Genomic DNA, 40,792 nt, shown 5'->3' with positions numbered 1-40,792 from the left:
CGCCGCCCGGGCGGCAGCAATTCGGCGGCCCCGCAAATCCCCTTCCCTGACCACAGGTCTTACAGCGCCACATACCACAGACCCTCGCAGCACGGCGTCGTGGGCACCGTGGGTGCGAGCGCCGTCGATGCGCCCGAGGGAATCTGAAGGGAGCCGAAGGCGGACGAAGATGACGAGGGGGGAGTCCGGAGCGAAGGCTCCGGACCGCAATCGTGGGCGATCGTGCCCACGGTGACCGCGGCGTCGGGCGACCTACGAAGCACCTCGTAGCAGCAAGATCAACAACCCACGAAGAACCGCCTGCCACAACACCAATGACCCAATAAACAGTCCCTCGCACAAAACAAGATGGGCCTCACAGGCAACCGACCAACTCGGTCATCCCCTGCAAGGCCCACGCTCACGTCACATCACCCTCAATGCAACGTCAACCTCAAACGATCGTCAGCGTCACGTCGATGTTGCCGCGCGTGGCGTTCGAGTACGGGCACACGATGTGTGCAGCTGCGACCAGCTTTTCGGCTTCGGCGCGGTCCAGGCCCGGCAGCGAGATCTTCAGTTCGACTTCGATGCCGAAGCCGGTGGGGATCGCGCCGATGCCGACGGTGCCGTTCACGGACACGTCTGCCGGGATCGCGATCTTGTCGCGGTTGGCGACGAACTTCATGGCGCCCAGGAAGCAGGCCGAGTAGCCGACGGCGAACAGTTGTTCCGGGTTCGTGCCCGCGGCGCCGGCGCCGCCCAGTTCACGCGGCGTGGTCAGCTTGACGTCCAGGTTGCCGTCGTCGCTGACGCCACGGCCTTCGCGGCCTCCGGTGGCGGTGGCGTTGGCGCGGTAGAGGACTTTTTCGATCGACATGGTGTATTTCCTTTGAATGAAGTTTGTACTGCTTGCCTTGCGGGACCCTTCCCGGGTTGGCGGTCAACGATGAACTTGCGACTTTCCTGAAACTTTAAATAGCGAACAACAATATCGTGCGCTACTTATAAAACCGGATGATGACAGGCATCACCCCCAACCTCAAAGACTTTCGACCAGCTTTTCCCGCAGCGCGTGAAGCGTCTTCGTCATGCCCTGCGCTTCGTCCAGCGAACACTGCGCCGCCGCACCGACCGCATGCGGCACCGCTTCGGCCTTTTCGCGCAGGTCGCGGCCCTGCTTGGTCAGGCTCACGATTACCTGGCGTTCGTCGTTCACGGCGCGCTTGCGCGTCACCAGTCCGGCGGCTTCCAGGCGCTTGAGCAGCGGCGTCAGCGTGGCGGAATCCAGGAACAGGCGATCACCGATATCCGTCACCGTGATTTCGTCGCCTTCCCACAGCACCAGCATCACCAGGTATTGCGGATAGGTCAGATCCAGCCCGCGCAACAGCTTGCGGTAGACCTTGTTCATCGCCAGCGAGGTCGAGTACAAGGCGAAGCACAACTGGCTGTCCAGCAGCAGCGGGTTGAAAGCGCCTTTGGTCTTATTTCTGGATTTCATGGCGCAATATTAAATAGCGCGCGATTTATCGTCAACACTTTTTTTGCGCCTTGGCTTGCCCTGGCTTACGCTGCCTGCTCCGTTTCCGACGTGCCCCGATCCGAGCCGTATTGCTTCAGGCCGTCCAGATCCAGCACGCGCACCGCGCCGTATTCGACATTCAGCAATCCCGCTTCCTCAAGCTTGCGCAGCGCCTGATTGGCGCGCTGGCGCGAGACACGGGCCAGATAGCCGACTTCTTCCTGCGTAATCGTCAGGCGCATGCCCATGCCCGGATACAGCAAAGGGTTGAAGAGCTCGGCCAGACAGCGGGCGACGCGCGCGTCGGGATCCAGCAGACGGTCGTACTCCGCCTTGCCGATGAACTGCGCCACGCGCTCGTTCAATTGGTGCAGCAGATAGCGGTTGAACGGAATACTGGTATCCAGCAACCAGTCGAACGTCGCGCCCGGCAGACGCGCCACCACCGAGTCGCGCAGCGCCACGATGTCGTATTTGCGGACCTCGCGCTTCAGGAGCGAACCTTCGCCGATCCAGCCGCCGGCGGGCACGCCCGTCAGCGATGCGACCTTGCCTTCCGAATTGCCCACCGACACCTTCACCAGTCCCGCAAGCACACCGATCCATGCCTGGGCGAGTTCGCCTTTGCGCTCTATGATCGATCCGGCAACGACTTGCTGCACGGAAAGGTCCCGCTCCACGCGCGCTTGCTGCTCTGCGTCGAGGACGCGGAACCAGGCGGCGGCGAGTTGCAGGGAGTCGGATAGCTGCATCGGGAATACCCTAAAAGGTCCTTGAATGTCGCGATGGTGACAGTTGGTAGCAACCCAACCTTATACCTTAACTCCTGCCGTAAATCTAAAACCAACTGGTCAAGCACGCCGCCGCAGCTGCTTCAACGCAGGCACCGCGCGCGATGCGCCCAAACCGGAGGAGACAACGTGGCACATTCATCGCCCGCATCTGCACAGATGCCGGCGGCGCCGGACACCTTTCCGGCGCTGCTGCTCGCGCATGCCAACGTTCGTGGGTCGCGGCCCGCGATACGAGAGAAAGACCTGGGGATCTGGCAAACCCTGACCTGGTCCGAAGTGGCGGAGCATGTCCGTCACGTCGCGCAGGGTCTCGCATCGCTTGGCATCCAGCCCGGCATGCACGTGGCCGTCATCGGAGAGAATCGCCCGCGTCTGTACATGGCCATGATGGCCGCGCAGTCGCTCGGTGCGATTCCGGTTCCGCTCTATCAGGACGCCGTCGCGCAGGAAATGGTCTACGTGCTGCAGGATGCGGAGATCAGCGTCGCGATCGTCGAGGACCAGGAACAGGTCGACAAGATGATCGAGGTGCGCGAGCAATGCCCCGCGCTCAAGCACGTCGTCTTCGACGACCCGCGCGGTTTGCGTCACTACGCCGATCCCATGCTGCTGTCTTACGAGCAGTTGGAAGCGTTGGGAAGCGAATATGCGGCCAAGCACCCGGACTTCTATGCGCGCGCCGTGGCCGCCGTGCAGCCGCAGGACCCCGCGGCGATGTTCTACACATCCGGCACGACGGGCAAGCCCAAGGGCGTCGTGCTGACGCACCACGCGCTCATCGACCGCGCGCGCGCCGTGTCCGACATGGAAAAGCTGACCGACCAAGAAGACGTGCTGGCCTACCTGCCGCCCGCCTGGATCGGCCAGAACATGTTTTCGTACACGCAGCTGCTGGTCACGGGCTTCACGGTGAATCATCCCGAGTCGCCGGATACCGTGTCGATCGACATGCGCGACATTGGCCCCACCTATTACTTTGCGCCGCCGCGCGTGCTGGAAGGGCTGCTGACGCACGTGATGATCCGCATGGAAGACGCGGGATATCTCAAGCGCAAGCTGTTTGGCTCCTGCATGAAGCTGGCGCGCCGCGTCGGCACCAAGATTCTGGACGGCGAGTCCGTGAACGCCTGGGACCGCATGCGCTATGCACTGGGCAACGTGCTGATCTACGGCCCGCTGCGCAACGCGCTGGGCATGAGCCGCGTGCGCGTGGCCTACACGGCGGGCGAGGCCATCGGGCCCGACCTCTTTGTGTTCTACCGCTCCATCGGCATCAACCTGAAGCAGTTGTACGGGTCCACCGAGACCTCGGTTTTCGTCTGCGTGCAGCCCGACGGGCAGGTGCGCGACGACACCGTCGGACCGCCCGTGGCCGGCGTGGAAATCCGCGTGGCCGACAACGGCGAGATCCTGGTCAAGAGCCCGGGCCTGTTCAAGGAGTACTACCGCAATCCGGACGCCACGGCCGAGGCGCGCAGCGCCGATGGCTGGTTCCACACGGGCGATGCCGGTTACCTGGACACCGACGGACAGCTCAAGATCATCGATCGCGCCAAGGACGTGGGCAAGCTGGCCAACGGCAGCCTCTTCGCGCCCAAGTACATCGAGAACAAGCTCAAGTTCTTCCAGCACATCAAGGAAGCGGTGGCGTTTGGCGCGAACCGCGAGGATGTGTGCGCGTTCATCAACATCGACCTGGAAGCCGTGGGCAACTGGGCCGAGCGCCGCGGCCTGGCCTACGCCGGCTACACGGACCTGGCGGGCAAGGACGAGGTCTATCAGCTCATTGCCGAATGCGTGGAGCAGGTCAATGCGGACCTGGCGACCGATCCCAAGCTGGCGGCCTCGCAGATCAGCCGCTTCCTGATCCTGCACAAGGAACTGGACCCCGATGACGACGAGCTGACCCGCACGCGCAAGGTGCGCCGCGCCTTCATCGCGCAGAAGTATGGCGTGCTGATCGATGCGCTCTTTGGCGGCAAGCAGTCGCAGTTCATCGAGACTGAAGTGAAATTCGAAGACGGACGCACCGGCAAGATTTCGGCGGATCTGCGGATCTGCCCGGTCAAGACGTTTCCCGCCATCACCGCCCGAGCCGCGTAGAGATCATGAGCCATAACGACCGCGACCAGCGTATCGGCGATGTCATGCTGGACATGCAGAACATCTCCTTGTCCTTCGGCGGCGTCAAGGCGCTGACCGATATTTCCTTCAACGTGCGCGAGCACGAGATCCGCGCCATCATCGGGCCCAACGGCGCGGGCAAGAGCTCCATGCTCAACGTCATCAACGGCGTGTACACGCCGCAGCAAGGCGGCATTGAATTCCGCAACCAGCGGTTCTCGCGCATGAACCCGCGCCGCGCCGCCGAGATGGGCATCGCGCGCACGTTCCAGAACCTGGCGCTGTTCAAGGGCATGAGCGTGCTAGACAACATCATGACGGGCCGCAACCTGCGCATGAAGAGCGGCCTGCTGGCGCAGGCGTTCCGCCTGGGGCCTGCCGAGCGCGAAGAGATCCAGCATCGCGAGTTCGTCGAGAACATCATCGACTTCCTGGAAATCCAGGCCTACCGCAAGACGCCGGTCGGCCGCCTGCCCTATGGCCTGCAAAAGCGCGTCGACCTGGGCCGCGCGCTGGCGATGGAGCCGCGCCTGTTGCTGCTGGACGAGCCGATGGCCGGGATGAACATCGAGGAAAAGCAGGACATGAGCCGCTTCATCCTGGATGTGAACGATGAGTTTGGCACGACCATCGTGCTGATCGAACACGACATGGGCGTGGTCATGGACATCTCGGACCGCGTGGTCGTGCTGGACTACGGCAAGAAGATCGGCGACGGCAAGCCCGATGAAGTTCGGGCAAATGAAGACGTCATTCGCGCCTATCTCGGCGTGTCGCACTAAGCCGGACAACCCAAGGCGGAAAGACATGGGATTTTTTCTAGAGACCTTATTCGGCGGCCTGATGAGCGGCATGCTGTACGCGCTGATCGGCCTGGGCTTCGTGCTGATCTTCAAGGCGTCCGGCGTCTTCAACTTCGCGCAGGGCGCGATGGTGCTGGTGGCGGCGCTGTCGATGGCGCGCTTTTCGGAATGGCTGCCGCGCTGGCTGGGCTTTGACAACATGATCCTGGCCAACGTGCTGGCGTTCATTGTCAGCGCGATCGTGATGTTCCTGCTGGCCGTGGCGATCGAACGCTTCGTGCTGCGCCATCTGGTCAACCAGGAAGCCACCACGCTCCTGATGGCCACGCTGGGCATCAGCTATTTCCTGGACGGACTGGGCCAGATCACGTTCGGCAGCTCGGTGTATTCCATCAATGTCGGCATGCCCAAGGATCCGCTGTTGATCCTGGACTCGGTGTTCGAGGGGGGGCTGCTCATCAACCTGGAGGACCTGACCGCCGCGGTCATTGCGGCGCTGCTGGTGGCGGCGCTGGCGCTCTTCTTCCAGTACACCTCGACGGGCCGTGCGCTGCGCGCCGTGGCCGACGACCATCAGGCCGCGCAGTCGATCGGCATTCCGCTGAACCGCATCTGGGTGATCGTGTGGAGCGTGGCGGGTCTGGTGGCGCTGGTGGCCGGGATCATCTGGGGATCGAAGTTCGGCGTGCAGTTCACGTTGTCCACCGCCGCGCTGCGCGCGTTGCCGGTGGTGATCCTGGGCGGTTTGACGTCGGTGCCGGGCGCCATTCTGGGCGGGCTCATCATCGGGGGGGGGGAAAAGCTGTCCGAGGTGTATCTGGGGTCGCTGGTGGGCGGCGGCATCGAAATCTGGTTCGCCTATGTGCTGGCGCTGGTGTTCCTGCTGTTCCGTCCGCAAGGGCTGTTCGGCGAGAAGATCATCGACCGCGTCTAAGCCTGCGTCACCGAGGATAAAACATGTTCTATCGCGAAAACGGCCAATTCAAGACCAGCTATCGCGCTGACCAGCAGATCTTCCCGATCCGCCAGGATCGCGTCTTCATCTGGCTGCTGATGGCGGTGGCGTTCATCGCCGTGCCGGCGATGGCCAGCGACTATCTGCTGCGCGCCATCCTGATTCCGTTCCTGATCCTGGCGCTGGCCGCCGTGGGCCTGAACATCCTGGTCGGCTACTGCGGCCAGATCTCGCTGGGAACAGGCGCCTTCATGGCGGTGGGCGCGTATGCGGCGTGGAACTTCGGCGTGCGCTTTCCCGGCATGCCGCTGGTGGTGCAGATTCTGTTGGGGGGCTGCTTTGCCACCCTTGTCGGCGTGATCTTCGGCATCCCCAGCCTGCGCATCCGTGGCCTGTACCTCGCGGTGGCGACACTGGCCGCGCAGTTCTTCGTGGACTGGGCGTTCCTGCGCATCCCCTTCTTCACCAACTATTCGTCCTCGGGAAGCGTGTCGGTGCCGCCGCTCACGGCCTTCGGGCTGCCGGTGCAGAGCGCCATGGAGAAGTACCTGTTCGTGCTGATCCTGGTCGTCATCTTCAGCTTGCTGGCCAAGAATCTGGTGCGCGGCGCCATCGGACGCCAATGGATGGCGATCCGCGACATGGACGTCGCCGCTTCCGTCATCGGCATCCGGCCCATGTACGCCAAGCTGACGGCGTTTGCGGTCAGTTCGTTCATCGTCGGCGTGGCCGGCGCCTTGTGGGGCTACATCCACCTGGGTTCGTGGGAGCCGCTGGCGTTCGACCTGGGCCGCTCGTTCCAGCTGCTGTTCATGGTCATCATCGGCGGGCTGGGTTCGATCATCGGCAGCTTCTTTGGCGCCGCGTTCATCGTGCTGGTGCCCGTGGCGCTGTCCAACATTCCGCACATGCTTGGCCTGCCGCTGTCGGTGGACACCGCCGCCCACATCGAGCACATGGTGTTCGGCGCGCTGATCGTGTTCTTCCTGATCGCCGAGCCGCACGGCCTGGCGCGGCTGTGGAGCATCGGCAAGGAGAAGTTGAGGATCTGGCCGTTCCCGCACTGATCGTGTTTCGTTTTGATTTCCGTGGGTCCATCGCAGCACAACCGCGCTGGACCCCCGCCCCGAATACCCGGCTCAAGACCGGGCCAATCCCGGTGTCACAGGGTTGACCGACCCAAACACCACGCAGGAGGTAAATGGAGATGAAGCGTCTTAACCTGAAGTTGGCGGCAGCCTTGATGGCCGCAGCCGGCGCCGCAGGCGCCGTGGCCACGCCGGCAATGGCGGCCGAAGAGCAGTTCGTTCCGTTGCTGGTGTATCGCACGGGATCGTTCGCGCCGCTGGGCATTCCCTGGGCCGATGGCAAGCTGGATTACCTGAAGCTCGTGAACGAGCGCGATGGCGGCGTGAACGGCGTCAAGATCACGTACGAAGAATGCGAAACCGCCTACGCCACGGACCGCGGCGTGGAATGCTACGAGCGCCTGAAGGGCAAGGGCACCGGCGCATCGGGCTTCGACACCCAGTCCACCGGCATCACCTTCGCGGTCAGCGACAAGGCCATCGTCGACAAGGTGCCCGTGGAAACGATGGGCTACGGCCTGTCGCAATCGGTGGACGGCAGCGTGTTCGAGTGGAACTTCCCGCTCTTGGGCACGTACTGGACCGCCGCCGACGTGATGATCCAGGACATCGCCAAGAAAGAAGGCGGCATGGACAAGCTCAAGGGCAAGAAGATCGCCCTGGTCTATCACGACTCGCCGTACGGCAAGGAACCGATCCCGCTGCTGCAAAAGCGCGCGGCCAAGGAAGGCTTTGAACTGCTGCTGTACCCGGTGACGGCGCCGGGCGTTGAGCAGAAGTCCACCTGGCTGCAGATCCGCCAGGCGCGCCCGAACTACGTGCTGCTGTGGAGCGCGGGCATCATGACGCCCACCGCCATCCGCGAAGCACAGGCCAGCGGCTATCCGCGCGACAAGATGTACGCGATCTGGTGGGCCGGCTCGGAAGGCGACGTCAAGGACCTGGGCGATGTCGCCAAGGGCTACAACGCCATCACCATCCACAACAGCGGCGCCGACAGCGACAAGGTCTACGACGATCTGAAGAAGTACGTCTACGACAAGGGCCAAGGCGCGGACAAGACCGGCAAGACCACGTTGGGCACCATCGCCCACACGCGCGGCATGATGATCTCGATGCTGCAGGTCGAAGCGATCCGCGCCGCGCAGGAGAAGTACGGCAAGGGCAAGGCGCTGACGCCGGAGCAGGTGCGCTGGGGCTTCGAGAACCTCGACCTGACGCAGGAAAAGCTCGACAAGCTGGGCTTTGGCCAGATCATGCGTCCGGTCAAGACTTCGTGCGCCAACCACAAGGGCGACGACTGGGCTCGCATCGTGCAGTGGGACGGTTCCAAGTTCAAGGTCGTTTCCGACTGGTATCAGGCCGACAAGACGATCCTGGACCCGATGGTCAAGGAATCGGCGGCCAAGTACGCCAAGGAAAAGAACATTACGCCCCGCAAGTGTGAGTGATGCCCCTGGAGCGCCCGCGGCGGCCACGCCGCGGGTGCGCAACGCATGTTGATATGACCCGGCGGCCGGCTTTCCGGCCGGCCGCCGCCACGCTGCAGGAATGTTTATGAACGACGCCAATATTGCCGCCGCAGGCGCCCCGCCGGTGCTGCTCGATGTGAACGGCATCGAGGTGATCTACAACCACGTGATCCTGGTGCTCAAGGGCGTGTCCCTGCAGGTGCCCGAAGGCAGGATCGTGGCGCTGCTGGGCGCGAACGGCGCGGGCAAGACCACCACGCTGCGCGCGATCTCCAATCTGCTCAAGGGCGAGCGCGGCGACGTCACCAAGGGCAACATCCAGTACCGCGGCCAGCGCATCGAAAAGCTGACGCCGGCCGAGCTGGTCAAGCGCGGCGTCGTGCAGGTGATGGAAGGCCGGCACTGCTTCGCCCACCTCACCATCGAGGAAAACCTGCTGACCGGCGCCTATACGCGCAGCATGAGCCGCGGCGACACCGCCGCCGCGCTTGAACGGGTCTACCAGTATTTCCCGCGCTTGAAGCAGCGGCGCACCAGCCAGTCCGGATACACCTCGGGCGGCGAGCAGCAGATGACCGCGATCGGCCGCGCGCTGATGGCCAACCCGAACATGATCCTGCTGGATGAACCGTCGATGGGTCTTGCGCCGCAGATCGTCGAAGAAATCTTCGAGATCGTGCGCGACCTGAACCAGCGCGAGCGCGTGAGCTTTCTGTTGGCCGAGCAGAACACCAACATCGCCCTGCGCTACGCCGATTACGGCTACATCCTGGAGAACGGGCGCGTGATGATGGACGGCGCCGCGTCCGACCTGGCGCAGAACGAGGACGTCAAGGAGTTTTACCTGGGCATCTCCAGCGGCGAGCGCAAGAGTTTCCGGGACAACAAGTTCTACCGCCGCCGCAAACGCTGGCTGGCCTGATTTCCGACGCGGGCAAGCCAGCGCTTGCCGCATGGCGCCGGCAACGGCGCCGCCAACCGGCACACGAGAAGGTGCGATTCCATGTCCGAGTTTTTCGATGACCTCGAAACCCGAGCGCCCGAGCAACGCGAGCGCGATCTGATGGCGGCCCTGCCTGGGGCGATTGCGCGGGCCATCGCGCGCGCGCCGGCCATCGCCGAGCAATTGCGCGGCGTGGACCCGGCCACGGTCACCTCGCGCGAGGCGCTGGCCCGGCTGCCGGTGCTGCGCAAGCACGAATTGCTTGAACGCCAGCAGCACAGCCGCGATGACGCCGCCCGGCCCACTGGGCCCGCCAAGGCTTTCGGCGGCTTTTCCGCGATCGGTTGGGGCGAAGCGATGCGGGTGTTTGCCTCGCCGGGCCCGATCTACGAACCGGAAAGCGCGCGCTCGGATTACTGGCGCTTTGCGCGCGCCCTGTACGCGGCGGGCTTTCGCGCCGGCGAACTGGCCTACAACTGCTTTTCCTATCACTTCACGCCGGCCGGCTCGATGATGGAGACGGCCGCGCACGCGGTGGGCTGCACCGTATTCCCCGGCGGCACCGGGCAGACCGAACAGCAGGTGCGCGCGATTCAGGACCTGTCGCCCAGCGGCTACACCGGCACGCCCAGCTTCCTGAAGATCATCCTGGAAAAGTCCGATGAACTGGGCGTGAAGCTCGATTCGCTGCGCCGCGCGCTGGTTTCCGGAGAGGCCTTCCCGCCCTCGCTGCGCGACTGGCTGGCGGCGCGCGGCATCGATGGCTACCAGGCGTACGGCAGCGCCGACCTGGGCATGATCGCTTTCGAGACGCCTGCCCGCGAGGGGCTGGTGGTGGGCGAGGACATCATCGTCGAAATCGTGCGTCCGGGCACCGGCGAGCCCGTGCGCGACGGCGAAGTCGGCGAGGTCGTGGTGACCACGCTGAACCCGGATTACCCGCTGGTGCGGTTCGGCACCGGCGACCTGTCGGCGGTGATGCCCGGCGTTTCGCCGTGCGGGCGCACCAACACCCGCATCAAGGGCTGGATGGGGCGCGCCGACCAGACGACCAAGGTGCGCGGCATGTTCGTGCACCCCTCGCAGGTGGCCGACGTGGTCCGGCGGCATCCGGAAATCCTGCGGGCGCGGCTGGTCATCAGCGGCAGCACGGGCTCGGACCGCATGGTGCTCAAGGTGGAGTCGCGCGAGCAGAACGATGACCTGGCCAAGCGCATCGCCGATTCGGCGCGCGACGTGACCAAGCTGCGCGCCGATGTGCAATGGGTGGACGCAGGCGGCCTGCCGAACGACGGCAAGGTGATCGACGACATCCGCACGTACGAGTAAGGCGGCGGACGCCGGGTCAGGCCCCGCCGCGCCGGGCGCGTTCGATGATGGCGTGGATCGCCATCCCCGCAAGCATGGCGACCACAAAAATGCCGGCCTCGCCGATGCCGGCCGCCGCGGCGACGACGGCGGGTCCGGGACAGAATCCCGCCACGCCCCAGCCCACGCCAAACGCCAGGCTGCCGCCGGCCAGACGCCAGTCCAGCTGCGTGGCCTGCGGCCAGCGCATGGGTTCGCCCGACAGGCTGGCGCGGCGGCGACGCAAGCGCGCAAATCCGATGCTGGCCACGACGACCGCGCCGCCCATCACGAACGCCAGGGTGGGATTCCACAAGCCTGCCAGGTCCAGAAATCCCAACACGCGCGCGGGGTCGGCAAGTCCCGACACCAACAGGCCGAATCCGAAGACGAGCCCGGCGGCAAAAGCGTAGATCGCAGCCATGTCAGCCTCCCACCGCGTGGCGCAACACGTAGACCGTCACGAATCCGGCCGCCATGAAGATTGCCGTCGCGACGAACGAACGGCGAGATCCGCGGGACAGACCGCAGACGCCGTGGCCGCTGGTGCAGCCGGACCCGTATCGCGTGCCGATACCGACGAGCAGGCCGGCCACGATCAGCCGGGGCGTGCTGGCATCGACGGTGATGGACGGCAGGGTGGCGAACAGCCGGTAGACCCATGGCGCGGCGCACAGTCCCAGCAGGAAGGCCACGCGCCAACCGTCGCCTCGGGTCGGGGTGAAAAGACCACCCACGATGCCGCTGATGCCGGCAATGCGCCCGGCGCCCAGCATCAGCAAGACCGCGCCGGCGCCGATAAGGAGCCCCCCCGCCGTGCCGGCAAGGGGCGTAAAGGCAGACCAGTCCACGTTCATTTGAGCGACTCCAGTGCGCGTCCGCAGTACAGGCTGGACAGGGTTTTCATCACCTGGCTGACCTCGAAACTGGCCATCTGGTAGTAGACGTACTTGCCTTCGCGCCGCGTGACGACGAGGCCTTCGTCGCGCAGTACGCCAAGCTGCTGCGAGAGCGTGGGCTGGCGGATGCCGGTCAGCGATTCCAGCTCGCCGACGTTGCGTTCGTGGTGGACGAGCTGGCACAAGAGGAGCAAGCGGTCTTCGTTGGCCAGGGCCTTGAGCAGCGTGCAGGCCTGGGAGGCCGATTCACGCAGGGAGGAGACTTCACATTCGGTAAGCGGGGCATTCATGGCGGGGCGCTGACAGTGGAGGAAAAACGAGGCAACAGCGTCGTCATTATATTTCTGAATAAACTATTCGCAAATATTATTTTTTTACGTAAACTGTTCCGACGTGCCCGCCCTCCATTCCCGAGCCCCCATGAATCCGCACATCCAGGCCTTCTTTGACCCCGTCACCTCGACCATCACCTACGCCGTTCACGAGCCTGAGCCGGGCGGCGCCTGCGCCATCATCGATTCGGTGCTGGACTTCGACCCCAAATCGGGCCGCACCAGCACCGCCAACGCGGACCGCGTGGCCGACTATGTCCGCGCGCGCGGCCTGCGGACGGTCTGGCTGCTGGAAACCCATGCACACGCCGATCACCTGTCCGCCGCGCCCTATCTGCAACGGCAGCTGGGCGGCGTCATCGCCATCGGCCAAAGCATCCGCAGCGTGCAGGGCGTGTTCAAGAACATCCTGAACCTGGAGCCGGCCTTTCAGCTCGATGGATCGCAGTTCGGCCATCTGTTCGCCGACGGCGAGACCTTTCAGATCGGCGCGCTGACCGCCACGGCGGTGCACGTGCCGGGACACACGCCAGCCGACATGGCCTACCTGATCGGCGACGCAGCGTTTGTGGGCGACACGCTGTTCATGCCCGATGTCGGCACGGCGCGCTGCGATTTCCCGGGCGGCGATGCGCACCTGCTGTACCAATCGATCCGGCGCCTCTTGAGCCTGCCCGACGACACGCGCCTCTTCATGTGTCACGACTATCCGCCCGAGGGCCGCGACGCGGCCTGGCAGACCACCGTGGCCGACCAGCGCCGCGGCAACATCCACGTGCGCGATGGCATCACCGAAGATGAATTCGTCGCCATGCGCACCCGGCGGGACGCGACACTATCGATGCCCACACTGATCCTGCCCGCCATCCAGGTGAACATCCGCGCGGGACATTTCCCGCCGGCCGAGGACAACGGCGTGCGGTATCTGAAGATTCCCGTCAACGCGCTTTGACACCTGGCCGCGGCGCACTTGCGCCGCACGGCCATATCCCGCAAGATCGCCCGATCGCAGCCACCCGATCCGACGCATCCATGTTCGCCGAAGCCGAAGCAGACCCTACCCTCTCCAAAGATGAATTCAAGGCGCTGGAAACGCGGCTGCGGGTCGGACTGCTGAATGCGCAGTACGAACGCCTGCGCCAGGCCGACAAGACGCTTCTGGTCGTCGTGGCGGGCATCGACGGGGCCGGCAAGGGCGCCACGATCAACCTGCTCAACGAATGGATGGATCCGCGCCACATCCGCACGCTGGCCTATGGGCCACGCGAGGGCGACGAACTGGATCGCCCGCCGTTGTGGCGCTATTGGCGCGATCTGCCGCCCAAGGGCAGCACCGGCATCGTGTTCGGCTCCTGGTACACGCCGCTGGTCATCGAAGCCGTGCGCAAGAAGCCCAATGCAGACGCCATCGAGGCCCATGCCGCCGCCATCATGCGCTTTGAAACGATGCTGGCCTCGGAAGGCGTGCAGATCGTCAAGCTGTGGTTCCACCTGTCGGCCAAGGCGCAAAAGGAACGGGCGCAGCGCCTGCTCGCCAGTCCCGAGACCGCGTGGCAAGTCAGCCCGGTCGACATGAAGGTGAACAAGCGTTTCGACCGCATCCGGTCGGGTGCGCACGTCGTGCTCAATCACACGGACTGCGGTCACGCGCCCTGGGTGGTGATCCCCAGCGCCGACGAGAACATGCGCACCGCGCGCACGGCCGAGGCGGTGCTGACGGCGCTGCGCCGGCGCGGCGTGCCGCGCCTGCCGCCCGCCTTCGTGGCGCATTCCAGCACGACGCGCATCGTCGACCGCCTGGGCAAGCTGGACTATGACGCCAAGGTCGAGAAGGAAGACTACGAATCCGAACTCGGCCTGCTGCAAGGCCGGCTGGCGCTCGCCGCCCGCTCCGACAAGTTCAAGGATCGCTCGCTGATCGTGGTGTTCGAGGGACAGGATGCAGCCGGCAAGGGCGGCGCCATCCGCCGCGTCACGCACGCGCTGGACGCCCGGCAATTCGACATCACGCCCGTGTCCGCGCCCAGCTCCGAAGAATTGGCCCGTCCTTACCTGTGGCGGTTCTGGCGGCGCATTCCCCGCCATGGCCGGATCGCGATCTTCGACCGCTCCTGGTATGGCCGCGTGCTAGTCGAGCGAGTCGAGAAGCTGATCCCCCCCGCCAAGTGGCGCCGGGCCTACGCAGAGATCAACGACTTCGAAGAACAGCTGGCGGCCAGCGGCGCGCTGGTGCTCAAGTTCTGGCTGGCGGTCACGCCCGACGAACAGCTTGCCCGCTTTCGCGAACGCGAAAAATCGCCGTTCAAGAATTTCAAGATCACGCCCGAGGACTGGCGCAACCGCGAAAAATGGCCCGAGTACTCGGCGGCGGCCAACGAGATGATGATGCGGACCGACGTGCCTCACGCGCCCTGGCATCTGGTGTCGGCCAACGACAAGCGTTACGCTCGGCTGCAAGTGCTGCGGCATATCGTCGAAGCCATGGAAAACCAACTCTGAATTCCGCCAGGAGGCTCCGCCCCATGAGTACCGCAGATATCCGTCCCATCGTTGCCGCTGACTTCGACGCATGGCTGCCGCTGTGGAAGGGCTACCAGGACTTCTACCGCGTCAGCATCGATGACGCCGTCACGCGCAACACGTGGGCCCGCTTTCTGGATCCGGCCGAGCCCATGCACGCGGCGCTGGCCTACGAAAGCGGCCGCGCGGTGGGCTTGGTGCACTGGATCTTCCACCGCTCCACCTGGACCGCGGGCGATTACTGCTATTTGCAGGATCTGTATGTGGACCAGGAGGCCCGCGGCACGGGCGCCGGGCGCAAGCTGATCGAACACGTCTACGCCGAAGCCGCCGCGGCCAATTGCGCCCGCGTCTATTGGCTGACGCACGAAACCAACGCGACCGCCATGCAACTCTACGACCGCATTGCCGACCGGTCCGGCTTCATCCAGTACCGCAAGGTGATGGCTTGAGCGCGCGCGATCCCAACTGTCCGCTGTGCCAGGAAGACGGCGGCACGCTCTTGTGGCGGGGACCGCACCTGCGCATCATCGAGGTCGAGGACCCCGACTATCCGGGGTTTACGCGGGTGATCTGGAACGCTCACCTGGCCGAGATGACCAGCCTGTCCACGCACGGGCGCGACCTGCTCATGCGGGCGGTGTATGTGGTCGAGGAGACGCAGCAGGCGATCCTGACGCCCGACAAGGTCAACCTGGCATCGCTCGGCAACATGGTGCCGCATCTGCATTGGCACGTGATCCCGCGCTGGCGCGGCGACCGGCATTTTCCGGATCCGATCTGGGCGGCGCCGCGCATCGCGCCGGGCGCCGAGCCCGATTCCTGGAAGCGCCGGCAAGAAGCGGTGTCGGCCCTGCTGCCGCGCTACCGCGACCGTCTGGTCGAAGCGATGAACGCGCTGCTGTGGCATTGAGCGGTCCCGCGCACTGACCGTTTTACCGCACTGGCTTTCTACCGCACCAACCGTTCTACGGCATCGAGCCGCTGGGCGCCGCGGGGGCCCGCCCCCGCCGTTCTCCCAGCCAGCGTGCGTAGGCCGCTTCGACCAACTGCGCCGCGCGGTCGACGCTGAAAAGCCCCTGCCCCCGAATGAGCTCCCGGCCCGCCTCGCCCATGCGGCGGCGGCGTTCGGGGTCGGCGAGCAGGCTTTCCAGCGCGGCGGCCAATGCAGCGGGATCGCGCGGCGGCACGAGCAGGCCGGTCACGCCCGCCTGCATGGTTTCGGGAACGCCCCCCACGTCCGTGCCAATCACGGGCACGCCCATGGCGGCAGCTTCGACAAATGCCGTGCCGAAGGCTTCGCGATGGGTCGGCAAGGCGAACACGTCAAACGCCTGCAGCACGTTGCCGATGTCATGCCGCCGGCCCAGAAAGTGCACGCGGGACGCCAGGCCCAGCGCCTGAACCTGTCCCTTCAGGCGCTCGAACACCGGCATGCCGTCTCCGGCCAGCACCAGATGGGCTTGCGGAAACGCGGCCAGCACCCGCTGGAAAGCGTCGATCAGGTCGGCATGGCCCTTTTCCGTGCGCATGACGGCCACACAGCCCACGACCAGCGCATCGGCCGGCAGGCCGAGTTCCTGCCGCAGGCTGCCCTTGCCGTCGCCTTCGGGCAACACAATCGGCGAATGGATGGTGGCGACGGCCTCGGGCGGCGCGCCGCCATCCAGCAATTGGCGTTGCACGTGCCGGCTCACGGCGATGACGCGGTGGGCCAGCCACGTGTAGGCGTACAACGAGTTGATCGGCTTGGCCAGGTGGCGGGTGCGCACGATGAGCGGGGTGCGGGCAAGGCGCGCGCCCATTGCCGCGCGCACCGTGTCGCAGCGGCTGTGCGTGTTGACCACGTCGAAGCGGCCGCGCGCCGCCACGCGCCGCACGAACGCCACGCTGCGCACGAAATTGACGGCGCCGTCCATGTTCACGGTGTGCACGGTGAACCCGGCGTCGCGAAGCCGCTGCGTCAGTTCGGCGTGCGGCTGGCAGACCGCTTCCAGGTGATGGCCGCGCTCGCGCATGGCGACCATCTCCTTATAGATACAGAATTCCTGGCCGCCGAAGGCCGTGGCGGCTTCCGTATGCAGGATGCGCAAGGAGCCGCCCGTCCCGGCGTGGCTAGCGGGAAGATCGTCGGAATTCAGCATGGGCGGAGCAGCGGGCTGCTGCAGGGGGGTTGCGCAGGGGCCTGCCGATGCCGGCAAAGGGTGTCGGCGGTGCCAGGCAAGGCAAGGAGGACGGGATGATGGCGTGGCGGCATGACGGCAAGGGGCGCCAGGCAGCCTGGCCAAGCCACGACTGTTGGGCGTGGGTTCAAAAAAAGGCCGACTGGGTCGGCCTCCAACGGAGTTGTTACATAGAATTTAAGCGAATGTAAACCACAACGCCGCAGCCCGACAAGCCTCTCTGTCTCGAGGCGGGGACACAGCCCGCAGATGACGTGACTTCCGTGGCAATAGACCTCGATTTCAGGGAAGAAAGACGCAGGTTATATACATTCAGTTACCGTTCAGGTTCTTGCCGTGGCGGCTCAACGACGTGCGAACTGACCGCGCGCGTGGCCTTGGCCGCTCGGCCCGTGAAGTAGACTGTCCGCACCCACGTCGCAGGAGCCGGCATGAAATCGTCCCGCATCATCGTGCAGCGCGTTTACGAAGGCACCGGTCCGCAAGGGCATTACCTTGCCCTCGTCGACCGCATGTGGCCTCGCGGCCTGCGCCGCGCGGACCTCGGCCTGGACGAATGGGCCCGCGACATCGCCCCCAGCGCTGAACTGTGCAAATGGTTCAGCCACGTCGAGGAACGCTGGGACGCATTCCGCGCCAAGTACCTGGCCGAACTGGCCACGCCCGAGCAGCAAGCGCGCATGGCGGCCTTGCTGGAGGCCGCGGGCGATCGCCCCCTGACCCTGCTGTACGGTGCGCGCAACACCGAACACAATCAGGCCGTGGTGCTGCGCGACGCGCTCCTGGAATTCGCCCGACATCACCGCAAGCGCGCGGCCTGAATCTCCCCCCGCTGTCTTGGTACGCTTATGCCCCGCCGGCGCCGCGCATCCACGCGCGCGCGAGGCGACGCCTAAGAGGAATTCCATGTCTTTCAGCTCCGACGCCTGGACCCGCAACGCCGCGCTCTATGAAAAGACGCGCGACATGCCGTTCAACCGCGAACTGGCCAGCGGCCAGCTTGCCGAGGATGCGTTCAAGCACTACATGATCCAGGACGCGCACTATCTGGTCGCGTTTGGACGCGCGCTGGCCATTGCCGCCGCCAAGGCCGACGACGCAGACGGCGTCGTGCAGTTTGCCGAAGCCGCCAAGGGCGCCGTCGTGGCCGAACGCAGCCTGCATGCCAGTTTCATGCAGCAGTTCGGCATCGACGCGGCCACGTTCGAGGCCACGCCGCTGACGCCGGCGAGCCATCACTACACCAGCTTCCTCATCGCCACCGCCTGGAGCGCACCCTATCCGGTCGCCCTGGCTGCCCTGCTTCCCTGCTTCTGGATCTACGCGGAGATCGGGCGCGACATCCACGCGCGCGCCGTTCGGCCCAATCCGTACGCCGCCTGGATCGACACCTACGCCGACGATGACTTCCACGCGCTGGTCCGCGCGGTGATCGCCACCGTGGATCGGGCCGCCCAAACCGCCTCGCCGCAGACCGTGGAAGCGATGCACCAGGCCTACACGCGCGCCGCGCAACTTGAATGGATGTTCTGGGACTCGGCGCACCGGCAGGCCGGCTGGCCGGTCTGAACGGGCGGGCGGCGCCGGTCGGGCTGACCGGGCGGATATGCCAAAATCGCGCCCATGCCGACCGACAACCGCCTTACACCCAACGCCCTGGCCACGCAGGCCGGGCAACTGCCTGCCGCCTGGCAGGCCGCCCTGTCCGCCGACCCGGCCGTGGCCGCAGCCCTTGCCGCCGCGACCAGCCATGTCGAAGCGCGCCTGGCGCAGGGCGCCGTGGTGTACCCCGCCACGCCCTTTCGCGCCCTGCAAGGCCTGGCGCCCTCGGACGTACGGGTCGTGATCCTGGGCCAGGACCCCTACCACGGCCCCGGCCAGGCGCAGGGGCTGGCGTTCTCGGTGCCGGACGACTGCAAGCGCCCCCCCAGCCTGCGCAACATCTTCAACGAGATTGCGCGCGACTATCCGGACCTAGGCGTTCCGGCCGGCAATGACCTCACCGCCTGGGCCGAGCAGGGCGTGCTGCTGTTGAACACGGCGCTCACCGTGGAAGACGGCCAGCCCGCGTCGCACGCCAAGCGCGGCTGGGAAACGGTGACCGATGCCTTCATCAAACACGTCGCGCGCGATCCGTCGCCCAAGGTGTTCATGCTGTGGGGCGCCCACGCCCAGGCCAAGCGGCTGTTGCTGCCGCCCGACAGCGGCCATCTGGTGCTGATGTCCAACCACCCCTCACCCCTGTCCGCCCGGCGCCCCCCGGTGCCGTTCCTGGGCTGCGGTCATTTCCGGGCCACCAACGCGTGGCTGGAAAACCAAGGGAAAAACCCTATTGATTGGGGGCTGGACAAAAAAATAATTCCCTTGCAGGGTGAATTCAGGTTATGATCGCCGCACTGCACAAAACGAGTTCGGCATTTACCGCCTTGATTTAGCGGAATTTTTTGCAGTCCGCCGGGAAACCACCCTCCGGCCTCATGCCGAACTATCATCGATTCCTGACCCCTTTCCTTTCGCCCTGCGTTCCATCAGTACAAGAGAACGCGCCACGCGCATGGTTGATCCGGTCGGCACGATGCTCCATCAACCGTCGCCTGGATCCGGCCGCCTAATCCCCTGGCCCGACCAAGCACTGCGTCGCATTGATTGCGGCAAGGGAAAGTAATGTCTTTCGAAACCCTGGGTCTCGCGCCCGCCCTGTTGTCGGCCGTTCAAGAAGCTGGCTTCACCACCCCCACCACCGTTCAAGCCGCCGCCATTCCGCAAGCGCTGGCTGGCCATGACCTGATGGTGTCCTCGCAGACCGGCAGCGGCAAGACCGCGGCCTTCATGCTGCCCGCCCTGCACCGCATTGCCCAGATGCCCGCCAACAAGGGCGTCGGCGTGCAAGTGCTGGTGCTGACCCCGACCCGCGAACTCGCCCTGCAAGTCACGGACGCCACTGCCACGTATGGCCGCAAGCTGGCCGACCTGCGCACCGCGACCGTCGTGGGCGGCATGCCCTACGGCGCGCAACTGAAGGCGCTGTCGCGCCGCGTCGACGTGCTGGTCGCCACCCCCGGCCGCCTGATCGATCACCTGCAATCGGGCCGCGTCAAGCTCAACACCGTGCACACCCTGGTGCTGGACGAAGCCGACCGCATGCTGGACATGGGCTTCATCGAAGATATCGAGACCATCATCGAGCGCCTGCCGCAAGAGCGCCAGACGCTGCTGTTCTCGGCCACCCTGGACGGCACCGTTGCCAAGCTGGCCGCGCGCATGATGCGCGAGCCGCAGCGCATCGAGATCGCCGGCGCCAAGGAAAAGCACACCAACATCACGCAAAGCCTGCTGTACGCGGACGACGCCAGCCACAAGATGCAACTGCTGGACCACGTGCTGCGCGACGCCTCGCTGGATCAGGCCATCGTCTTCACGTCGACCAAGCGCGGCGCGGACGACCTGGCCGACCGCCTGGCCGACCAGGGCTTTGCCGCCGCCGCCCTGCACGGCGACATGAACCAGCGCCAGCGCACCCGCACGCTGTCGCAACTGCAACGCGGCCAGCTGCGCATCCTGGTGGCCACCGACGTTGCCGCCCGCGGCATTGACGTGCAAGGCATCAGCCACGCGGTCAACTTCGACCTGCCGATGCAGGCCGAAGACTACGTGCACCGCATCGGCCGTACGGGCCGCGCCGGCCGCAGCGGCCTGGCGTTCACGCTGGCCACGCATTCCGAGCGCCACAAGGTCCGCCGCATCGAGCACTACATTGGCCAGTCGATCACGCCTGAAGTGATCGCCGGTCTGGAACCCAAGCGCACCCCGCGTCCGTCCACCGGTGGCGGCGGCGGCAAGCCCTTTGGCAAGCCTTTCGGCAAGCGTCCCGGCGGCTTCGGCGGTTCGCGTCATGCGTCGGGCGGCTTTGCCGGCGCCCGCGACGGCGCCCCGCGTGAAGGCCGTTCCTTCGGCGGCCCGCGTGGCGAGTTCAAGCCGCGCGACGGCGGCTACCAGGGCAACCGTTCCTTTGAAGACCGTCCGTTCGGCGACCGCCCGCAGCGTTCGTTTGGCGACCGTCCCAGCTTCGGCGATCGTCCGCAGCGCGAAGGCGGCTACCAGGGCAATCGCCCCTTCGGCGACCGTCCCCAGCGTGAAGGCGGCTTCCGTGGCGGCGACCGCGATTCGCGTCCCAGCTTTGGCGACCGCCCCAGCTACGGCGACCGTCCCCAGCGCGACGCCCGTCCGTTCAGCGAGCGCGGCCCCCGTGAAGGCGGTTTCCGCGGTGGCGATCGCGACGCGCGCCCCAGCTTTGGCGACCGTCCCAGCTTCGGTGACCGTCCCCAGCGCGAAGGCGGCTTCCGTGGCGGCGACCGTCCCGAAGGCGGCTTCCGTGGCAAGCCCTCGTTCGACAAGCGCCCCGGCGGCCCCGCCAAGCGTTTCACCAAGTCGACCGATCGCCGCGGCTAATCTGTCCGTCTGATCCGAAAAAAGCCCCGCAGCCATGCTGCGGGGCTTTTTTTTGGGAAAATGCCGGTTTGCCCCGGTACCATGCGCCCATGCAACGCCCCGCCCCCGCCAATCTGCCTCCTCTCTCCCCCACCGCACGCGAACACAGCGACGCCACGGCCGCCCACCTGCGCGCCGCCATCGCGGCGAGCGGCGGCTGGCTGCCGTTCGATCACTGGATGGCCGAGGCCCTGTACGCGCCGGGATTGGGCTATTACGCGGCGGGCAACGTCAAGCTGGCCGATGCCGACGACGGCGGCAAGACGCCCGCCGGCGACTTCGTGACCGCGCCGCAGCTCACGCCGCTGTTCTCGCGCACGCTGGCGCGCCAGGCGGCCGAGGTGCTGCGTCAGACGGACACGCGCGCCGTGCTGGAATTCGGGGCCGGCACCGGCGCGCTCGCCGAAGGCGTGCTGCGCGAACTGGACGCGTTGGGGCTGTCCGACACGCGCTATCTGATTCTGGAAGTGTCGGCGGACCTGCGCGCGCGCCAGGCCGAACGGCTGGCGCCCTTCGGCGACCGGGTGCAATGGCTGGACGCCCTGCCCCACGCGTTTTCCGGATGCGTGCTGGCCAACGAAGTGCTGGACGCGATGCCGGTTTCCCTTTTTGTCTGGAGCGACGCCGGCCAGGTGCTGGAACGCGGCGTGGCGGTGGATGCCGACGGCGGTTTCACCTGGGAAGATCGCCCCGCCCCGGCCACCCTCGCGGCCGCGGTCGCGGCGCGCATGCCGGCGCTGCCGGGCTACGTGTCGGAAATCAATCTGCAGGGCGAGGCGTGGATCGCGGCGATGGGCAGCTGGCTGGAACGCGGCGCGGCGCTGCTGGTGGACTATGGCTTTCCGCGCGGCGAGTACTACCACCCGCAGCGCGCGGGCGGCACGCTGATGTGCCACCTGCGGCACCACGCGCACGGCGACCCCTTCACCGCACCGGGCCTGCAGGACATCACGGCGCACGTGGATTTCACCGCGATGGCGGACGCCGCGCTGGCGGCGGGAATGCAGGTGCTGGGCTACACGTCGCAGGCGCGCTTCCTGATGAACGCGGGCCTCATGGACCTGCTGGCCGGACTGGATCCGTCCGATGCGCAGGCCTACGCGCAGGCGGTGGCGCCCGTGCAGAAGCTGCTGTCGGAGGCGGAGATGGGCGAGTTGTTCAAGGTGCTGGCCGTCGGCCGCGGCATGACGGCGCCGTTGAGCGGGTTCTCGCGCGGCGACCGGCTGGGCAAGCTGTAGCGCGCAAGCCGGATCAGACTGCCTGCAAATCGGCCAGACGCGCCAGGCGCGCCTGGCGCACGCTTTCCTTGATGCGCGCCGGCTCGCCCGCGCAAGCCTTGGCGATGGCGCCCGCGTCCACGCCCCGCACCGCCGCCACCCGCGATTGCCACGCGGGAAGGTCCACCGCGCGCAACACGGCCGCGGCATCCAACAGTTCAAAAAAGCGTTCCGGCTTGCGCAAGGCATCGGCGCGCTCCATCAGCGCCAACTGCGCATCGGCCCTGTCCGGGCCATCCGGCATGCCATCCTGCGCACCCAATGCGTCGAGGACTTCAGGCAAGAGTCGCGCGTAGTCGTTGCATTCCGTGGGCACGCGCATCCGCCGTCCCAGCGCTTCGCGCTGCGGCGTCAAGCGGCACATCAGCGCGTAGCGGCTTGCCAGCGGCAAGCCCTGCCCCGCGGCGCGATCCAACTGCGCAGCCACTTCGTCCACGCCCTGCAATTCGGGCATCACGCGCGCCAGCGCGCCGGATTCGTTCAGCACACCCAGCATGCGCGAAGGCGCCTGCGCCATCAGGCCGCGCGACAATTCCTTCCAGACGCGTTCAGCCACCAGCGCATCGGCCTCGCCGGCCTCGACCATGCGGCGGCACAGCGCCATCGTTTCCGGCGCAATGCTGAAATCGCCAAAGCGCGCGGCAAAGCGGGCGAGGCGCAGGATGCGTACGGGATCCTCTTCGAACGCATCGCCCACATGACGAAAGATCCGGGCGCGCAGGTCGTCCGCGCCGCCCAGCGGGTCCACGAGCCGGCCGTCTTCGTCCTGGGCAATGGCATTTACCGTCAGGTCGCGCCGGCGCAGGTCGTCCTCCAGCGTGACGTCCGCGCCGGTGTAGAAGGTGAAGCCCTTGTAGCCGCGCCCCGACTTGCGTTCGGTGCGCGCCAGGGCGTATTCCTCTTTGGTGCGGGGGTGCAGGAAGACGGGGAAATCGCCGCCGACGGGGATGAAGCCACGGCCGGTCATGTCTTCGGGCGTGGCGCCCACCACGACCCAATCGTGATCGCCGTGCGGCAGGCCGAGCAGCGCATCTCGCACCGCGCCGCCAACGATATAGGCGCGCAGGCCTTCGGTCGCCGGATCGCGCGTCATGGCGCGGCGGCGGTTTCGGTGCCTGCCGGCACGACGTTGCCCAGGCGCTCCTTCAGCGATTGCGGCTGGCCGGTGAACATGGCCGCGTAATACGTGGCGTTGGACATCACGTTCTTGACGTAGATGCGGGTTTCGGTGAACGGGATGGTCTCGGCAAAGATGGCGCCTTCGACGGGATGCGTGAACGTCGAACGCCAATTGCGCGGCCGGCCCGGACCCGCGTTGTAACCGGCGCTGGCCAGCATCTGCGAACCATTCAAATCGCGCAGCACGATGTTCAGGTAGTTCGTGCCCAGTACGGTATTGGTGTCGAAATCGTTGACGCTGGCCGGCGTGAAGTCGCTCATGCCGATCTTGCCGGCCACCCACTTGGCCGTGGCGGGCATGAGCTGCATCAGCCCCGAGGCGCCCACGTGCGAGCGCGCATCCATGATGAAGCGCGATTCCTGGCGGATCAGCCCGTACACCCAGGCCGGATCCAGCGCGATGGCGTTGGCCTTCGCGGTGACGCGGCCCTCGAACGGCGCGATGAAGCGCTGGCTGAAGTCGAATTCCTTTTCGGTGCGGTCCGACGTGTTGACCACGCGGTCGTAGATGTTCTCGGCGCGGGCCAGCTCGGCGGCGGCCAACAGCTGGCGGTCGCTCATGCCGCGCAGCGTGAAGTTCCATTCGGGCACGGCTTCGGCGCGCCAGCCCAGGCGGAACAGCAGCACGGCGCGTTGCAGGCCCGGATTGGCGCGGGCCTCGGCGATCTCGCGGTCGCTGATGGGCGCGGGACGCGGCGGCACATTGATGCGGCGGCCCAGCTCTTCCGCGGCCAGCTGGCCGTAGAAATCAAAGCGGTCGGCGATGCTGGCGTAGGCGGCCTGCGCCTTGTCCTTGTTGCCCGTCGCGGCCTGGCCGCGGGCCTTCCAGTACACCCAGACCGTCTCGGCCTGTTGCGAAGGCGGCATTTCGTCGATGGATTCGATGACCCACTTCCAGTCGATTTTCGGCTGGCGCAACGCGGCGCGCACCTTCCAGGCGGCGTTGTATTCGGTCATGCGGATATGGCCCGCCTCGCGGTACCAATCGTTCGCCCGGCTGTCCAGGCCCAGCGCGGCGGTCAGCGCGTACTGGCCGCGCACCCAGGCCAGGTTCGACTTGGACATCGACTTGGCCCATTCGCGGCGCAGGTAGGAGTCGGCGACGCTGACGTCCGAGCGCGCCAGGCGGGCCAGCGCGATCGTGACCAGTTCCTTTTCGTTGCGACCCACGGGCATGCGGTCCTGCCGCGTCAGCCACTTCATGGGGTCTTTCATGATGACGTCGTAGGTCTTCACGTCGCGCGGTTCGAACATGTACTGCACGAACTTGCGCGCATCGGTGGTCTTGTTGGCCTCGATGGCATCGCGCAGCTGCGGCTCGAGCTGCTCCCAGCCCAGGATGCCGTCGGCCACGAGCTGGTCGTACAGCGCCCAGCATGCGCTGCCGGGCGAGAACACGGCCATTGCCTGCGCGGCCGTGGCGCGCTGGCCGGTCATGTGCTTGCCGTCCAGGATGGCGCATTCGATCTGCGCGTTGCTGTTTTTGACGGGCGCCAGCTTGCGCACCGTTTCGAAGTCGCCGCTGCGGGCGGCGGCGAGCAGCCAGTCGCCGCGCAGGCGGTCGGCCAGGTAGGCGTCGCCATTGCTGTTGATGAACTGCTGCAGCGCCGCCACGGGCCGGCCCGAGGCGGGCGGCGTCCAGAGCTGATAGCGCAGCAGCCAGTATTCCGGATACATGCCCAGCGGGTCGCCCTTGGCCTGCGGCACCAGGGCGCCCAGCACCGACCACTGCTTGCGGTTCATGGCTTCGCGGGCGGCGACCACGGCGGCCAGCGCGGGCGTTTCCGCGGTCGGCGGCAGGCCCGCCAGCACCACGGGCGGCACGGCGATCATCGGCTGGGCCGCTTGCACGGCGGGCTGGGGCTGGGGATTGACGGCGGCGCTGCGCTGCTGCGCATCGACGGGCGCACAGGCAGCCGTGAAAAGCGCCACCAGCGGCAGCAAGCGGCGCAGCCCGGCGCGGGCGTCGGCGGCTTGCAACGAGGAATTCTGATACCGTGGGGGCTGCCGGGCGCCTGTCTCGCGACGCACCCGCATGCTGAGCATACGCATGTTCGTCTTCAGCATGTTTGCCTTCATATTCAACCCCCCGGTTACAGCCACCGCATGACTACGCAAAATACTCCAGAGGATACCGCAGTCCACCGCACGCGATTGCGGAAATTGCGCACCGAAATGCCTGAAGACCAGCGCAGCCGGGGCGCTTTGCTCATGCGCGCACGCCTTTTCACCTGGCTGAATGTGGCCCGCGACCAGGCCGTGCAGGCCGGCCATCCGGCACCCACCACTGTCGCCGCCTTCTGGCCCATGGCCGACGAACCCGATCTGCGCCCGCTCCTGACGCAATGGAGCGAGGCCGGCATGACGGTGGCGCTGCCGGTCGTGCGCGAGCGCAACGCGCCGCTCGCCTTTCTGCCCTGGACGCCCGAGGCCGAGCTGCGCGCCGGCCCCTACGGCATCCAGGAGCCCGTGGCCGGTCCGGAACTCTTGCCCGACGTGGTGCTGGTGCCCACGCTGGGTTACACCGAACTCGGCGACCGCCTGGGCTATGGCGGCGGCTATTACGACCGCACCCTGGCCGCCCTGCGCGACCGCGGCCACCCCTTCACCGCCATCGGCATCGCCTGGAGCTGCGGCGAGCTGGACCCGGGATATGTCCCCGCCGCGCACGACGTCCGGCTGGACGCGGTGCTGACGCAGGACGGCTGGGTGCCGCATGCGCCGCTGGAGCAAGGCGGCAAGAGCGGTTCGGTCCTGCATTCCTATCGCATGAATTGACGCGTCCCCGCTGACGCACCAGTTTCGTCCGGCCTGACGCACCAGCTTGGTGCGCGCGCCCGGGCAGCTCTGCAGCCGCCCTCGCCCCCCTGACGGCCTCCCGTCCCCGGATTACGCCGTCGTCCGCCCCGGGGATGGCATTTCCCCCACCCGCAGCGCATATTGATGCCGTGTCGCCCCGTCTGCCGACAAAGCTGGCATGCGGGTTGCTTGTACACCTTGACCGGCCGGCCACGGCCGGATGACGGCCGCGTGCAAGCGGCCGCAAGCATCTGCACGGAGGAGCCATGAAGGACCTACCCGCCCGTCCATCCGCCTTTGACGAAATGCGCGATGGCGAGAACCGCATCCGCTCCCACTACCAGGCGTTCGAGCGCTGGCACAACGAGCAGACGGACGAAGCCATGTCCGTGCGCAGGCTGGAGGCCGACCTGAGCTTTCGCCGCGTCGGCATCACATTCTCGGTCGCGGGCGACGCCGCCGGCACCGAGCGCCTGATCCCTTTCGACCTCATCCCGCGCATCATTCCCGCCGAGGAATGGCGCCACCTGGAAGCCGGCCTCAAACAGCGCGTGCGCGCACTGAACCTGTTCATCCGCGACATCTATCACGGCCACGACATCGTGCGCGCGGGCATCGTGCCGGCCGAGCAGGTCTTCCTGAACGCGCAATACCGTCCGGAGATGCAGGACGTCGACGTGGCCGAGGACATCTACTGCCACATCGCCGGCGTGGACCTCGTGCGGGCGGGCGCCGGTGAATTCTATGTGCTGGAGGACAACCTGCGCGTGCCGTCGGGCGTGTCGTACATGCTGGAGAACCGCAAGATGTCGATGCGGCTCATGCCCGACGCGTTCGGCCGCATCAAGGTCGAACCCGTCGCGCACTACCCCGACCTGCTGCTGGACAACCTGCGCGAGGTCGCGCCGCACGGCGGCGACGATCCCACCGTGGTGGTGCTGACGCCGGGCATGTACAACTCGGCCTACTTCGAGCACGCCTTCCTGGCCCAGCAGATGGGCGTGGAACTGGTGGAAGGCCAGGACCTGTTCGTCGAGCAGAACACCGTCTACATGCGCACCACGCGCGGGCCGCGCAAGGTCGACGTGATCTACCGCCGGCTGGACGACGATTTTCTCGATCCGCTGTCCTTTCGCGCCGATTCCGCGCTGGGCGTGCCGGGCCTCTTGTCGGTGTATCGCGCCGGCCGCGTCACGCTCGCCAACGCGATCGGCACCGGCATCGCCGACGACAAGTCCACGTATCTCTACGTGCCCGACATGATCCGCTTCTATCTGGGCGAGGAACCCATCCTGTCGAACGTGCCGACCTGGCGCTGCGGCCGGCCGGACGAGCTGTCGCACGTGCTGGCCAACATGCAGGACCTCGTCGTCAAGGAAGTGCATGGCGCGGGCGGATACGGGATGCTGGTCGGGCCGTCCGCCTCGCGCGCCGAGGTGGAATCGTTCCGGGACCGCGTGCGCGCCAATCCCGCCAACTACATCGCGCAGCCCACGCTGGCGCTGTCGACCACGCCCACCTACGTGGAATCGGGCGTCGCGCCGCGTCACGTGGATCTGCGGCCGTACGTGCTGTGCGGCAAGGAGATCCGCACCGTGCCGGGCGGCCTGTGCCGCGTGGCGCTGACCGAGGGCTCGCTGGTGGTCAACAGCAGCCAGGGCGGCGGCACGAAGGACACCTGGGTGCTGGAGGACTGATCATGCTGAGCCGAACCGCCGACAACCTGTTCTGGATGTGCCGCTACACCGAGCGCGCGGAAAATACCGCCCGCATGCTGGACGTGAACCTGCAGATGTCGCTGCTGCCGCAGGACACGCATACGCGAGAAGGCTCGTGGCTGGGCGTGCTGCGCATCTCCGAATTGCAGGGGCTGTATCAGAGCAAGTACGCGTCGATCTCGCCGCACGACGTGCTGGAATACATGGTGCGCGACCCGGAGAATTCCTCGTCGATCTATTCGTGCATGCGCGCCGCCCGCGAAAACGCGCGCGCCGTGCGCGGCAGCCTCACGACGGAAGTCTGGGAAACCTACAACACGACGTGGCTCGAGCTGCTCAAGCATCTGCACACGGGGCTGCTGGAACGCAATCCGGGCGAATTCTTCGAGTGGGTCAAGTTCCGTTCGCACCTGGCGCGCGGCGTCACGATCGGCACCATGCTGGAAGACGAGGCGCTGTACTTCATGCGCATCGGCATGCACCTGGAGCGCGCCGACAACACCGCCCGCATGCTGGACGTGAAGTTCCACGAACGCAGCAGCGCGGGCGCGCAGGAGAGCCGCGCGGAACCGGCCAGCGCCGCAGCCGTGCAAAGCGAGTTCTACCGCTGGTCGGCGCTGCTCAGCTCCGTGTCCGGCCTGGAGATCTACCGCAAGGTGTACCGTGATGTCATTACCCCCGATCGCGTGGCCGAACTGCTGATCCTGCATGGCGACATGCCGCGGTCGCTGCTGGCCTCGATGCGGGCGGTGGCCGACGACCTGGCGCGCGTGGCGAACCAGCGCTCGACCGAGACCGAGCGGCGCGCGGGCATGTTGTGTGCTGAGCTGCAGTACGGCCGCGTCGAGGACATCCTGGCGAGCGGACTGCACCGGTACCTGGACCGGTTCCTGGACCGCATCAACGACCTGGGCAACCGGATCAGCCAGGACTTCCTGGTGCCGCTGTCGGCATAACACGGAGACAGCCATGAAGCAGATCATCACGCACGTCACGCATTACCGCTACACCGCGCCGGTCAACTACAGCATCCAGACCCTGCGCCTGACGCCGCGCGACGACGAACACCAGCGTGTTCTGCGCTGGAACATCGAGGCGCCGGGCGAGCTGGACAAGCAGGTCGACGCCTACGGCAACATCACGCACACGCTGACGTTGAACCAGCCGCACAGCGACATCGAGCTGCGCGTGTCTGGCCAGGTGCTGGTGGCGCCGTTGGTGCGCGGCGTGCTGGGCGGCGAGGACAGCCGGCTGCCGGTGCATGCCTACTGCGTGCAGACGCGGCTGACGCAGGCGGACGAGACGGTTCTTGCGTTCGCGCGCGCGGTGCTGCCAAACGGACTGTCGACCTCGGACGACATCCTGACGCTGGCGGGCGCCATCCACGGACGCGTGGCGTACGAGCCCGGTACTACAGACGTCACCACCGCCGCCAACCAGGTGCTGGCGTTGGGTCATGGCGTATGCCAGGACCACGCCCACCTGTTCCTCGCGTGCGTGCGCGGCCTGAACGTGCCCGCGCGCTACGTCAGCGGCTACCTGTACACCACGGCCGAGCACGCGGCCAGCCACGCCTGGGCCGACGTCTGGCTGCCCGACCTGGGCTGGACCAGCGTGGACATCACCAACAGCCAGTTCGCCTCGGAATGCCATTGCCGGCTGGCCGTGGGCCGGGATTACGACTCGGCCTCGCCCGTGCGGGGCGTGCGCACCGGCGGCGGCGAGGAGTCCATGGAAATCAGCGTCCAGGTCCAGGCCGGCGCGCAGCAGTAAGCCGTAACATCCGCCCCGCCCCGCCCCGCCGCAATACAATGCGGGGTGGCTTTTCCCTCTTTCCGATCATGACCTACTGTGTAGCTGCCCGCCTGGACGCCGGCCTGGTGTTTCTTTCCGACTCCCGCACCAATGCCGGGGTCGACCAGATCAGTGTCTTTCGCAAGATGACCGTGTTCGAGCGGCCGGGCGAGCGCGTCATGGTCCTGATGACCTCCGGCAACCTGGCGGTCAGCCAGGCCGTGCTGAACGTGCTGACCCGCCAGCGCGAGGAAGGCGCCGACACGCTCTGGAACGCGCCCGACATGTTCACGGCCACGCGCCTGGTGGGCGCGGCGGTGCGCGAGGTCTATCACAGCGAGGCCGCCGCCCTGCACGAACAGGGTGTCGACTTCAACGTCAGCATGATCTTCGGCGGGCAGATCGGCATGGAGCAATGCCGCCTGTTCCAGGTGTATTCGGCCGGCAACTTCATCGAGGCGGGCCAGGAATGCCCGTACTTCCAGATCGGCGAGGCCAAATACGGCAAGCCCATCCTGGACCGCGTGCTGCAACCGGACACCTCGCTGGACGAGGCCGCCAAGTGCGCCCTGATCTCGATGGATTCCACACTGCGCTCGAATATCTCGGTGGGCCTGCCGCTGGACCTGCTGGTGTACGACGCCAATTCGCTGCGCGTCACGCACTTTGCCAGCATCGACGAGCACAACGAGTATTTCCGCATGATCCGCGGCACCTGGGGCGAACGCCTGCGCCAGGTCTTTGCCGAAATCCCCGATCCGCTGTGGACCAACCCCGACGCGCCGGGCTCGCTGGTGCCGCCATCGCGGGTGCACCAGCCCCTGCGCATGGAGCCGGCCGATGCGGCGCGCAGCGCCTACGTGACGCCGCAGGTGCTGGCCGAAGACCCGGGCAAGGACCAGCCCAACTGAGAGGGTTCCGGCGCCGCGCTGGACGGCGCCCGCCGCGTCAGCGCCGCTCGAACTTCGGCGCGCGCTTTTCTTCGAATGCCTTGCGGCCTTCCTTGGCGTCGGCGGTGGCAAAGCAGATCGCCTGCAGATCGCGCTCGTATTCCACGGCCTTTTCCAGCGGCATCGACAACGCGGCGCGCAGATTGACGCGGGCCGTCTCGGCCGCAATGGGCGCGCGCGAGGCGATGGTGGCGGCAAGCGCCTGCGCGCGCTCGCGAAGCTGCTCCTGCGGCACCACCTCGCTCACCAGCCCCCAGGCCAGCGCCTGCTCGGCGCGGATGGGATCGCCCGTCAGTACCATCAGGGCGGCATTGCTCGGGCCGATCGCATGGACGAGTTGCGCGGTCATGCCGCCGCCGCCAATCCATCCCAGCTTGATCTCGGGCGCGCCCAGGCGCGCGTTGTCGGCGGCGATGCGGATATCGCAAGCCAATGCCATCTCCAGGCCGCCGCCGAACGTATAGCCGTTGATCGCAGCCACGGTGGGCTTCTTCAACATGCGCACGCAGTCGCAGTAATCGAGCCGGTTGCGGAAATCCCAGGGCGTGGCGTAGCGGTCAAGCTCGGTGATGTCCGAGCCGGCGCAGAAGGCCTTGGGACCCGCGCCGGTCAGGATTACCGCGCGCACCTGCGCGTCGGCATTGCACGCTTCTACCGCGGCGATCAGCAAGTCGGCCATCTCGGGCGTCATCGCGTTCAGCTTCTCGGGACGGTTGAGTTCGATGATGGCGACATGGCCATCGATACTGAGATTGACGAGTGCGCTCACGTCGAAATCCTTATGCAGCGGGGTGCGGGGAGGCGGCGGCCAGGCTGGCCTTAAAGCGCTGGGTCAGGCCGCGCGCCAAGGTGTGGGAGGGTGCGCGGGCGGCAACGCCGTCGCGCAGAAACTGCGAGGCCTCGCCCTGGAAGGCGATGTAGCCGTCGTGCCGCGGCCGGATCGAGGCCGCTTCCAATGTGCGGGCCGTATTGGCATAGAAGTTGCCGCTGGCCGCGTTCACGTCTGCATCGGCCCAGCTGCCGCGATGGCTGGGCTGGCCTTCATGCTGCGGGATGAAGCGGCTTTGGGTGTCGGCTGCCAGCAACCACAACAGGTGCGCGCGCAACGCCGGCCCCACGACGCAGCGCCGCGATATCGCAATGCCGGTCCCGCCCAGGATCGATCCGGGCCGGCCAGCGTCGGCCTGGGGCGCGTCGCGGAACGTGAGCGGCTTGGCGACCGCGGAGGTGGCGTAGTTCACGTAGCCGTAGACCAGCGGGCATAGCGTGATGTCGTCGCGCGCGCTCATGTGGCCCAGCAGCGCGATCGGGTTGTAAGCCAAGGCGTGCGCGGGCGTGCGCCGCGCCAGTTCGACAAGCACGTCGCATGCGTCGGCGAGCGTCGCCTCGTCGTGCCAGGCGCCGTGCGGCCGCAAGTCCGTATCGGGTGCAAGCGCGGCGGCAATCGACAGCAGCGACAGAAACGGATGCGGTCCGCCCCAGCTGAGCGCGACCGAGCCGCTGCGTTGCGACAGCGTCAGCACCTCATGCCAGGTGCGCGGCACGGAGCCGTCCAACCAGTCAGCGCGCGTGGCCATCACCTGCGTGGCAGCGTCCAGCGGCAACGCCCATTGGCGACCGGCCATGCGGTAACTGTCGTACGACAGCCCGATGCTGTCGCGCGCGATCCGCGCCAGCTCGTCGGGCGCGAACACGGTGTCCAGCGCTTGCAGGCAATCGTGCGCCAGGGCTTCGCCAAGATGGGGGTGATCCAGCACCACCAGGTCATAGCGCGCGCAGAGTTCGGCAATGGGCGCGGACTCGAAGCCCTCGAGCGATTGCTTGTCCCAGTTGACCAGCGGCGTGTGAGCGGTGGCCGCGTGCAGCGCGTTGTAGCCGCGCGGGTGATCCCAGGTCAGGCCGCGATAGGGCAACGCACGCTCGCTCATTCCGAGGCCCCTCGCAGCACCGCGCCCGAGGCCGCATGTGCGGCGATCTCGTCGGCACTGAAGCCGAAGTCGCGCAGCACTTCGTCGGTGTGCTGACCGGTAAGCGGCGCGCCGCGCACCACTTGGCTAGGGGTTTTCGAAAAGCGGATCGGAAAGCCCGGCGTCTTGATCCGGCCTTCGGTCGGATGTTCGTATTCGACGAACGTGCCGTTGTGCGCGATCTGCGGATCGTCGACCAGATCGGCGTAGCCATACACGGGGCTGCACCAGATGCCGGCGGCATCCAGCTTGGCGAACCAGTCGGCGGTCGAGGCGCGGGCCAACGTGTCGCGCACCAGCGCGTAGATCTCGTCGCGCTTTTCCCAACCGTCGCGCTCGCCGGCGTAGTCCGCCAGGCGCGGTTCTTCAGTCACGCGCGCCAGCACGTTCATATCGGGCATGGCCAGCGCCAGATAGCCGTCGCTGGTCGCAAAGGTGCCATAGGGCGCGCGGATGTATACGTGAGCATGCGGCTCGGCACTGCGCACCTGCGGCTTGTGCCCCACCGTGTACACCGAGAGCTCCTGCATCTGGATCGTGGTGATGGCATCCAGCATGTTGACCTCGACCTTCTGGCCTTCGCCGGTGCGCTCGCGGTGCAGCAGCGCGGCCAGCACGCCTTCGAACGCGCAATACGCGGTGACGGCGTCGACCACATACTGGCCCGCCGCGCGCGGCGCCTCGCCGGCCCGGCCCGACGACAGCATCGCGCCCGACATCGCCTGCAGCAGCAGATCCTGTCCGGGACGCGTGGCATAGGGGCCGTCCTCGCCGAAACCCGACATCGATACATAAATCAGGCGCGGGTTCAGGGCCGACAAGGTCTCGTAGTCCACGCCCAGGCGGCCGGCGACACCCGGCCGGTAGTTCTGGATGAACACATCGGCCTGCGCCGCGAGCTTCTGGATGATCTCCTTGCCGCCGGCGCTCTTCAGATCGATCGCCAGCGAGCGCTTGTTGCGGTTCAGCGAAAGAAAGGACACGTTGATCTTGTTGCCCGTGATGCCGCCGGCGGGCGCGTGCCGCTGCCATTCGCCGGTGGGCGGCTCGATCTTGATCACGTCGGCGCCCAGGTCGCCCAGGCGCTGCGCCGCGAACGGCCCCGCCATGGCGATGGAGCAGTCCAGAACCTTGTAGCCAGAAAGAATGCTCATTGCTTCTACCCTCTGCGTGGCGCCGATGCGCCTTTCAATGCATGACCCAGCCGCCGTCCACCGCCAGCGTCTGTCCGGAAATGAAACCCGCCTCGTCCGAGGCCAGGAACACGATGACCGCGGCAATGTCGCCGGCGTGCCCGCGGCGCTTGACCGACTGGCGTTCGAGCACCATGCGGTTGTAGCCCTCGGGATCGGGATGGATCTTCTCGGCGTCGGTCGGAAACGCGCCCGGCGAGATGGCGTTGACCGTGATGCCCCACTTGCCAAACTCGCGGGCGAAGGCGCGCGTGACGCCCACCATCGCGCCTTTGGACTGCACGTAGGGCAGCAGGTTTTCCCACCCGCCCGACAGCGTGATCGACGAGATGTTGATCACGCGGCCCCATTGCTGCTCGCGCATGCCCGGCAGCGCCGCGCGCACGATCTGCACGGCGGCCTCCACGTTCACGCGGTGCACGCGCGCCAGCTCGGCATCGCTGTATTCCTCGAACGGGCGCGAGGGATAGATGGCCGCGTTGTTGATGACCACATCGATCGTGCCCTCGGCGGTCAGCTGCTCAAGGTGCGCTTGCAGCGCGCTGGCGTCGGCAAGGTCGGCCTGCAGGATCTGAAGCTGCCCGGCAAGCTGCGCCGGCACGGTGCTGCGCAGGCGATCGATATGCCCGGCGTGGTTATCCAGCGCGATCACATGGGCGCCCGCTTGCAGCAGCGCGACCGTGGTGTCCACGCCAAAGCCGCCCGCCGCGCCTGTGTACAGCACACGGCGGCCTTGCAAGGAAAAGCGCGCGCTCATGGGCGCCCCGCGATGGGCGCAAAGCGCCCCGACAACGGCGGATAGTCGGTCTCGGGCTGCGCCGCAATCGCGCGGATGCGTGCTTCGCAGGCTGCGATGTCGGCGGCCGAGCCCAGCACGCTGAACGTCGTGTCGTAGCAGCGCGCCTCGCCATGCTCCAGCCAGATGAGCTCGTTGCGCTCGCGCGCCGCGCCCTGCCCCAACACATGGTTGGTGGACGGTTCGATGCCCATCGCGTACTGGCCCGATTGCAGGTTCTGCCACTGATACTGGCAGGGGAATTGATGTTTGTAGGTGCTGACCTGCATCCCGAGGCCCAGCGCATCGTTCACCAGGGCGACCGGCACGCTGCCGTCGGCCGCGGCGGCCATCTCGTGCTGCCACACCTGCTCATGAAAGCCCAGCTGCGGCGCCGGCATGCGGCGGTAGCCCACGCCCTGCTTGCGGTAGTCCTGCTCGTGCGCGGCCCACACCACCTCGCGGATCGGGGCCAGATAGCGCGAGCCGGCGTCCAGCACCGGATAGCCCAGGTTGATGTGATAGCAGAGCATATGGGGCGTGCGGTAAAAGCCGCGATTCACCACACGGTCCGACAGCTTGATGTCGTTGGTGCCCACCTCGATCTCGATGCGGCGGTGCAGCTCCAGATGCTCGCCAAACACGGTGCCCTGGCTCACGACCCCTTCGGCCCACAGCACGCAGTGATCGCCGTCCCAGCGTTCGCCGTAGCCGGTCAGCCGCGCGGGAATGGTGCCGACGCGGCCATGGATGGATTGCTTGGCCGTCTTGCGGGGGCCGTACACATAGTTATCGGCCGGCGCGTCGTACATGAACAGGATGTGATCCAGACCGCAGGTGACCATGAGTCCCGAAAACGAGCGCATCCAGCCCAGCCCGCCCTCGCCTTCGTAGTCATGCAGTCCGGGATGGCGAAAGCCCGAGGGCGATTGCCATCCCATGGCAAAACCGCGGTATTCGCAATCGGCGATGTCCATCGCACGATCCACCAGCACCGTGAAACGCAGGCCCGTGCCGCTGCGGAACTCCAGCATGCGGATACCGCGCTCCAGCCCGTCGTCCAGCGTCATCAGGCGTACGCCGGCAAACTGCGCAAGCTGTCCGGTGCGCGCCTCTACGTCGCGGCGCGTCATCCAGGTTCCGTAAATATCAGGCATGAGTTCTCCCTGGCGGATGCGCGGGCGCGCGTCTGCCGGTGTCGGTGTTCAGAATCGTGTTCGAGCGGCGCGCCGCGGGCCTTGTTCGAGGATGGCTTCGCGGTGCGCCTGGTTCGCGTGCGGCGCCGGCCTACAGACCGTTCGCGCGCAGCCGCTCGTCGAGGAACTGCTTGGCGCGCGGCACGTCGTCTTCGGTCAGGTGTTCGATGATGATGGGAATGTTGGGGTGCTTCTTTGCCAGGCGCTGCAAGTACAGGTCGTAATTGAGCGCGCCCAGGCCCGGCGCCGGCAGCTCGATCTCGCCGACCCCACGGAACGTATGGCTTTCGGCCGCGCCCTCGTCACCGATGTCGCTGTGCTTTTCCGACTTGTCATCGCCCGAACGCTTCACGTCTTTGGCATGCGCGATGCAGATCTTGTCCGAGAGCGCATCGAACACCTGATTGAGCGTGCGATCCATCTGGTCGATGTTGTGCGCTTCGAAGTAGTTCGTCGGATCCATCAGGAGGCCCAGGCCCGGGTGATCCACCTCGGCGAACATGCGCAGCGTCTCCTCGACCGATCCCACCACGTTGTTCACGTAGGTCTCCAGCAGGAACACCGCGCCATGGTCATAGGCATGTTGCGACAGCTCGGCGATTACCGCGCGGCACTGGTCCCAGCCTTCCTCGGTCTTGTTCTTGGGGTGATGGACCCAGTCGCTTTCGGTGTCGAACGTGCCCGTTTCCGAGATCACGTAAGGCGAACCCAGCTGGCGCGCGTGCGTGAGGATTTCCTTGAGGTAGCCGTTACGGCGCTGGCGCTCGGCGGGATCGGGATGAACGATGTTGGTATAGGCCGAGATGCAGGACACCGGCAGGTCGTAGTTGCGGAACGTGTCGCGGATCTGGGTGCATTTCTGCGCGGTCAGCTGCCCCGGGCCGAGCTCCATGTCCTTGAAATGCAGGTCCAGCTGCACGGTGTTGAAGCCGTGCGAGCGGATCACCTTGGCGGTGCGCTCCAGTTCGTAGGGAAAGTAGCCCGAGAAGATTCCGGTCTGGATCATGATGGTTGTCTCCGTCTGTTTTTTCTGTCTGGTTATTCAACCGCCGGCAGCCGTATCGTGCGGCCTTCGGCGATGGACGTATACGCGGCCTCGACAAGCGCCATCGTGCGTACGTTGTCGGTCACGCTCAACGCAGGCTCGGTGCCGCTGGCCAGCGCGTACTGCAACTGCTCCATCACGCCAATGAAGGCATGTGGAAACCACATCGTGTCCCACGTGGGCGTCACCCATCGCCCATCGGTATGGCCCCGGGCCGCGCGCGAGGCGTAGCTCAGGGTCGACGGCTCGCCGGTGGGCCAGCCGATGGTGCCGCGCGCCACGCCCTCGGTCCCTTCCACCCGCCAGCGGATGTGCTGGTCGTCGGGGTATCCCTCGGCCCGCGGGCCGGACCACACGTCTTCGAGCGACAGCGCCAGCAGGCCGTTGCCAAATCGCAGCGTGGTGCAGACCAGCCCATCCCGATGCGCGAACTCGGTGCGCGGATCGGGGCGGGTGATGCTGGTGATCTCGGTGGGTTCGCCAAACAGGTAGCGCAGGGCATCGAGGTGGTGAACGCTCATGTTCGAGAGCGTCAGCCGGTCATAGCCGCGCAGGAAATCCTGCCAGTGCGGGATCGCGTGCATGTCGATCTGCGCGAACACCGGCGTGCCCAGCACGCCCTGGTGAAGCAGCTGCTTGAGCGTGCGCATCGACTGGTCGTAGCGCATGTTCTGGTTCACCGACAGGATCTTGCCTGCGGCGCGCGCCTCGTCGCGCAAGGCGCGGGCTTCATCCAGCGAGAGGGCGAGGGGCTTTTGCGCCAGCACGCCGCGCACGTGCGGGGCGGCCAATGCGGCGCGAATCAGCGCGGGCTGCAGGTCGGGCGGATATGCGATGTCCACGATCTCGATCTGCGGATCGGCGATCAGGGCCAGGGGATCCTCGTGCACACGCGGGATGCCGTAGCGCTCGGCGACCGCGGCCGCTTTGCTGCGGGTACGCGACGCAATCGCCGCCACCGTGAAGCCGGCCTGCTGGTAGGCGGCCAGATGGCATTCGGCCATGATCATGCCGGCGCCGATGCAGCCGATGCGAAAGCGCCGTTCCCGGACGGGCGGGTCGGGCACCAAGGTAGGGTGCGACATGGTCTCCTCCTGCCGGCGTGGTGTGCCCTGTCGACTGCCTGGCACCCTGCCGTGCGGTGTTTGATGTATTGAGCCGCGATATTCACATCAAAACAATCAGGGGTAAAGGCGATAGGCGCTCATAGGACGGCAGCGTTACCTTTTTGATCTCGAATGATTGCAAATGATGGCTTATGATGGCCGCGCCGCCATCGTCCTGATGGTGTCTTGAGAGCCCGATCCCGCATGCGCCCCACCATTTCCCTCATTGCCCGCGAAGCCGGCATGTCCACCGCCACCGTGGACCGGGTACTGAACGACCGCGACGGCGTGCGCGGCAAGACCCGCGACCGCGTGCTGGCGATTGCCAATCGCCTGGGCTACTTCGTCCCGGGCGCCGAGGCCGCCAGTCAGGACGTGCGGGTCGATTTCGTTTTGCCCGCCGGCACCAACAGCTTCATGACCGCATTGGGCCGGCACCTGCTCGAAGAAGCCGCCACCCGCCCCGATGTGCAGGCCCGCCTGCATCTGATCGAAGGGTTCGATGCCAACAAGCTCGCAAAGAAGCTTTACGAGCTGCGCGAACAGACGCAGGCCGTTGGCCTGGTCGGACTGGACCATCCCCAGGTGCGCGACGCCATCATGGCGCTGCGCGACAGCGGCGTGCACGTAAGCACCCTGGTGTCGGACATTCCGATCTCGGCGCGCCTGGGGTACGTGGGCATCGACAACCGCGCCGCGGGCCGTCTGGCCGCGCTGTTGCTGGGGCGGTTTCTGCCGCAGCACACCGAACGGAAGGTCGCCGTGTTCGTCGGGTCATTGGCCTATCGCGGCCACGAAGAACGCGAGATGGGCTTTCGGTCGCTGCTGAGCGAAGAGTTTCCGCACCTGCGCATCGCCCACATTCTTGAGATCGGCGACGACCGCGACCGCGCCTTTGCCGTCACGCAGGATCTGCTGCGCAAGGACCCGCCTCACGCGATCTACAACATCGGCGCCGGCAATCAAGGTATCGCGCGGGCGCTGAAGGAGGCCCGGCCGGTTGAGGCATGGGCGGGCGACGCGGGGCCTGACGCGGCCCGGCCTGACGCGGCCCGGCCGAGCAAGGCGTCCTCTGCGTCTCGCATCGTCTTCGTCGGTCACGACCTCACCGAGGCCACGCGCCGCCTGCTGCTCGATCGCACCATGGACGCGGTGATCGACCAGAACCCGCGCGTCGAGGCGCGCGAGATCGTCAAGCTGCTGGTGGCGGCCGTCAAGGGCGCGCCCGAACCCAGCTGCCTGCCGCGGCTGCAGGTGATCTTTCGGGAAAACATCCCGGAGCCGTGATGGCCCGGCGCGGGCGCAGTCGGGAACCCGTGCGCGCAGTTCACACCGGCCCGAGCCCAGGCAAGATCCAGCCCATCCGAGGCGCTACACGCACGCTTCTTATCGCTTCTGCGGGCAAGTCCACGTAAACCCTCCTTTCCGCGCGCCGAAGCCCGGCTTGCGAAACCGCGAATTCCCAACCTCGCCCTTGTCGCGCCACACTGCCGATGCCTGCCCGCCATGCGCGGCATCGCGGGCCAAAGACACTACAAGGAGCGAGACATGTCCCACCGATACGCGCGCGCGATCAAACGCGCAGCCTGGCCCGTGCTGGCCCTGTCCTGCCTGGCTGTTGGCAACGCCGGCGCGCAAGGAGCCTACCCGAATCACCCGATTTCACTGGTCGTGCCGTTTGCCGCGGGCGGTCCCACCGACGTCGTGGCCCGCAGCCTGGGCGCCTCCATGGCCAAGACGCTGGGCCAGAGCGTCGTCATCGAAAACCGCACCGGCGCGGGCGGCACGCTGGCCTCGCAACACGTGGCCCGCGCCGCGCCCGACGGCTACACCTTCCTGATCCACCACAACGGCATGGCCACGGCGCCCGCGCTGTATCGCAAGCTGTCGTTCAATCCGCTGACCGACTTCGCCTATGTCGGCCAGGTCGCCGACGTGCCCATGACCCTGCTGGGCCGCAAGGATCTGCCGGCCGACGGCATGGCCAACTTCATCAAGTACGCCAAGGAGAACGGCAACAAGATCAACCTGGCCAATGCCGGCCTGGGCGCCGTGTCGCAGCTGTGCGGCATGCTGCTACAGGAGTCGCTGGGCGTGCAGTTCACGACCGTGCCCTACGCGGGCACCGCGCCCGCCATGACCGCGCTACTGGGCGGCCAGGTGGACGTGCTGTGCGACCAGACCACGCAGACCATCCCGCAGATCAAGGCCGAGCGCGTCAAGCTGTACGGCGTCACGACCCAGGAACGCATCAAGACGCTGCCCGACGCGCCCACCCTGCAAGAAGGCGGCCTGAAGGATTTCGAGGTCAAGGTGTGGCACGGTGTCTACGCCCCCAAGG

General features: G+C 66.5%; 39 protein-coding genes (1 of these 39 only partly in view). 23 read left to right on the top strand and 16 right to left on the bottom strand.

The window, feature by feature from the left end:
* Positions 1 to 433: 433 nt before the first annotated feature.
* The 3 genes from KVT32_RS14500 to KVT32_RS14490 form a co-directional block, all read right to left on the bottom strand.
* Positions 434 to 859, bottom strand: coding sequence for an organic hydroperoxide resistance protein (locus KVT32_RS14500; protein ID WP_056327382.1), 426 nt, complete (start codon positions 857 to 859; stop codon positions 434 to 436).
* A gap of 162 nt (positions 860 to 1,021) precedes the next feature.
* Positions 1,022 to 1,483, bottom strand: a complete 462-nt coding sequence (locus KVT32_RS14495) for a MarR family winged helix-turn-helix transcriptional regulator (RefSeq protein WP_056327380.1) — start codon at positions 1,481 to 1,483, stop codon at positions 1,022 to 1,024.
* A 65-nt stretch (positions 1,484 to 1,548) separates the two neighbouring features.
* Positions 1,549 to 2,256: a Crp/Fnr family transcriptional regulator gene (locus KVT32_RS14490; RefSeq protein ID WP_056327378.1), complete on the bottom strand. Its 708-nt coding sequence runs from the start codon at positions 2,254 to 2,256 to the stop codon at positions 1,549 to 1,551.
* A gap of 168 nt (positions 2,257 to 2,424) precedes the next feature.
* Here KVT32_RS14490 and KVT32_RS14485 point away from each other — a divergent pair, with 168 nt between their 5' ends.
* The 7 genes from KVT32_RS14485 (at position 2,425) to KVT32_RS14455 (ending at position 11,012) form a co-directional block, all read left to right on the top strand.
* A complete protein-coding gene (locus KVT32_RS14485; RefSeq protein ID WP_175156950.1) occupies positions 2,425 to 4,401 on the top strand; it encodes a long-chain fatty acid--CoA ligase in 1,977 nt (658 codons plus the stop codon).
* A gap of 5 nt (positions 4,402 to 4,406) precedes the next feature.
* Entirely contained in the window at positions 4,407 to 5,204 is a 798-nt protein-coding gene (locus tag KVT32_RS14480) for an ABC transporter ATP-binding protein (RefSeq protein ID WP_056327375.1), read from the top strand.
* Positions 5,205 to 5,229: 25 nt separating this feature from the next.
* Positions 5,230 to 6,159 carry a branched-chain amino acid ABC transporter permease gene (locus KVT32_RS14475; protein WP_217618411.1) on the top strand — a complete coding sequence of 310 codons (930 nt, stop codon included), beginning with the start codon at positions 5,230 to 5,232 and terminating at the stop codon, positions 6,157 to 6,159.
* Positions 6,160 to 6,182: 23 nt separating this feature from the next.
* A complete protein-coding gene (locus KVT32_RS14470) occupies positions 6,183 to 7,247 on the top strand; it encodes a branched-chain amino acid ABC transporter permease (RefSeq protein ID WP_056327370.1) in 1,065 nt (354 codons plus the stop codon).
* A 134-nt stretch (positions 7,248 to 7,381) separates the two neighbouring features.
* A complete protein-coding gene (locus KVT32_RS14465) occupies positions 7,382 to 8,719 on the top strand; it encodes an ABC transporter substrate-binding protein (protein ID WP_081100873.1) in 1,338 nt (445 codons plus the stop codon).
* A gap of 106 nt (positions 8,720 to 8,825) precedes the next feature.
* A complete protein-coding gene (locus KVT32_RS14460; RefSeq protein WP_142052405.1) occupies positions 8,826 to 9,662 on the top strand; it encodes an ABC transporter ATP-binding protein in 837 nt (278 codons plus the stop codon).
* Between the two features lie 81 nt (positions 9,663 to 9,743).
* Positions 9,744 to 11,012, top strand: a complete 1,269-nt coding sequence (locus KVT32_RS14455) for a phenylacetate--CoA ligase family protein (RefSeq protein WP_175156948.1) — start codon at positions 9,744 to 9,746, stop codon at positions 11,010 to 11,012.
* 16 nt (positions 11,013 to 11,028) lie between these two features.
* On the opposite strand, the gene KVT32_RS14450 is transcribed toward KVT32_RS14455, so the two are convergent.
* The 3 genes from KVT32_RS14450 to KVT32_RS14440 are packed head-to-tail and all read right to left on the bottom strand — an operon-like array spanning position 11,029 to position 12,219.
* Positions 11,029 to 11,454 carry a DUF6691 family protein gene (locus KVT32_RS14450; RefSeq protein WP_142052401.1) on the bottom strand — a complete coding sequence of 142 codons (426 nt, stop codon included), beginning with the start codon at positions 11,452 to 11,454 and terminating at the stop codon, positions 11,029 to 11,031.
* Between the two features lies 1 nt (position 11,455).
* A complete protein-coding gene (locus KVT32_RS14445; RefSeq protein ID WP_062838915.1) occupies positions 11,456 to 11,887 on the bottom strand; it encodes a YeeE/YedE family protein in 432 nt (143 codons plus the stop codon).
* A complete protein-coding gene (locus KVT32_RS14440; RefSeq protein ID WP_056327361.1) occupies positions 11,884 to 12,219 on the bottom strand; it encodes a helix-turn-helix transcriptional regulator in 336 nt (111 codons plus the stop codon). The genes KVT32_RS14445 and KVT32_RS14440 overlap by 4 nt, the downstream gene beginning before the upstream one ends.
* A 130-nt stretch (positions 12,220 to 12,349) precedes the next feature.
* Here KVT32_RS14440 and KVT32_RS14435 point away from each other — a divergent pair, with 130 nt between their 5' ends.
* From KVT32_RS14435 to KVT32_RS14420, 4 genes are all read left to right on the top strand, one after another.
* Positions 12,350 to 13,213 carry an MBL fold metallo-hydrolase gene (locus KVT32_RS14435; RefSeq protein ID WP_217618410.1) on the top strand — a complete coding sequence of 288 codons (864 nt, stop codon included), beginning with the start codon at positions 12,350 to 12,352 and terminating at the stop codon, positions 13,211 to 13,213.
* 80 nt (positions 13,214 to 13,293) lie between these two features.
* A complete protein-coding gene (gene pap / locus KVT32_RS14430; protein ID WP_056327357.1) occupies positions 13,294 to 14,760 on the top strand; it encodes a polyphosphate:AMP phosphotransferase in 1,467 nt (488 codons plus the stop codon).
* A 23-nt stretch (positions 14,761 to 14,783) separates the two neighbouring features.
* A complete protein-coding gene (locus tag KVT32_RS14425; RefSeq protein ID WP_128829567.1) occupies positions 14,784 to 15,233 on the top strand; it encodes a GNAT family N-acetyltransferase in 450 nt (149 codons plus the stop codon).
* Positions 15,230 to 15,694, top strand: coding sequence for an HIT family protein (locus KVT32_RS14420; RefSeq protein WP_056327353.1), 465 nt, complete (start codon positions 15,230 to 15,232; stop codon positions 15,692 to 15,694). Before KVT32_RS14425 ends, KVT32_RS14420 begins: the two co-directional genes overlap by 4 nt.
* Positions 15,695 to 15,749: 55 nt before the next feature.
* On the opposite strand, the gene KVT32_RS14415 is transcribed toward KVT32_RS14420, so the two are convergent.
* Positions 15,750 to 16,925 carry a glycosyltransferase gene (locus tag KVT32_RS14415; protein ID WP_217618409.1) on the bottom strand — a complete coding sequence of 392 codons (1,176 nt, stop codon included), beginning with the start codon at positions 16,923 to 16,925 and terminating at the stop codon, positions 15,750 to 15,752.
* 470 nt (positions 16,926 to 17,395) lie between these two features.
* On the opposite strand from KVT32_RS14415, the gene KVT32_RS14410 reads away from it, so the two are divergent.
* The 5 genes from KVT32_RS14410 (at position 17,396) to KVT32_RS14390 (ending at position 22,690) form a co-directional block, all read left to right on the top strand.
* The gene (locus tag KVT32_RS14410) at positions 17,396 to 17,785 is read left to right on the top strand and encodes a DUF488 domain-containing protein (protein WP_217618408.1); all 390 of its coding nucleotides are present in this window, start codon (positions 17,396 to 17,398) and stop codon (positions 17,783 to 17,785) included.
* A gap of 85 nt (positions 17,786 to 17,870) precedes the next feature.
* Positions 17,871 to 18,533 carry a thiaminase II gene (gene tenA, locus KVT32_RS14405; protein ID WP_217618407.1) on the top strand — a complete coding sequence of 221 codons (663 nt, stop codon included), beginning with the start codon at positions 17,871 to 17,873 and terminating at the stop codon, positions 18,531 to 18,533.
* A gap of 54 nt (positions 18,534 to 18,587) precedes the next feature.
* On the top strand, positions 18,588 to 19,352 hold the full coding sequence (locus tag KVT32_RS14400) for a uracil-DNA glycosylase (RefSeq protein ID WP_217618406.1): 765 nt from the start codon (positions 18,588 to 18,590) through the stop codon (positions 19,350 to 19,352).
* A gap of 276 nt (positions 19,353 to 19,628) precedes the next feature.
* The gene (locus KVT32_RS14395; protein WP_217618405.1) at positions 19,629 to 21,413 is read left to right on the top strand and encodes a DEAD/DEAH box helicase; all 1,785 of its coding nucleotides are present in this window, start codon (positions 19,629 to 19,631) and stop codon (positions 21,411 to 21,413) included.
* 89 nt (positions 21,414 to 21,502) lie between these two features.
* The gene (locus KVT32_RS14390) at positions 21,503 to 22,690 is read left to right on the top strand and encodes a class I SAM-dependent methyltransferase (protein WP_217618404.1); all 1,188 of its coding nucleotides are present in this window, start codon (positions 21,503 to 21,505) and stop codon (positions 22,688 to 22,690) included.
* 13 nt (positions 22,691 to 22,703) lie between these two features.
* Here the strand turns inward: KVT32_RS14390 and KVT32_RS14385 are convergent, their stop codons facing one another.
* Together KVT32_RS14385 and KVT32_RS14380 are read right to left on the bottom strand one after the other, a co-directional pair.
* Entirely contained in the window at positions 22,704 to 23,822 is a 1,119-nt protein-coding gene (locus KVT32_RS14385; protein WP_217618403.1) for a CCA tRNA nucleotidyltransferase, read from the bottom strand.
* The gene (locus tag KVT32_RS14380; protein ID WP_142055916.1) at positions 23,819 to 25,945 is read right to left on the bottom strand and encodes a lytic transglycosylase domain-containing protein; all 2,127 of its coding nucleotides are present in this window, start codon (positions 25,943 to 25,945) and stop codon (positions 23,819 to 23,821) included. The genes KVT32_RS14385 and KVT32_RS14380 overlap by 4 nt, the downstream gene beginning before the upstream one ends.
* Before the next feature lie 69 nt (positions 25,946 to 26,014).
* Between KVT32_RS14380 and KVT32_RS14375 the strand changes: the two genes are divergently transcribed.
* The 5 genes from KVT32_RS14375 to KVT32_RS14355 all read left to right on the top strand — a co-directional run bounded on the left by KVT32_RS14375 (position 26,015) and on the right by KVT32_RS14355 (position 31,130).
* Positions 26,015 to 26,686, top strand: coding sequence for a 5-formyltetrahydrofolate cyclo-ligase (locus KVT32_RS14375; RefSeq protein ID WP_152382917.1), 672 nt, complete (start codon positions 26,015 to 26,017; stop codon positions 26,684 to 26,686).
* A 287-nt stretch (positions 26,687 to 26,973) separates the two neighbouring features.
* Positions 26,974 to 28,404, top strand: coding sequence for a circularly permuted type 2 ATP-grasp protein (locus KVT32_RS14370; RefSeq protein ID WP_152382918.1), 1,431 nt, complete (start codon positions 26,974 to 26,976; stop codon positions 28,402 to 28,404).
* A 2-nt stretch (positions 28,405 to 28,406) separates the two neighbouring features.
* Entirely contained in the window at positions 28,407 to 29,381 is a 975-nt protein-coding gene (locus KVT32_RS14365) for an alpha-E domain-containing protein (RefSeq protein ID WP_056327334.1), read from the top strand.
* 13 nt (positions 29,382 to 29,394) lie between these two features.
* The gene (locus KVT32_RS14360; RefSeq protein ID WP_142052372.1) at positions 29,395 to 30,198 is read left to right on the top strand and encodes a transglutaminase family protein; all 804 of its coding nucleotides are present in this window, start codon (positions 29,395 to 29,397) and stop codon (positions 30,196 to 30,198) included.
* 68 nt (positions 30,199 to 30,266) lie between these two features.
* Positions 30,267 to 31,130, top strand: coding sequence for a proteasome-type protease (locus tag KVT32_RS14355; protein ID WP_056327404.1), 864 nt, complete (start codon positions 30,267 to 30,269; stop codon positions 31,128 to 31,130).
* Between the two features lie 37 nt (positions 31,131 to 31,167).
* Here the strand turns inward: KVT32_RS14355 and KVT32_RS14350 are convergent, their stop codons facing one another.
* The 7 genes from KVT32_RS14350 to KVT32_RS14320 form a co-directional block, all read right to left on the bottom strand.
* Positions 31,168 to 31,938, bottom strand: a complete 771-nt coding sequence (locus KVT32_RS14350; RefSeq protein WP_108007273.1) for an enoyl-CoA hydratase/isomerase family protein — start codon at positions 31,936 to 31,938, stop codon at positions 31,168 to 31,170.
* A 10-nt stretch (positions 31,939 to 31,948) separates the two neighbouring features.
* Positions 31,949 to 33,097 (bottom strand): hypothetical protein, encoded by a 1,149-nt coding sequence (locus KVT32_RS14345; RefSeq protein ID WP_217618402.1) that lies wholly within the window; start codon positions 33,095 to 33,097, stop codon positions 31,949 to 31,951.
* A complete protein-coding gene (locus tag KVT32_RS14340) occupies positions 33,094 to 34,290 on the bottom strand; it encodes a CaiB/BaiF CoA-transferase family protein (protein WP_128830127.1) in 1,197 nt (398 codons plus the stop codon). The genes KVT32_RS14345 and KVT32_RS14340 overlap by 4 nt, the downstream gene beginning before the upstream one ends.
* Positions 34,291 to 34,324: 34 nt before the next feature.
* Entirely contained in the window at positions 34,325 to 35,086 is a 762-nt protein-coding gene (locus tag KVT32_RS14335; RefSeq protein WP_217618401.1) for an SDR family NAD(P)-dependent oxidoreductase, read from the bottom strand.
* A complete protein-coding gene (locus KVT32_RS14330; protein ID WP_152382922.1) occupies positions 35,083 to 36,261 on the bottom strand; it encodes an aldose 1-epimerase family protein in 1,179 nt (392 codons plus the stop codon). The genes KVT32_RS14335 and KVT32_RS14330 overlap by 4 nt, the downstream gene beginning before the upstream one ends.
* A gap of 130 nt (positions 36,262 to 36,391) precedes the next feature.
* A complete protein-coding gene (locus KVT32_RS14325) occupies positions 36,392 to 37,306 on the bottom strand; it encodes a sugar phosphate isomerase/epimerase (RefSeq protein WP_056327319.1) in 915 nt (304 codons plus the stop codon).
* 32 nt (positions 37,307 to 37,338) lie between these two features.
* On the bottom strand, positions 37,339 to 38,430 hold the full coding sequence (locus KVT32_RS14320; protein ID WP_175156935.1) for a Gfo/Idh/MocA family protein: 1,092 nt from the start codon (positions 38,428 to 38,430) through the stop codon (positions 37,339 to 37,341).
* A 225-nt stretch (positions 38,431 to 38,655) separates the two neighbouring features.
* Here KVT32_RS14320 and KVT32_RS14315 point away from each other — a divergent pair, with 225 nt between their 5' ends.
* Positions 38,656 to 39,738: a LacI family DNA-binding transcriptional regulator gene (locus tag KVT32_RS14315; protein ID WP_217618400.1), complete on the top strand. Its 1,083-nt coding sequence runs from the start codon at positions 38,656 to 38,658 to the stop codon at positions 39,736 to 39,738.
* Positions 39,739 to 39,999: 261 nt separating this feature from the next.
* On the top strand, positions 40,000 to 40,792 hold the 5' portion of the coding sequence (locus tag KVT32_RS14310) for a tripartite tricarboxylate transporter substrate-binding protein (RefSeq protein WP_175156933.1). The gene runs 206 nt beyond the window's last position; the window shows 793 of its 999 coding nt (coding positions 1-793); it begins with the start codon at positions 40,000 to 40,002; its stop codon lies beyond the right edge, outside the window.

The sequence above is a fragment of the Achromobacter sp. GbtcB20 genome (genome assembly GCF_019091095.1).
Classification (GTDB): domain Bacteria; phylum Pseudomonadota; class Gammaproteobacteria; order Burkholderiales; family Burkholderiaceae_B; genus Achromobacter; species Achromobacter mucicolens.
Note: the sequence above shows the minus strand (reverse complement) of the source record. Positions and strands in the feature narration are given on the sequence as shown.

What these genes read in the sequence shown, in the direction of transcription:
- KVT32_RS14500 (WP_056327382.1), bottom strand. Translation starts at nt 859, where the DNA reads ATGTCGATCGAAAAAGTCCTCTACCGCGCCAACGCCACCGCCACCGGA.
- KVT32_RS14495 (WP_056327380.1), bottom strand. Translation starts at nt 1,483, where the DNA reads ATGAAATCCAGAAATAAGACCAAAGGCGCTTTCAACCCGCTGCTGCTG.
- KVT32_RS14490 (WP_056327378.1), bottom strand. Translation starts at nt 2,256, where the DNA reads ATGCAGCTATCCGACTCCCTGCAACTCGCCGCCGCCTGGTTCCGCGTC.
- KVT32_RS14480 (WP_056327375.1), top strand. Translation starts at nt 4,407, where the DNA reads ATGAGCCATAACGACCGCGACCAGCGTATCGGCGATGTCATGCTGGAC.
- KVT32_RS14475 (WP_217618411.1), top strand. Translation starts at nt 5,230, where the DNA reads ATGGGATTTTTTCTAGAGACCTTATTCGGCGGCCTGATGAGCGGCATG.
- KVT32_RS14470 (WP_056327370.1), top strand. Translation starts at nt 6,183, where the DNA reads ATGTTCTATCGCGAAAACGGCCAATTCAAGACCAGCTATCGCGCTGAC.
- KVT32_RS14465 (WP_081100873.1), top strand. Translation starts at nt 7,382, where the DNA reads ATGGAGATGAAGCGTCTTAACCTGAAGTTGGCGGCAGCCTTGATGGCC.
- KVT32_RS14460 (WP_142052405.1), top strand. Translation starts at nt 8,826, where the DNA reads ATGAACGACGCCAATATTGCCGCCGCAGGCGCCCCGCCGGTGCTGCTC.
- KVT32_RS14455 (WP_175156948.1), top strand. Translation starts at nt 9,744, where the DNA reads ATGTCCGAGTTTTTCGATGACCTCGAAACCCGAGCGCCCGAGCAACGC.
- KVT32_RS14450 (WP_142052401.1), bottom strand. Translation starts at nt 11,454, where the DNA reads ATGGCTGCGATCTACGCTTTTGCCGCCGGGCTCGTCTTCGGATTCGGC.
- KVT32_RS14445 (WP_062838915.1), bottom strand. Translation starts at nt 11,887, where the DNA reads ATGAACGTGGACTGGTCTGCCTTTACGCCCCTTGCCGGCACGGCGGGG.
- KVT32_RS14440 (WP_056327361.1), bottom strand. Translation starts at nt 12,219, where the DNA reads ATGAATGCCCCGCTTACCGAATGTGAAGTCTCCTCCCTGCGTGAATCG.
- KVT32_RS14435 (WP_217618410.1), top strand. Translation starts at nt 12,350, where the DNA reads ATGAATCCGCACATCCAGGCCTTCTTTGACCCCGTCACCTCGACCATC.
- pap (WP_056327357.1), top strand. Translation starts at nt 13,294, where the DNA reads ATGTTCGCCGAAGCCGAAGCAGACCCTACCCTCTCCAAAGATGAATTC.
- KVT32_RS14425 (WP_128829567.1), top strand. Translation starts at nt 14,784, where the DNA reads ATGAGTACCGCAGATATCCGTCCCATCGTTGCCGCTGACTTCGACGCA.
- KVT32_RS14415 (WP_217618409.1), bottom strand. Translation starts at nt 16,925, where the DNA reads ATGCTGAATTCCGACGATCTTCCCGCTAGCCACGCCGGGACGGGCGGC.
- KVT32_RS14410 (WP_217618408.1), top strand. Translation starts at nt 17,396, where the DNA reads ATGAAATCGTCCCGCATCATCGTGCAGCGCGTTTACGAAGGCACCGGT.
- tenA (WP_217618407.1), top strand. Translation starts at nt 17,871, where the DNA reads ATGTCTTTCAGCTCCGACGCCTGGACCCGCAACGCCGCGCTCTATGAA.
- KVT32_RS14400 (WP_217618406.1), top strand. Translation starts at nt 18,588, where the DNA reads ATGCCGACCGACAACCGCCTTACACCCAACGCCCTGGCCACGCAGGCC.
- KVT32_RS14395 (WP_217618405.1), top strand. Translation starts at nt 19,629, where the DNA reads ATGTCTTTCGAAACCCTGGGTCTCGCGCCCGCCCTGTTGTCGGCCGTT.
- KVT32_RS14390 (WP_217618404.1), top strand. Translation starts at nt 21,503, where the DNA reads ATGCAACGCCCCGCCCCCGCCAATCTGCCTCCTCTCTCCCCCACCGCA.
- KVT32_RS14385 (WP_217618403.1), bottom strand. Translation starts at nt 23,822, where the DNA reads ATGACGCGCGATCCGGCGACCGAAGGCCTGCGCGCCTATATCGTTGGC.
- KVT32_RS14380 (WP_142055916.1), bottom strand. Translation starts at nt 25,945, where the DNA reads ATGCGGGTGCGTCGCGAGACAGGCGCCCGGCAGCCCCCACGGTATCAG.
- KVT32_RS14375 (WP_152382917.1), top strand. Translation starts at nt 26,015, where the DNA reads ATGACTACGCAAAATACTCCAGAGGATACCGCAGTCCACCGCACGCGA.
- KVT32_RS14370 (WP_152382918.1), top strand. Translation starts at nt 26,974, where the DNA reads ATGAAGGACCTACCCGCCCGTCCATCCGCCTTTGACGAAATGCGCGAT.
- KVT32_RS14365 (WP_056327334.1), top strand. Translation starts at nt 28,407, where the DNA reads ATGCTGAGCCGAACCGCCGACAACCTGTTCTGGATGTGCCGCTACACC.
- KVT32_RS14360 (WP_142052372.1), top strand. Translation starts at nt 29,395, where the DNA reads ATGAAGCAGATCATCACGCACGTCACGCATTACCGCTACACCGCGCCG.
- KVT32_RS14355 (WP_056327404.1), top strand. Translation starts at nt 30,267, where the DNA reads ATGACCTACTGTGTAGCTGCCCGCCTGGACGCCGGCCTGGTGTTTCTT.
- KVT32_RS14345 (WP_217618402.1), bottom strand. Translation starts at nt 33,097, where the DNA reads ATGAGCGAGCGTGCGTTGCCCTATCGCGGCCTGACCTGGGATCACCCG.
- KVT32_RS14340 (WP_128830127.1), bottom strand. Translation starts at nt 34,290, where the DNA reads ATGAGCATTCTTTCTGGCTACAAGGTTCTGGACTGCTCCATCGCCATG.
- KVT32_RS14335 (WP_217618401.1), bottom strand. Translation starts at nt 35,086, where the DNA reads ATGAGCGCGCGCTTTTCCTTGCAAGGCCGCCGTGTGCTGTACACAGGC.
- KVT32_RS14330 (WP_152382922.1), bottom strand. Translation starts at nt 36,261, where the DNA reads ATGCCTGATATTTACGGAACCTGGATGACGCGCCGCGACGTAGAGGCG.
- KVT32_RS14325 (WP_056327319.1), bottom strand. Translation starts at nt 37,306, where the DNA reads ATGATCCAGACCGGAATCTTCTCGGGCTACTTTCCCTACGAACTGGAG.
- KVT32_RS14320 (WP_175156935.1), bottom strand. Translation starts at nt 38,430, where the DNA reads ATGTCGCACCCTACCTTGGTGCCCGACCCGCCCGTCCGGGAACGGCGC.
- KVT32_RS14315 (WP_217618400.1), top strand. Translation starts at nt 38,656, where the DNA reads ATGCGCCCCACCATTTCCCTCATTGCCCGCGAAGCCGGCATGTCCACC.